This window comes from Mycobacterium sp. IS-836 (assembly GCF_001954275.1).
In the GTDB taxonomy this organism is placed as follows: Bacteria; Actinomycetota; Actinomycetes; order Mycobacteriales; family Mycobacteriaceae; genus Mycobacterium.
Genome location: NZ_MBEU01000004.1, coordinates 168,596 through 222,091 on the forward strand (window position 1 = coordinate 168,596; position 53,496 = coordinate 222,091).

Here is a 53,496-nt window from a genome sequence, read left to right on the forward strand (position 1 = left end):
GGCGTGCTGACCGAGCTGGTGGCGCTGGTCCACTCGCTATGACGCGCTCGTATTGTGTTGTGGGCGGCGGAATTTCGGGACTGACCGCGGCCTACCGGCTGCGCGCGGGGGCCGGCGACGACGCTGCGATCACGCTGTTCGATCCGGCCGAGAATCTCGGCGGGGTGCTGCGCACCGAGCTGGTGGCCGGGCGGCCGATGGACCTGGGGGCCGAGGCGTTCGTGCGGCGCCGGCCCGAGATGCCAGCGCTGCTGGCCGAACTGGGGCTGTCGGGGCGCCAGCTGACCACCACCGGCGCCCGGCCGTTGATCTACAGCGGCCACGAGCTGCACCCGCTGCCGACGGCCACGGTCGTGGGGATTCCGTCGTCGGGGTCGTCGCTGGCCGGATTGGTCGACGACGCGACCATCGCGCGCATAGATGCCGAACCCGGCCGCACCTTGGATTGGCGCCCCGGCGGCGACCCCGCGGTGGCGGAATTCGTTGGCGACCGGTTCGGCGAACAGACCGTGGCCCGCTCGGTGGACCCGCTGTTGGGTGGCGTGTACGCGGGCTCGGCGGCGACGATCGGGCTGCGCGCGGCCGCGCCCACCGTGGCGGCGGCGCTGGACCGTGGTGCGACCAGCCTGGCCGACGCGGTCGCCCAGGGGTTGCCGCCGGCCAGCGACGCACCCGTTTTCGGCGCGCTCGACGGCGGCTTTGGGGTGCTGATCGACGAGCTCGTGCGGCGCGGCCGGCCGAGGTGGGTCCGCGCCGCGGTGGACCGGCTCGAACGGGCCGGGCGCGGCTGGGCACTGCTCGACGACACCGGCGCTTCTTGGCACGCCGACGCCGTGATCCTCGCGGTTCCGGCGCCGCGGGTGGCGCGGCTGCTGGCCGAGATCGCCCCACGCAGCGGCGCCGCCGCGAGCCGGATCGGCAGCGCGTCGTCGGCGGTGGTGGCGCTGGCGGTGCCGGGCAGCACGCCGCTTCCCGAGTGCTCCGGCGTGCTGGTCGCCAGCGGCGAGCGCCTGCACGCCAAGGCGCTCACACTGTCGTCGCGCAAGTGGGGGATCGCGGGCGACACGCAGTTCCTGCGGCTGTCGTTCGGGCGCTACGGCGACAACCTGGCCTCCAGCGCCTCCGACGAGCAGCTGCTGTCCTGGGCGGTCAGCGACCTGGCCGCGGTGTTCGGCCTGGACGTCGAGCCGGTCGATGCGCTGGTGCGGCGCTGGATCGATGCGATGCCGCAGTACGGCCCGGGCCATGCCGACGTGGTCGCCGAGGTGCGCGCCGGGCTGCCGCCAACGCTCGCCGTCGCCGGCGGCTACCTCGACGGGATCGGCGTGCCGGCGTGCGTCGGGGCGGCGGGCCGCGCTGCCGAGCGCGTCATCAGGGCCGTCGAGGCCGCGGATGCGGAAGTGGCACGATAGGTTTCATGGCCAAGCTTGACTATGACGAGCTGAATTCGCAGCTTCGCTACCTGATGTTCTCGGTGTTCTCGGTGCGTCCCGGCGAGCTCGGCGAGCAGCGCGACGCCGTGATCGATGACGCGTCGACGTTTTTCAAGCTGCAGGAAGAGCGCGGCGTCGTGGTCCGCGGCCTCTACGACGTGTCGGGCCTGCGGGCCGACGCCGATTTCATGATCTGGACGCACGCCGAGCGCGTCGAAGCGCTGCAGGCGACCTACGCCGACTTCCGGCGCACCACCACCCTGGGGCGCACCTGCTCGCCGGTATGGAGCAGCGTAGCGCTGCACCGGCCCGCCGAATTCAACAAGAGCCACATCCCGGCGTTCCTGGCCGGCGAGGAGCCGGGCGCCTACATCTGCGTGTACCCGTTCGTGCGGTCCTACGAGTGGTACCTGCTGCCCGACGAGGAGCGCCGCCGCATGCTCGCCGAGCACGGCATGGCCGCTCGCGAGTACAAGGACGTCCGGGCCAACACGGTGCCGGCGTTCGCGCTCGGCGACTACGAATGGATCCTGGCCTTCGAGGCGCCCGAGCTGGATCGCATCGTCGACCTGATGCGCGAGCTGCGGGCCACCGACGCGCGACGCCACACCCGCGCGGAGACGCCGTTTTTCACCGGGCCGCGGGTGCCCGTCGAGCAGCTGGTGAATGCGCTGCCGTGACAACACAATTCGACCCCACCGACCCGACCCGTTTCGAGCAGATGTACCGCGACGAACGGCTGTCGCACGGCCTGCCCACCGCCACGCCGTGGGACATCGGCGGCCCGCAACCGGTGGTGCAGCAGCTCGTCGCGCTGGGTGCGGTCAAAGGCGAGGTGCTCGACCCCGGCACCGGCCCGGGCCATCACGCGATCTACTACGCCTCCAAGGGCTACGCGGCGACCGGGATCGACGGATCGGAAGGCGCGCTGGAGCGGGCCCGCGAGAACGCGCGGAAGGCCGGGGTGTCGGTGAACTTCGAGCTGGCCGACGCGACGAAGCTGGACGGGTTCGACGGCCGGTTCGACACCGTCGTCGACTGCGCCTTCTACCACACCTTCAGCACCGATCCGGAGCTGCAGAAGTCCTACGTGCAGGCGCTGCGCCGGGCCACCAAGCCCGGCGCGCGGCTCTACATGTTCGAGTTCGGTGAGCACGACGTCAACGGCTTCAAGTTGATGCGGTCGTTGTCCGAGAGCGACTTTCGTGACGTGCTGCCGCTCGGTGGTTGGGAGATCACCTACCTGGGCCCGACCACCTACCAGATCAACATGAGCGTCGAGACCATCGAGTTGATGGCCGCGCGCAACCCCGACATGGCCGAACAGGCGCAGACGCTGCTGGAGCGGTTTCGGGCGATGGAGCCATGGCTGACCAATGGGCGGGTGCACGCGCCGTTCTGGGAATGCCACGCCACCCGCGCGGACTGACGTCCGTCTCGCTAGCGCCTTCGCCGAGGCTGTAAATCTGCAGAGAAAGTGCGAGTAGAGGCCTGCAGAATTACAGGCTCGGCGTGAAAACTCTGCGCTAGGCGCTCGCCGGGACGAGGCGCAGCGAGATCGAGTTGATGCAGTACCGCTGATCCGTGGGCGTGGGATAACCCTCGCCGGCGAACACGTGGCCCAGGTGACTGTGGCAGTTGGCGCACAGCACCTCGGTGCGCGTCGTGCCCATCGAATGGTCGGGGCGGAGTATCACCGCGTCGGAGTTGGCCGGGTCGAAGAACGACGGCCAGCCGCAGTGCGACTCGAATTTCTCTGTGCTGCGGAACAATTCGGCCCCGCACGCCCGGCACTGGTAAACGCCCTCTGTTTTGGTGTCGGTGTACTCACCGGTGAACGGCCGCTCGGTACCGGCGCGCCGGAGCACCTGGAACTCCTCCGGCGTGAGCTTTTTGCGCCACTCGTCTTCGGTCAGCTGCAGCTTCGGGCTAGTCATGCATCCACGCTAGCTCGCTCCGGCTTGGCCGTCAGCCACGCCGGATCGATCCCGCCGTCCAGCCGGTCCTCGGCCTTGGCGTCGGAATACCGGAAGTACAGCACCGTAAACGTCACGATCAGCAGCAGCGACCAGCCGTAGGTGATCTTCAGGTATTCCAGCGCGCGCCCGTATCTCATCCAGTTGAACAGCAGCCAGCGGTCCAGCGTCATGAAGCCATAGATCCCCAGCCACGCCGGCCAGTTGCGGATCACCGAGTTGCGCAGCACGACGGTCATCAGGAAGGGAAACAGCATCATCGAGTAGTAGCCCTGGGCCAGCGACAGCACCAGGAACGACCACAGCAGCAGCACGCCCGTCGACGTGGTGAACCAGAACAGCGGGTCGCGGGTGCGGTAGTAGCGGAGCAGCCACAGGGCGCCAATCGCGATCAGCGTGAACAGGATTCGCAGGAACACGATCAGCCAGGTGGGCAGCCCGAAGTACACGCCGTTGCCCTCGATCGAGCTGTTGAAGTAATCGCGGGTGCCCATGATGTAAGGCACCGTACGGGTGACGAAGTCCATCGGGTCGCTCACCAACGGCCAGGCGGCCAGGTTGATGACGACGGGGACCGCGAACGCCGGCACCAGCGTCCGCCACTGCCGGTTCAGCAGCGGCAGCAACAGCAGCGGCCCCAGCACGGGTTTGAGCGTCAACGTCAGGCCGATCGCCAACCCGGCCCACCATTGTCGGCTCACCCTGCCGTCCAGCAGCCAGCGCAGGAACAGCATCTCGGCGAGCAACACGCAGCCGTTGATGTTGGTGAACACCAGCGTGTTGGTCACGGTCTCGGTGCAGAACATCGCCAGCAGCAGGGCGGGGGCGGCCACCGAGGACAGCGTGAACTTGAACAGCCGCAGCAACAGGTACCAGGCGATCAGGATGGCGATGGTGTTGATCAGGATGAACAGGTAGCGCGACGGCGCGAACGGCAGGTATCCGAACGGCGCCATCAGCAGCGTGCCGCCCGGGGGATACAGGTAGTGCGGGTCGACGTAGTCGAAGTGCTCGTTGTAGATGTCCCAGCCGCGCCGGAAGTTCAGCACCGCGCGGTAGACCGGCTTGAAATCGTCGGTGATGTTGCCGTTGGTGGTGACCACGATGCTGCGATGCAGGACCGACAGGATGGCCACCGGCCACAGCGCCGACCGCAATATCGTCGCCGTACTCGGTGCGCCGGTGCGGGGTCGAAAGGCGTCGGAGAGCGCGGTCACCAGCGCACCGTACACCGGGGGGAGGGGACCAAGTATCAGGCGGGGCAGTAGGTGTCGGTTCCGGGCAGCTTGCCGCTGTTGAGATAGCCGATCAGCGGCGGCACCGCGCACGGCGAGTAGATGCTGGCGCCGTGGCCGATGCCCTGCCACATCACCCGCTTGCTGGCGGCGTTGGCGTTGATGATCGTGGCGGCGGTCGCGGCGACCCCTTCGCTGCCCACGATCGGGTCGTTCTGCACGCCGGAGAGCAGGACGTCGACCTTGAGCTTCTTCGGCGGCGCGGGCGGCGAACCGGTGGGCCAGTGCACGCATTTGACCAAGTTGAGCGCGGCGACCGTGCCGAACTGCGGGTAGAGCTTGCCCCACGCGACGACCAGTTCGCGAACCCGGTCCGGGGTGGGGCGGTTGATCGCATCGCTGCAGGAGTTGACGAACTGGCCGTCAGAGTCCTGGGTGGCATCGGCGTGGTTGATCAAGCTGTTCAGCTGGTTGGCGTCACCGGAGCGCGCCGCCGCCAACGCGTTGGCCAGGCTGGTGGTGGCGCCGACGCGGCCGCCGGACGGGAAGCCCAACGCGACGGTCACGGCGTTGGCGACCTGCGCCACCGACGCGCCGCCGGGCCCCTTGCCGGCGCGGGCGTCGGCCAGCAGCGCGCTGACGGCACCCTTGGGATCGGCGCCGAGCGCGCAGTTCACCGCAATGCACTGCGCGGCGAACGCGTCGAGCGCGGCCTGCTGGCCCTTGACCTGTTGTTCGGCGGCCGCTTCGGCGTTGACGCCCAAGGCAATTGGCGAGTCGAGGATCAAGCGCGCGACCTTGTCGGGCCGAGATGCGGCATAGGCCAGCGCCACCTGGGCGCCGTTGCCGATGCCGACGAGAGCGACGGCCGGCACGTCCCACAGGCTGCGCAGCCGCTCGATGTCCGACGCGGCGTGTGCGTTGTCGTAGGCGTTGTCGCCGGGCGCGATGGCGTCGGTGCAGTTCGTGGTCGCGGTGTTGGCGATGTCGGACAGGTTGGCGACCGGGTCGTCGCCGGTCTGGAATTGCGCCTGATCGCGCATGGCCGTGCGGGCGAAATGATCCCGGCAGTCGATCGGGCTCGACATGCCGATGCCGCGGCGGTCCACCGCGACGATCGGGTGGGTCTGCAGGACGTCGCCGCCCGCCTGCGAGAGCCAGACCGGCAGCTGCGCCGACGACGCCAGGTCGGAACCGGTGGTGAAGACGAGGGGCCCGGCGTCCTTCGGGGTTTGGCTCGACCGCGCGCGGACCACACCGATGGTCACGGTCCCGGACCCGCCGTTGACCGGGTCGAGGTCGGCGTCGTAGTTCGCGCAGTCGAGTTGGATCCCGGTCGGGGGCCGCAGCGCCGCGTCGTTGAAAAGCTGCGACGTGCAGTCGTGCCAGGACAGGTCGTTCTTGGGCGCCGCGATCGGCGACGGACCGGGCGGCGGCGGCTTCGTCGTGGCCGCGCCCTGCGGGCGGGCACCGGAATTCGTGGCGAACCGCGGGTCGGCGCCCAGGCCCGGGACGCAGCCGGCGACCAGGACGCTCGCCGCGACCAGGATCGCCGCGGACGCCAGCTGCCGACTCATGCCGACCACAGTAGCTAGACCTTCACGTAGCGGGTGTATAGGTAGCCGGCGTCGTCGCCGAGAACATGCGCGCAGCGCATCGGCCTCAGCACCTGGCCCGGGCCGGTCGCGATGCGCCGGGCCAGGCCGCCGACCACGTAGGGCGCGATGGTCAGGCACAGCTCGTCGAGCAGGTCGCGTTGGACGAACGCGCCCAGCAGCATCGGCCCGCCCTCGGTCAGGACGCGGCGCATGCCGCGCGCCCCGAGGATCGCCAGCAGCGCGGCCTCGTCGACCCTGTCCGGATCGCTGCCGGAGCAGTCGATCACCTCGGCAAGACCGGAGAGCCGGCGGCGTGTCGCATCGGCGGCCGCCGTGCAGGTGAGCACCAGCGGTGACACTTCGGTACGGGTGAACACCGCCATGTCCCGGTCGAGGTGACCCGATTTCGTCACGATCGCCAGTTGCGGGACTTCGCTTTGCGCGCGGGCCTGCCGCCGCTGGCGTTGGACGGCGCCCAGATGCGCCCCAGAGTATCCCTCGATGCGGACGGTGCCCGCGCCGACCACGATGACATCGGCGAGCTCGCGGAGCAGGTGGAAGATGAATCGGTCGCCGGGCCCGGCCATGGTGCCGGTTTTGCCGTCGGCGGTGGCGCCGCCGTCCAGGCTGGTGATGAAGTTCGCCCGCACCCATGTCCCGTCTCGGTCGGGATACGCGTAGAGCTGGGGGAGTTCGCCGTCGTCGAGTTCGCGCGCCGAGCCGAGCAGCGTCAGCGGCGGCGCCTCAGGAAGGGGCATGGGCTCGATTGCAGCACGCCGCTACAGTTCCTGCATGCACGGGTCCGCTTCCGGCCGGGTGGCTCACCTGGTGGATCGGCATCCCACCGTGTCGCCCGAGCGGCTGATCGCCCAATTGCGGCCGCCCCCAACGTTCGCCGACGTGAGCTTCGCGACATACCGCCCGGATCCGGCGGAACCCACCCAGGCGGCCGCCGTCGTGGCCTGCCGGGATTTCTGCGGGGAGGCGGTGCGGCGCCGGGCCGGCCGCCGAAAGTTGTTCGGCAGGCGGGCGGTATTGCCCGGCGTCGGGCTGTATCTGGACGGCGGTTTCGGGGTGGGCAAGACTCACCTGCTGGCCTCGGCCTACTACGAGTTGCCGGGCCCCAAGGCGTTCGCGACATTTGGGGAGCTGACCCAGCTGGCCGGGGTGTTCGGCTTCGCCGAGTGCATCGACCTGCTGTCCGACTACACGGCGGTGTGCATCGACGAGTTCGAACTCGACGACCCGGGCAACACCACCCTGATCTCGCGGATGCTCTCGTCGCTGGTCGAGCGGGGTGTGTCGGTGGCCGCCACCTCCAATACCCTGCCCGAGCAACTCGGTGAGGGCCGGTTTGCAGCCCAGGACTTTCTGCGTGAAATCAACACGCTGGCAAGAATTTTCACCACGGTGCGGATCGAGGGCCCGGACTACCGGCACCGCGATCTGCCCCCGGCGCCGCCGCCGCTGCCGGACGATCAGGTCGCCGCGCGCGCCGCGGCGGTCGAGGGCGCGACGCTCGACGACTTCGACGCGCTGTGCGCGCACCTGGCGACCATGCACCCGTCGCGGTATCTGACCCTGATCGAGGGGGTGACGGCCGTGTTCTTGACGGGCGTGCACGGCATCGACGACCAGAACGTCGCGCTGCGGCTGGTGTCGCTGACCGATCGCTTGTACGACGCCGGCATCCCGGTGATGGCGTCGGGGGCGAAGCTGGACACCATCTTCAGCGAGGAGATGCTGGCCGGCGGGTACCGGAAGAAGTATTTGCGGGCCACGTCACGGCTGTTGGCGCTGACCGCCGCCGTCAACGCACCTCGCGGGTCATGACGAAGTCGTCCTCGGTGGCGTCGCCCACCTGAAACGTCCTGGTGCCGCTGACGTCGAAACCGCTCCTGGCGTAAAAGCGTTGTGCGCGTTGGTTTTTCTGGTTGACGCCGAGCCAGACGCGGCGCACGCCCCAGTCGGCGGCCAGGGCCAGCGCGCGCTCCATCAGCGCCGTCGCGACCCCGGTGCCGTGCAGCTCCGGCAGGACGTAGAGCTTCGACAGCTCGGCGGCCGCAACGGCGCGAACGAGCATGGCGTACCCGATGATTCGGCCGTTCCGCGCTGCGGTGAGTACGGCATGTTGCGGGTCGGCCAGGTATTCCGCGAAGCGGTCGGCCGACAGGTGGGCGTCGATGAACGACGCGATGTTCTCCGGCGCCAGCGACGGCGGGCACGCCAGCGGGAAGGTGCGCGCGGCGACCGCGGCCAGCTCGTCGGCGTCGACGCAATCCGTCGTGGCGAGGTGAACCTCGAGCGTCAGAGGTTCCACTGCGCGAGATGCTGGCCCGTCTTCTTGTCCAGCAGTACGACATTGGAGACCGGATCCCGGTAGGCGTCCCAGTACACCCCGCCCCGGACGATCGCCCCGTTGGGCGCATTCGTGAGCACGTTGTCCAGCGCGTCGGGTGCGTCGGTCGCACGCGGCTTGTAGGCGTCGGCGAATGGAGTCACCCCGTCGAAGCTGAACACGGTCGCCAAGATGAACGGGTTGGGCACCCGGATCGCGCGGACCGTCACATCCGCCCGGTTGGGGGTGCTGCCGGGGAAGCTTTTGATCGGAACGCCGCTGCGCGTGTAGCCGAATCCGGGCGGCGGGTCGCAGGGGGCCACGCTGCTGACGGTGACGTCGGCGATGTAGGTGTCGGTGGCCACCCGCAGCGTGTCGCCGATGTGTCCGATCGGTGCGTCTTGAGCCCGCGCGGGCGGAGCCGCAAACCCGACGGCGGTCACGCTCGCGGCGGCAACCAGGAAGGCGGACAGGGCGATCAGCCAGCGATGCATCATCGCATGATTGCACAGGCGCTATGCAGAAGGGGAGGGGTGCTTCCCGCTGGCCAGTGCTTCGAGCGCCGCCGCGGCATCGTCATCAACCCGTTCCTTGTCGACGCCGGCGGAGTGCAGCGGTCCCGCCCCGTCCTCGAGTTCGAGCAGGGCCATCAGCATGTGTTCGGTGCCAATGTAGTTGTGGCCCAGCCGAAGTGCCTCGCGGAAGGTCAGCTCCAGCACCTTGCGCGCCGGGCCGCTGAACGGGATGAGTTTGGGAGGCTCTCCGGTGGACGGGGGAAGGGTTATGGCGGCCCGGAGCGCCTTGACGTCGACCTGTTGCCGTTGCAGCAGCTGCGTGGCCAATGCGGCCGGATCGTCCAGCACGCCGAGCAGCAGATGGTCGGGGGTGATCTCGGCGTTGGCCGCCTGATGCGCGGCGTTCTGGGCCGCGACGACGGCGTTGCGGGCCCGCGGCGTGAAGCGCCCGAAACCCTGTTCGGGATCAAGGGTGGTGGCCTCGGGCCGAGGAACGAATCGTTTCTGCGCGGCCTGTTTGGTGACGCCCATGCTCTTGCCGATGTCCGTCCAGGAGGCCCCCGATCGGCGCGCCTGGTCGACGAAGTGCCCGATCAAGTGGTCGGCGACCTCACCCAGATGCTCGGCCGCCAGAACGGCGTCGGCGAGTTGATCAAGCGCGTCGGTGTGCACCTGCTTGATCGCGTTGATCATCTCGTCGAGGCGCACGGGATAGGCGATCGGCGTGGAATCGGGCATATCGTCAACGGTAGGTTGACGACCCGGGTGATGTCAACCCAGGGTTGACGGTTAATGCTTTGTTACACGTAGTGCGGCCCGCTACCTGCGCTGACACAATGCTGACTCATGAAACTACTTCTGACCCTGGCAGGTTTTGCTGCCGTGATCGGCCTGGCCGCGCCCGCGCACGCCGATAGCACCGACGACGCATTCATTGCCTCGCTCAAAGCCGCCGGCATCACCTATTCCGACTCCGATGCCGCGGTCGGGGCGGGCAAATGGGTGTGCGACAAGGTAAACGGGGGCACCGACGTGTCGACTGTCGTCAAGACGCTCGCAACCAAGAACGCCTCGCTGAACCCGGACAAAGCCGCTAAGTTCGCGGCCATCGCCCAGACCACGTACTGCCCGGACACCGCATCGGACAGCAGCTCGAGCCCGAGCTCTGACACCCCCGCGCCGTCGTAGGAGTCAATCTTCGGCCGGCGCCGCCTCGCCCTGGTCGGGTTGCGTGGTTGGCCCGCGGCGGCCGCCGGGCGGCCGGCCGAGTTCCAGCGGCCCCAGCCCGGGAATGGTGCGCGGGGGCGTCGGCACCGATCGTTGCTTCCGCCAGTGGCCTGCCCGCGAGAGCCGCCAGTCGGCCGCCCATCTCCACTCGTAGACCTCGGGCGTGCTCAGATTCCACGCCAGCGCCGCCATCCTCAGGCCGGTGCCGCGGGCTTCCATCCACGAGGCGATCACCCAGACCCTGTCGAGGTCCTCGTCGGGAATTTCAAAACCCCACGACAGTTCTTCGTCGTCGCAACCCATCGAGGGGCGTATCGCGGGTTTCGGCGTCGAGACGTCGAACCGATTGCCGTCCGCTTCGAGGTCGAGCCCCACTTCGTAACGCACGGTTGGCCCCGCCATCCGCAGCCTCACCTCCAGCCGGGCCTGGCCCCGGCGGCGCGGTGTGAGCCGATCGATAACCATCACGACGCCTTTGGCGCGCGGGTTTTTGTGCTGTGCCCGTAGCCGATTCGCGAGGGCAATGAGCCCGAGCACAGCGATGATGCCGACAAAGACGTCGAGAACGATGAGGGCCGCCACGTCGTCCTAGATAACACCATCCGCCCACGGGCCCGGCATTCGCCCGGGATGCACACCGGCGTGGCCTCTGTCAGAATCGGGGAGCTATGAGACGTCTGCCGATGCTGTTCAGCGTCGCCACCATGATCGCCCTGGCCGCGCCGGCGCATGCGGACAACACGGTCAATGGCAACGATCAAGCCTTTCTCGCCGCGCTCAACCAAGCCGGGCTGACCTATCAAGATCCCGACCGCGCGGTGGCGGCCGGCAAAAAGGTGTGCGATCTGGTCAACGGGGGAATGGCCGCCGTGGACGTCGTCAAGAACCTGGAGCAATACAACCCCGGGTTCGCGGGCGACGGTGCGGCGAAGTTCACGGGCATCGCGGCGGAGGCGTACTGCCCCGCCGCCCTCGCCCGCGCGCGTCAGGACGCATCGCTCGCGGCCTTGGGGCGCTGACGGGCGTCCATCCTGGACCATTGACCGGGGCCGCCGTGGTGGCGACCGGGCACCTAGACCTGGTCTCCCTGTCGGTGATCGTGCTGCTGGTCGGTGCCTATGGGTGGTGCTACCGGCATAACCGGGAAGCGGAGCGGGCGGCCGGATCCGCGCAGGCCACATGCTTCGCCGTCGGCGCGCTGCTCTGGGTGCTGGCCACTTCGAGCGTGATCGGCGCCTACGCCTACGTTCTGTTCTGGATGCGGGCGCTGCAGGTGCTGCTGTTGCTCTACGTCGTCCCGTTCTTCATCGCGCAAGCCAAACCGGTGACCGTTGTCCGCAACGCGCTGACGGCCGCCGGCCGCGGCCTCGTCGACCGGCTGTTGGCGAGCCGGCCCGCCCGGGTGCTCGCACACCCGTTGGCCACGTCGGTCGCAATGCTGGCCTCGCCGTGGCTGCTCTACCTGACGCCCTGGTATACGGCGGCACTCGAGAGCGAATGGATCGGCGCGCCGACTCGGATCCTTCTGGTAGCCATAGGTTTTGGGTATTTCTACGCCAGACTGCAAGCGGACCCCGTTCCGCGTAGGTATTCCCAGGCGATTTCGTTGCTGATCACCGTCGCCGAGACGCTTGGCGACGGGCTCTTGGGGCTCGTGATTTGGCAGGGCTCGCTGATCGCCGAGGCGTATTACGCTGGGCTGCACCGCTCCTGGGGCCCGGATCAACGGTTGGATCAGACCATTGGCGCGGGTGTCTTGTGGATCCTCGGCGACGTTGTCGGGGTGCCCTTCGTACTGCTGTTGATGCGCGCGTTGTCCCGCGACGAGAAAGCACACGCGGTGCGGGTCGACGCCGAACTGGACTCGGCGGAGGCGGCCGGGGACGACGGTGCGGCACGGTCTGGATTGTGGTGGGAGAACGATCCACAGCTGCGGGAGCGATTTCGTCGCGGCTAGCGGTACGCCGTAAATGGCTGTGGCGCAGTCCTTTACATGGCTCGATGCGGGGGCCCGGGCGGGCCCCCGCATCGACGGTGGTGGCTGTTAGGTCGAGGTGACGTATTGCGGGCAGTAGGCCGAGGCGGCGTCGACGGCGAACGTCTTGGCGCCCTTGGCGCTCAGGCCGGTGGACTGGGCCACGGCGCTGATGACCTCCTGGCTCGAGTGGCCGTTGTCGAGGGCTTTGCACACTGCGTGGCCGTCGCTGATGGCGCGTGCCGCGGTGGGCGGCGTGATCCCGTCGGCCTGCAGCTGCGCGAGGAAGGCGTCGTCGACGGTGCTGGCGCCTGCGGTGCCGGCGAAGCCGAGCGCGGCGAGGCCGAGAGCGGCGGCGGTCAGGGTGGCGCGGGCTGCGGGGGCTGCGAAACGGCGAGTGAACATCGGGGTACTCCTTGTGCTGATGTGTGTTGTGGGGGGCGCTGTTTTGCGTTGACAACAGAATCGGCACAGGGCCTTTATGGTTTCTCAATAAATTCTTGACGGACCCGGTACGAGGCGTCGTACCAGGTCAACCGCGGTCGACGCGTTTCCGCGCCGTGAACCACTTGTATCTCAATAGTGACTACTGCATCTGTAGTCACGTTTGCACCGTTGATAACATGAAACGGCTGGCGTCTCCGGCCCGCACCGATCATGCCGGCGACCGCCTTGTCGCTCGCGCGGCAAACGCAGATGGCCAATACGACCCGCTACACAACTCTTATAGGGGCGGTTGACTGCGTCCGGGATTCAATACCGAAACGGGAGAAAAGTGGATAGCACTACCGAATTGATCATGCTCGCGGAAGGCGTTGTCCGGGGGAACAATATCGACCCCGGCCGATTGTGCAGGGCTGCCATCGCCGTCGCGGACAATCCGCCGGAGGACCCGGAGCTGGCCCGCTTCGCCGATCTCCTGATCGATGCATCGTTTGGATGGGCTCGGTTCAATGGCTCGCGGCTGAGATTGGCGACCGCCGTCCGCGCCTACGCGCTCGCGGCGTCACTAACGGTCGCCGACTAACTTCGGGCGTTACCGCCAGCCGGCCGGTAGGTCGATGACGTGATTGGGGCAGAGGTCGTGGGCGGCCTCGGACATGACAACCCGTGCGGTCTCGGCCGACATCTTCGCACGCAACAGCATGAAGGCGTATTCGGCTGGCGCATAACCCAATTGAGCGCCCTCCGGATCGTCCATCAGCTGGCATGCCTCCTTCTCCTGGTCGCTATCGCCCTGGGCGACGCCGGCGCAAAACAATGACACGAGGCCGACGAGCCCGCCGGCGACAATTTTCGTTGTGATCCCCACTGTGCCCTCTGCTTTACGACGGGATTCCGTGCACCAACCAGTTAATCGGACGCTTCGCGGATGTCAACCGCGCTTGCCTTCCGGGCGCCCTTGTCCAACAACGCTTCTCATCGGCGCGGCGACCCCCAAATGGCCGTTTACCTCGAGGATTCTCGGCGATACTATGCGTGAATGCGATTCACCAATGTCGCCGCGGCGGCCGGCATCGTTATCGCCGTCCTGTTAATCGTCCCGGTCGTGTTAATGGGGGCGCCGTCTGCCCGGGCTGATATCAGCGGTTACCGGCGTTGCATCGGAACCATTACGGAAATCCCCCTGAGCGAACCCAACCCACAAAGTCAGCAGCTCGCCGGGCTTGTCGCGATGGATCTCAAAGCCGGTGTTTCCCCTGCCGCGGAAGCTCGGAAATTGGAGCAGACCGGATTCGACTCGCGCGTCGCCAACGGGGTCGTGCAATGTGTCATACAGGAGAACCCGTAGGAAACCGGGCGCCCTTCAGTCGTCGATATGGGTCGGCGGGTCAGCGAAGCCGAGACCCGAAGGCTGCTGGCCAGGGCCCATCGGATCGCAACGTCTTTCGGGCACTTGGTAGGAACTCATCCCGTTCAGGACCCAGTGGGTCGATACCACGCAACGTTGCCAGGTGCCATCGGGCTGGATGGGTCCATCGCACTTGCTGATAACGGGTCCTCCGTACTGGCAGCCGGCGTTGGCCGGCGGCGCTGCGGCCATCAGCCCTCCGGCCATCAGTGCGGCGCCCAGGCCGGCGATGAAAGCGGATTTCCCCCGCGACGTGATCGTGAATGCAGTCATGGCGTCTCCCTTGGGCTACCGCGACTCGATCATTGCACGGATTCCGCGGCGCGCGTCGCTAGCCGGCTAGCCGCTGCAAATGCGCCATCGCCTTGGCCAGCGAAGCCTCGGCGGGGCGCCCCAGACCGTGAGCGACCGAAGCGTCGACAAGCATCCACAGCGCGGCATACAGCGGAATGCACCAGGCCAGCTCATCGCTCGCCGCGCGTCCGGGGCGATACCCCTCAAGCAATAGGGAGACCGACGTCGTATCGGCGCGATGCGCAAAGCGCGCGAGGTCCCACCGGGGATCCGCAACAACCGCGTCACCCCAATCGATTACGCCGGAGAACCTGTCCACATCGACGAGGATGTGGGAAGCCTTGAGATCGCCGTGACACAGCGCCCCGACCTCGACGGCGGCCAGCGTCCCGGCGTGAGCGCTGAGTGCGGCCTCCGCGGCGTCAGCCACCGTGGCCGCGATCGAGTAGCTGCCGGCCACGCGACGAACCTCGCGGCAGATGTTCTGCAGAAAGCCGAGCCAGGAGGTGTGCGTCGGCGAGAAGCCGCCGCTGTCGTTCCACGTCGCCTCCGCCAGCCAGCCGAAGCCTGGTGGTCGCGTGTCGTGCAAGCGCCGCAGCGCGGCGCCCACCTCGACAATCGCCGGATGCCCGGCCACGACCGGTTCGCCGGGAACGCGGCTCATCGCCAGGGCACTCATGCTGTCTTTCGCACTGAGGCGCGCCAGCGCGAGGATCTCCGGAGCGCCACAGCCCGCCTCCGCCCCCCGCGCGCACGCCCACGCCTCGGCCGCCAACGCGTCATTACCCGTCGACGCCTTCACCACGAATCGACGCCCGCCCGCGTCGACCTCGTAAACCGCGTTGGTGGCGAACGAATCGACCCGGATAACGCGGTCGGGCCGACAGCCAAGCTGGCGCGCCATGAAACCCGCGACCGCCCGCTCCAGTTTTTTCGGAGTCATGATGAATGCATAATTTTGATCTTGACCGGAAAACTCGGTTTGAGCTGCAGCATGTTATCAGTTTGTTGACTGCATTAACAGGCCGGCGCATTCGTTATTTATATGCGCCGACACTCGGCCTCAAAACAGCGAAAATGTTCTTCCGCGTTCTGGCCCACGGCGGTAACATCAAACGTTGTTATACAGGTGTTCAACCCGAGATGAAAGGCCATCCGATGAACGCTAAGAGCAGCAAGCGGCGGATGTTGAAAGCTGGCGCGGCGGCCGTGGCATTGGTCGCAGTGATGTTGGGATCGACGGGGTGCACGATAACTGGTTGCAGCGGTTCGATACCCGGAACAGTCACCTGCGCCTAAATCACTTCTGCTGACCCACAACGGCGCCGCTTGGGTGGCGCCGTTGTGGGTCACATTATGCGAGGTCAGTCGGCCGCGCGGTGCGGTGTGCCGGGGTGCCGGATTGGCCAAGTTGCGCCGAACAGTACCCGGTGCATTCGTGGTTCTATCGGGCGCATAAATTGCTGCTCTTCACAGCCGCTGCCACGATAAAGTCTTGCCAAGGGTGCGGGCGGGCCTTCGTCAAACGCCGGTTGGTGTGCCGTCGATTTTCTGTTCGCGCGCCAGGTATCCCGACCGAGGACCCGACGCCTGACAGGAGATCGATGCAGGAGCGACGCGCAAAAGTCGACGTCAACTTGTCTTGGCATCTGGTCTGGCTCTTTGCGCTCTTAGAAGGCATCACGGTTCCTTTAGTGCCGTTGTTTTTGGAAAGTGGGCCTAACGTAAAATCGACCGCCCACCCCGTATCGTTTGCAACCAGAATGGTGATCATCGGCGTATATGGAGTAGCCATAGGATTCGTCGGGGCATTCATAATTTCCCTGTTGCTGAATTACGTTGCCTTCCGCAGGTTAAAGATTAGTCTTAACGGTGCGGTTATTGTGCGAGTGACCCGTCCACTCGCTATCGGACTGTGGGGCGGCTTGTTGCTGGCGCTTATTTTCTGGATACAGCAATGCATGGGTGGCGTCTTGGTGTTTTCCTTGACGGTGAATCTGATGCTGCTCGGATTTGTCTCAGCGGCGGGTGCCATCATCATTACTACCTGCGTTTACTTGCTGGCGGCGAAAGCCGCGCCGCGCCTGGGAATCCAACTAGATACCACCGAACAGCGGCTGGCGTTGACCGGAGTTCCAATTCTTTCGTTTGCTGTGTTGGTAGGACTTTACGAAGGATTGGCCGCGCCGATCCTCCACCAATGGGAATCGGCTTCCCAGCACAAGGTGTTGATTGCACTCGTAGTGGGGCTTGCGGGAGGTGCGCTGAGCAGTTTGATAGTGGTGGCGCTAGCTCACATGAGCGTGATCAAGAAACACATGTGGCTGGGATTTTCCCTAATGAGTGAATAGGGCAATGGTGTCTCTGGTGCGCGATACTGGGATTGAACCAGTGACCTCTTCCGTGTCAGGGAAGCGCTCTCCCGCTGAGCTAATCGCGCTGGGAGTCGAACTTTGGAGGTGGAGACGGGAATCGAACCCGTGTGCACGGCTTTGCAGGCCGTTGCCTCACCACTCGGCCACTCCACCGCTGGGATTGATGCCACTTGCACCTTCGAGCGGATGACGGGATTCGAACCCGCGACCCTCACCTTGGCAAGGTGATGCGCTACCAACTGCGCTACATCCGCGCGCAACGGACGAGATCGTCGCCCGGTGCGAAGCACGACGATAGTCCACGTAAGCGGGCCCACACAAATCTCTTGACGCGGGCCGTGTCCAGGCTATCGCGCGACCCCCGCGGGCGCAGCTGGCGTCCCGCGATGTCCCGTCGTGCTACCCTTCGACGTCGTTCGCCTCTCGGCGCCGGTCCCGTGGCTCAGTGGGAGAGCGTCCGCTTCACACGCGGAAGGTCGCTGGTTCGATCCCAGCCGGGACCACCACCAGAATCCGATTTTCTGGGCACCATCGATTAACTCAGGCTGCGCTGATTCCCGTCGCGCGCAGCTAGCCACGCGTCCGCGCGACAATGGGCGCGAGACCAAACCCGGCGGTGAAGGATGGTGGACGATGGTTGGCAATCAAGAGGGGATCGGCACCCTGAAACTCGAATGCCCGCAGATGCACACGGTGGGCAGGATTCTCAAGGAGGCCCCGCATCAGTCGGTCGTCTACGACCCGGGAGCCCAGGTGGGGCCGCGGCGGTTCTGGCCGGATGAGCAGGACCAGCCGCAGTTCACAACGAATTGCCGCTTTTGCGAGAAACCGGTGGGGGAGACCACGACCACGCTGCAGGGCAAACTTCGCACCCTGATCGACAGCGCATCCGAGACAATTGACACGGTGACACTGCAGTATGTGTAGCCCGGGGTAACCGCGGCGGCGCCTACTGTAATCGCTACAGTAGCGAGCCTACGGCGCGATGCGGCACCGACGGCGGCGCCGCGTGAGAGGAGTCCCGTGGCGCAGAATCCGACACCCAGCCCCCGCGCCCCGGAAGGGGATTGGCTAGGCACCCCGTACCTGTCGTTCGACCGCCACGGGCCGATCGCCGTGTGCACGATCGATCGCCCGGACGCGCGTAACGCGATGACACCGGCGATGTACTTCGGAATCCGTTATGCGGTAGGCCGTCTCAACGAGGACCCGGATCTGGCCGGGCTGCTGATCACCGGATCCGGAGACGTCTTCGCGCCCGGCGGCGACATGGGCGGCGGGGGAGCAACCGACAACTGGATCACCTTCGGCTCGGCGCTGGGCATGGACGTCACGCCGTTCGACGCCGTTCGCACCTCGGGCAAACCCGTCGTGTCGGCGGTCAACGGGCTATGCCAGGGCGGCGGCATGCAGATCGCGTTGTGCAGCGACCTGTCCGTGGTCAGCGAGCGGGCAACCTTCCGGGTGCCCGAGCTCTTCCGTGGCTACGCCGACACGTATTACAGCCAGATGCTGGTGCGGCTCATCGGCCCGGTACGCACCCGCGACCTCATGTTCACCGGGCGGGTGCTGTCGGCGGCCGAGGCCCTCGACTGGGGCCTGGTGACCAGGGTCGTGCCCCACGAGGATCTGCTCGAAACGGCCAAAGACCTGCTCGCGCAGGTGTGCCGGACGGCGCCGCGTGCCCGCGGTGTCATCAAGTCCAGCATCGACAACTACCTGGGCCTCTACGACCGCATCGGCATGACCGCCAGCCTCGGCGACGCCGAGGCGCGAGAGGGCTTCCGCGCCTTCAAGGAACGCCGCTCACCCGATTGGGTGCATCCGGAACTGCGGGTTGAGGGACGGCTATAGATCCCTAGACCTTTCGCGTGCGGTTCTTCCAATAGGGTTCGCGCAGCTGGGTTTTGAGGATCTTGCCGCTCGCGTTGCGGGGCAGTTCCGGCACGAACTCGACGGTTCGCGGGCATTTGTAGGCGGCCAGGTGCCGGCGGCAGAACTCGACGATGTCGCCGGCGTCGACGTCATCGGTGGTCACCACGATCGCCTTGACGGATTCGCCCCAGTAGTCGTCGGGCACGCCGATGACCGCGGCGTCGGCTACGGCGGGATGCTTGATGAGCACGCTTTCCACCTCGGGGCCGTACACGTTCTCGCCGCCGGTGATGACCATGTCCTTGAGCCGGTCCTCGATGTAGACATAGCCCTCGGCGTCGAGGCGGCCGATGTCGCCGGTGCACACCCAATCGTCGGCGGTGATCGTCTCGGCGGTCGCCTCCGGGCGGTTCAGGTAGCCGGTCATATTTTGATTGCTTCGCACCCAGATTTCGCCCGGCTCACCGGCGGGCAACCGCTCGCCCGTGTCGGGATCGACGACCTGAATCTCGGTGCCCAGCACCGCCTTTCCCGCCGACAGCTGCAGGCCCGGTCGGGCCGCGTCGCGGTGGTCCGCGTCAGAGAGGGCGGTGACCGCGCCGCACAATTCGGTCTGCCCGTACACCTGCACGAATTTCGTGTCCGGCCACGTCGCGAGCGCTCGATGCAGCAGGGGCAGCGGCATCGGCGCGGCGCCGTACACCAGGTGGCTCAGGCCGGAGAGCGTCGCACTTGCCGCCGCGCCGGCGTCCAGGAACCGGGCGATCACCGGGGGCACGAAGAAGGCGTGGGTCGCGCCGGCCCGTACCGCCGCGATCAAGGCCGCCGCGTCGGGCTCGCGCGTCATGATCGTCGGCACCCCGGCCCGGATGCCGAACAGCGCGTAGCCGATCCCCCCGACGTGGAAGAGCGGCATGGCGACGAGGTTGGCGTCCCCTTCGCCGAACGGAAACGCCGGTGCCAGGTTCGCCGAGTGGTTGACCAGCGCGCGCTGGCTCAACAGCACGCCCTTCGGCCGTCCCGTGGTGCCCGAGCTGTAGATCACCAACGCGGTCTCGCCGCCGTCGAGCTCGGTGTCGGCCGGTGCGGGCGACGCTGCGGCGAGCAAGGATTCGTACTCGTCGGCGTCACCGCCCACCACCACGACGCGCTCCAGGCCCGCGACCCGAGGGGCGACCGAGTCGACCGTCGGGCGCAGTTCGGCCCCGACGAACAGCAGCCGGGCGCCGCAGTCGTCGAGCACGTGGACGAGCTCGTCTCCGATCACGCGCCAGTTGACGACGGTGGTGACGGCGCCGATCGACGCGGCGGCGAAGAGCACCTCCAGGCAGGCCGGGTGATTCTTGTCCAGGAACGCCACCGCCTGGCCACGCCGCACACCGGCGGCCCGCAGCGCGCCCGCCACGTGACGAATCCGCGACGCCCACTCGGCCCACGACCACTGCAAGTCCCCGTAGCGGATCGCGATGTCGTCCGGCCTGCGCCGCGCGTGCTGGTCGACGAATCCGGCAAGAGTCTCCGCGGTGCTGGTGGTGGTATCGGCTGGCGGCATCCTATGAGTGTGCACTGAGGGCTGCGGGTGTGCGGTGCGGGCGCCCTGAACGCACGCTCGATTCGGCTGGGCGTCGGTGTGCCAACATGACTGCCATGGTGAACAGTGATCGCGCCCGTTCTCGCACGTTCGTCGTCACCGGTGCGGCCTCGGGCATCGGCCTGGCCACCGCGCGGCGCCTGCTGGCCGAGGGCGGTAGCGTCGTCGGCGCCGACCTGGCGTCCCCGCCCGACCTCGGCCCCGAATTCCGGTTCGTGACGGCCGACGTGAGCGACGAGACCGCGATCGCCGCCGTGCTGGAGGCGGTGCCGGACCGCCTGGACGGTGTCTTCCACGCTGCCGGCGTCGCGGGCGGCGGCCCGGTGCATCTGCTCGACCGCGCCGAATGGGACCGGGTGATCGGGATCAACCTCACCGGCACGTTTCTCGTGGCCAAGGCCGCGCTGGCGCGGATGATCGAGCAGGACCGCGTCGACGGCGAGCGGGGCTCGATCGTGACCGTCGCCAGCATCGAGGGCCTGGAGGGCACCGCGGGCGGCAGCTCGTACAACGCGGCCAAGGGCGGCGTCGTGTTGCTCACCAAGAACATCGCGCTCGACTACGGCCCCAGCGGCATCCGGGCCAACGCGATCTGTCCCGGCTTCATCGAAACACCAATGGCCCAAAGCGTTTTCGGACTGCCGGGCATGGAGGGCCCGCTGGCCTCCATCACCGAGGAGCACGCCCTGCAGCGGCTCGGCCAACCGGATGAGGTCGCGGCGATGGCGGCCTTCCTGCTGTCACCCGACGCCTCCTTCGTCAGCGGCCAGGCCATCGCCGTCGACGGCGGCTACACGGCGGGTCGCGATCACGGTGTCGTCAAACTCTTCGGCTTCCCCGACTAGCGCCCTAAGATTCGCGCATGGTCACTCCTGACGAGGCGATCGACGCGATCCGAGGTACCGGCGGAGCGCAGCCGGGCTGCCGGGCGTTGCACGCGAAAGGCACGCTGTACCGCGGCACTTTCACCGCGACACCCGACGGGGCCGTGCTGTCGCGCGCCAAACATCTGGATGGCTCGACGGTCCCGGCGCTGATCCGCTTCTCCAACGGATCGGGAAACCCGACACAGCCCGACAACTCGCCGGGCGTGCGCGGAATGGCAGTGAAGTTCACCCTGCCCGACGGCTCCACGACGGATGTCTCGACGCAGACCGCGCGGCTGTTCGTGTCGAGCACGCCGGACGGCTTCGTCGATCTGCTGAAGGCGATGCGGCCCGGCCTGACCACGCCGCTGCGCATGGCCCGGTACTTCCTCACCCACCCCCGGCTGCTCGGCGCGCTGCCGCTGCTGCGCGACGCCGGCAAGGTCCCGGCGAGCTACGCCACCACCGAATACCACGGGCTGCACGCCTTCCGCTGGATCGGCGGCGACGGCAGCACCAGATTCGTTCGCTACCACCTGATCCCGGCGGCGGGGGCGGCAGGTGTCTCCGGATCCGCCTCGGGCCAAGACTTTCTCACCGACGAGCTGGCCGCCCGCCTGGCCGGCGGGCCGGTGCGGTTCGACTTTCGCGTTCAGATCGCCGGGCCGAAGGACTCCACGGTGGACCCCTCGGCGCCGTGGCAGAGCACCGAGACGGTGACCGTCGGCACCCTCGAGATCACGGGATTGGACACCGAACGCGAGCGCGGCGACGACATCGTCGTGTTCGACCCGATGCGCGTCACCGACGGCATCGAACCTTCCGACGACCCGGTGCTGCGCTTCCGCACGCTCGTGTACTCCGCGTCGGTCAAGCTACGCACCGGCGTCGATCGCGGTCCCGAGGCGCCGCCCGCCTGACGCGGACTAAGCTCCTCGGGAGTGCTGCTCTCCCATGTGCTGTTGATCGCCCTGGCCGGGTTTGGCGCCGGTGCCATCAATGCGCTCGTCGGATCGGGCACGCTGATCACGTTCCCGACGCTCGTCGCCCTCGGCTATCCGCCGGTCACGTCCACCATGTCGAACGCGGTCGGTTTGGTCGCCGGCAGCGTGTCGGGCACCTGGGGTTATCGCGCCGAGCTGCGCGGCCAGTGGAATCGGCTCGCCTGGCAGATCCCGGCATCGCTCTCGGGCGCGATGGTGGGCGCCTTCCTGCTCCTGCATCTGCCCCCGACGGTGTTCGCCCGGGTCGTGCCGGTGCTGCTGGTGCTGGCCCTGATCCTGGTCGTGATCGGGCCGCGGATCCAGTCGTGGGCGCGCCGGCGCGCCGAGGTAGAGGGCCGCTCGCCCGAGCACATCACGCCGGCGCGCAAGGCGGTGCTGGTGCTCGCCACCTTCGGAGTCGGGGTCTACGGCGGCTATTTCACTGCGGCGCAAGGCATCCTGCTGGTCGGCGTGATGGGTGCACTGCTGCCGGAGTCGGTGCAGCGGATGAATGCGGCCAAGAACCTGCTGACGCTGGTCGTGAATGTCGTTGCGGCGGTGAGCTATACGCTGGTGGCCTTCGATCGCATCAGCTGGCCGGTCGCCGGGATCATCGCGGCAGGCTCGCTGATCGGAGGATTCCTCGGTGCGCGCTACGGGCGCCGGCTGTCGCCAAATGCGTTGCGCTCCACCATCGTCGTGGTGGGCCTCATCGGACTGTATCGGCTGCTGACGGTATAGCGGGCGGGCGCCGTTCAGCTCAGCGTGGCCTCGGCGGCCGCCGCGACGACGTCCATCACCTCACGGCGCTTTCGCCAAGCCCGCAACTGCCGCATCGCACCGTTGCCCTGTGCGGCGATACGGTCGAGTTCCGCTGTGACGCGCCCGTATTCACCGAGCGCCTCCAACGCCGGGCGTAACCGCTGCACCAGGAAATGCAGCTGCTCACGGGCCGGCACCGCCCCGCGGCCGCCGACCAGATCGAGCGCCTGGCCCGCCAATCCGTCGTGGGCCGCCTTCCAGTACGCCGCCCGCAGCGCCGCGGGTTGCAGACGCCCGACGTCGTCGCCGCGGTCACGCGCGTCGAGCGCCGTCATCACCGCGGCCCGGATCAGCGTGGCGAGCAGCACGGTCTCGGCGACCGTCGCCGGCACGTCGGCCACCCGGACCTCGATAGTCGGGAAATTCTCCGATGCGCGCACGTCCCAATAGATCATCTTGCGATCGAGGATCACGCCGCTGTCGATCAGCATGGCCACGGTGCGGTCGTAATCCTCGGGCGCCGGGAAGAACGGCGGCGGCCCGGCGACGGGCCAGCGTCGCCACAGGACGCTGCGCCAGCTCGCGTAGCCGCTGTCGGCGTTGCGATACAGCGCGGAATTGGCCGACAGCGCCAGCAGCGACGGAAGCCACGGCCGCAGCCAGTTGCTGACGTGGATGGCCGTCGCCCGGTCGGGCACCTCCACGTGGACGTGGCATCCGCAGATCCCCTGCTCGTGGGCGATCATGCCGTACTGCTCGCCGATCCGCCGGTATCGCTCGGTGTCCGTGACGGGAAACTGGTGCGGCGTGGCCGGCGGCAGCCCCAGGGCCAGCAGCCGAACCCCGGCGGCCTCGGCGGCCTGTGCCGCGGTGCGCCGCAGCCGGATGAGTTCCTCGCCGAGTTCCGCACTGCCGCTCACCACGCTGGAGGTCGTTTCGACCTGGCAGCTGCTCAGCTCGAGCTGCAGTGTGACGCCGCGGCGCTCGGCTTCGTGCGCCACCGCCGTGTTGCGCGGGGCGGGCTCGCCGGTGTCCGGATCGACGAGGAGAAATTCCTCCTCAACGCCGAAGGTGGGCCTGAAACTGGGAAGATCGCTCATCCAGCCTCCGAGGCCGCTAAGGGAAGCGACTGTGGCTCAACGTTTTTGGCGGGCGTCAGCTCACCAGCGAGCGGGCATCCCCAGCGCGGAGTCCTTGGTCGGGAAGATGGGCAGCAGGCCGCCGAGCCCGCATGCGTCGATGACTCGGGCGACGACGGGCTGGCGGCTGACCACGCGTAGTTCGATGCCACGGCGATGACATTGTTGCGCCTGGTCGGCGAGCACCGCGAACGCGCAGCAGGCCATGAAGTCGAGGCCGGTGACGTCGACCACCAGGGGGCCGGGCGGGGTCGCGACGTTGGCCGCCTCGGTGACCAGGTGGCGCCAGGCGTGCTCGTTGCAGGCGTCGATCTCGCCGCCGGCGTTGATCAGCACCGCGCCCTCGCACCGATCGGTTGTCGCCCGCAGCCTGCTCTGAGGATCGCCCAGCTCGTAGACCAGCCGGGTGCTGAGCATCAGATGGGGGCGCGATATCGGTTCTGCAGTGACCGGACTCATGATGGACTCCCTTCCACCGGCGCTTGGCGCCGGGATGGATGCCCGTCCTGCACGTCTGAAGACAGACTTTCGCGGATCGCGAATCTCATTTGTATAACGAGACAGGGCGGTCTGTCTACTGGCTGGCCTTAAGAGTATGGTGAGGCGGGTCATGACAACGCCTGATGTCGCGACGTCCGCCACCCCGCCTCGTGAACGCATCGTGAACGCCGCATACGAGCTGTTCAGCAGGCGGGGCATTCGCGCGGTCGGCACCGATCAGGTGATCGAGCGGGCCGGTGTGGCAAAGGCGACGCTGTACCGGCATTTCGCGACGAAGGACGATCTCGTGCTGGCCGTGCTGCAGCGGCGTGAGGAGGTCTGGACGCACGGTTTGATCGAGGCGCAGTCACGCGAGCGCGGCACCACGCCGGAGGAACAGCTGCTCGCGATCTTCGACGTCATGCACGACTGGTTTCAGCTCCGCGACGGCTATGAGGGCTGCTCCTTCATCAACGTGTTGCTCGAGTTGGGGGCGGACCACCCGGCCGGGCAGGCCAGCGTCGCGCACATCGACAACGTTCGCGACATCGTCCGCCAACGCGCCGTGGCCGCGGGCCTGTCCGACGTCGAGGACTTCGCGTGGTCCTGGCACATCCTGATGAAGGGCGCCATTATTCTCGCGGCCGTGGGTGATCCCAATGCCGCCCTGCGCGCCCAGAAGATGGCCCGCACCCTGATCGAACAGCACCGCGCGCCCACGCCGGCGGTGGACGAGGCAGTGGGCTAGCTGGGCGTCAGGCGGCGTCGACGGCCGTCGTCCCGGTCTTGCGCTCGTGCTCGGCCTCGAGTTCGGCGATCGCGCGGGATGTGCGCTCCCGCAACAGGATTGCCGCGATGCCGCCGGCCACCACGGCGACGACGAGCGCGATCCAGGAGAATCGCTCCAGCCACCGTTCGGCGGCCATCCCGGCGAAATAGACCAGCGCGGTGGTGCCGCCGGCCCAGCAGATGCCGCCGGAGACGTTGGCCGCCAGGAAGCGGGGGTAAGGCATCTTCAGCGCGCCGGCCAGCGGCCCGGCGAAGATTCGCAGCAGCGCGATGAAGCGGCCGAAGAACACCGCCCGAACTCCCCAGCGGTTGAACAACTTTTCGGCGAGCGCCACGTGCCCGGGACCGAAGTGTTTGGGAAAACGCCGGCCGAGCTTGTCGAACAGCGGCAGGCCGAACCGGCGCCCGATGCTGTAGCCGATCGAGTCGCCCACCACCGCGCCGATGACCGCGGCCGCGCCGACGCCGAGCGGGTTGACGGCCAGGTCGTGATGCGAGGACATCAGGGCGGCGCTCACTAGCACGATCTCGCCGGGAAGGGGCACGCCCAGGCTCTCGATCCCGACCACACCGCCGACTACGAGGTAGACCGCGAGCGGCGGGATTGACTGCAGCAAAGCCTGAACATTCATGGGTCAAGGATGCCTGACGGGCGCTCGATTCGCGCCGCAATGCCCTCGGCGCGGACCGGTTCCAGGCGCGGACGCTTCGGCACCCGCCCGTCGGCCGACGACAGACCGCGCATGCGGCGCCAAATCCAGGGGAAGAAACTGTCCTGCGCCCAGCGCAGGTGGCCGTACGCGCCGGTGGTGAACGACCGCGGCATCGGGTTGAGGCTGGCCGCGGCCCAGTCGTGGTTGCTGTCGGGCAGCCCGAGGGCTTCGGCGGCCGCGGCGGCAAACAGGATGTGTCCGTGGGTTGACGCGTGCACGCGATCGATGCTCCAGGTCTGCAGGTCGCGCATCGACGGCGCGCTGTACAGGTCGACGAGCCTGAACCCGTAGCGGTCGGCGGCGGCGCGGATGGCGTTGTTGATGCGGGCGAGCCGCGGGCCCACCACCCGGCCGAGCGGGAGGAACTGCGCGACGTTCGGGAAGGTCGTCGTCACCACCGTCGCCCCCGACCCGGCGAGCGCGGCGTAGACGTGGTCGAGGTCGGCGAGGGCGCGGCCGAACGATCGTCCGGGCTGGATGACGTCGTTCATCCCGGCGCAGACGGTGATCAGATCCGGCCGCATCGCCAGCGCCTCCGGGACCTGCTCCCGGAGGACGTCGGCCACCAGCTTGCCGCGGATCGCGAGGTTGGCGTACTGCAGACCCGGATAGAGCGAATCGAGCATCGCGGCGAGCCGGTCGGCGAATCCCAGCACACCGACGGTGTCGTCGCCGTCCCATAGGCCCTCGGTCTGGCTGTCACCGATGGCGACGTATCGGCTGTAGCCGGTCGGGTTGACCTCGCGCACGAAGCCGAGACTAATCGGGATCCGACGTGTTCTCCGCGTTGCTGCTCCGAGGTCGGCGTCACCCCCGACCGCGACCGAGGGTCCCGACTTCGAAGGTCGGCAGCTGGTCATCGGCCGCTGCCACGGCAAACAGCGAACCGGCCGCGTAGAAGGCATCCTCGGTCATCAGCCCACGCCGGGCCAGCGCTACGCGGTCCACTGGGGTGCCCCACCGGGCGCCGAAGAGGTGTTTGAGTCGTGTCGGATCTGGCCGGTGAAGGTTCAAGTGCGGCTTCTGGAGTGCCAATTCGTCACGCCTGGCCACCGCCCGCGCGGCCAGCTGGCGCCATTCGGACTGCCTCGGATCATCGCGCAGCAGATCGAGGAAGTGCTGGACGGCCGGCAGCGAGCGGCTGAAAAACAGCGTGCGCGTGACGATCCGGGCCGATATTGCGATCGGATCGGCACCCAGTGTTTCCCGCTCGTCGGCGGTGAGCCACTGCTCGCTGACCGTTTCGGGAAAGCCCGACTCGTCGATGATGCCCGTGGCCTGCGCGTACCGGTGCGCCACGGTCTGCAGGGCCGCCAGCTTTTGTTCGTCGGTGTCGCATGGCGCACCGGCGGTCAGCTCGGTGACGGCCGCAGCGGCACGCTCCTTCACGCTGCCCGGCTCGGCGGGATGCTCCGACGTCCAGTACCAGGCGGCGACCTGCTCGAGCGCGGGCAGGTACGCCCAGTGGTCAGTCGCGCACACGCTCAGCAGCGACAGCACCTCGTCATCGCGAATATTCACGATCGACTCGTCGCCGTTTTCGCCCGCTACGGCGACGGCCGTCGGCGGTGCCCAACGCTGCCGCCACCGGTGCGACCAAACGGTTGGAGGCGGGCCCGGCGCGGCGGTACCGCCACCGGGCCCACGGGCAATCTCGCGCAGTGCGAGCAGCGCATCGGCATGTTTGACGTCGACCCGCATCGACCGCAGCCGCTTGGCCAGCTCTCGGCTTTCCGGGACGTGCACGGCGTCCAGCAGCCGGTTCCAGGTGCGCATGGTGAAAGGAGTGCGGCGCGCTTCGTCGATGAGTCGATCGGACAACGATGCGGCCAGGACTCCGGATTCGACTGCGGCCCTGAGGGTTTGACGGATGTTGACCAGGGCATCGACAAAGACCGGGTATCCGTCCTCGGGATGGCCGTGCACCATACCTACCTCGTCGTCGGCCTCCAGCCATCCGTCCCGGTAGCCCTCGAAGACCCAGCCGTAGCCTTCCATGCCGAATTCGTGCAGTTCCGCCGCGCGCAACGCACCCATGCTGGACGAACCGACAACCCGCACGCCGTCGTCGATCAGGGCGAGGAGTTCTTTATGGCGGACGGAGGCCGACTGAAAGAAAAGCCCGTCGACGATCAGCAGCGTATCGCCTGGCCGCAACCCGTACCCGAGAGCATGTCCGAACGAAATCGGTTGCACCACTTCAGCTTTGGGCACCACGGTTCGGATGTCGTCGACGCCGATGGTGGGTCCGGCTGTCACGACGATGCGCGCGGAGGTTGTCATGCGGGGGCCTGCAGCGGGGTGCGCATCGGCGAGACGATCGAGGCCATCAGGCCGGGGGCGATGACCTTGACGACGGGGACGCATCCGCCGGGGAAATCGCACACCACGGCCAGCGGCTCGGTGCCCGACCGGGTGGCCACCGCGGTGGCCGCCGATGCCGTCAGCTCGGCCAGCGAGTCGGTGCCCTCGATCTGCCACGGCTTCGGTTCCGCGCTGGGCATCGACCGCATGGATCGCGCCGCGGCGCCGTAGGTGTGCAGGCGGGCAAAGCGTTGGTAGATGGCCGCGGGCAGATCCTCGCGCGCTCCGCTGATGGCGGTCAGCCGGGATTGCGCGGCTTCGGTGATCGCCCGTGACAATGCCACGTTCGGGTCGTGGTGCAGCCCGCTACCGCTGAACGGCACCTCCACCGCCGGCGATGTCAGCTCCGCTGCGAAGCAGAAGAAACCGTCCCAGGTGTCGAGCCGGGCGATCTGCAGTTCGCTACCCGCCTGGTGAACCTTTTCGACCAATTGGGCGCAGTCGGAGGCGGCCACGTCGTCGAGCGGCACGTGGAACAACGTCGACCCCGGTTCGGCGGTGGCAAGGCTGTGCCGTTCCATAACCTCGTACAAAGCGTGCAGGGTCGCCTCGTCGTAACTGTTGCCCGAGGCCAATCCGGTGGTGTCCATCGCGAACATCGGCGGTCCCCAGGAATCGGTGACCGCCACGTTCACCAGGACGGCTAACCACGGCACCCAGGTCTGACGGCCGGTCAGCAAGGTCGTTGCGATCATCCAATCGAGCTTGACGCCGGGATGGTAGAGGCTACCCCAGGGACGGTTGAGGTCGGCGGGATCGTAGGTCAGCTCCGCGGCGAGATTTGTTGTGGGCGTGCGTAATAGGTCTGGCTTGACGTTCTCGACGTGCCAGTTCTCCAACGACTCCATGACCGCGGAGACCTGCGCGGCGCGATAGGTGGTGGCCTTGCCCTGACTGACCGTCAACGTCAGCGAGGCCGGTCGCACCGCCTGCACAGTCGGAATTCCGATGTCGTCGAGCCAGGTGAGGTCGGCTACGCGGGTGATCCCGGCGGGTGCCAGCAGAGGTTGGACAGCAGACCAAGTTTGATCGGGGGAGATGATGCGGTGGGTGCCCGAGCGGTAGGCGATTCGCGCTGAATCGGGGTGGCCTAAAACGCGAGCCGGCCAGTGCGACCAATCCGGGCCGGCCAAGTCGTGGGCCGATGTGGCCGATTGGTGAATGTCGTGAGTGTCGAATCCCGACAATTCCGACATAGCGTCACGGTACTTAGTCCGCGCGCAGGCGGTGAGCGTTTTGATAATGGCGGGAGTCCTATCTCGTCAGGGCGTGAGACGAGACTCCCGCCATGTTCCTCAGGCGGCCGCCTCGTCGGCGTGGAACGCAGGAGCCGTGAACGCGGTCTCGGTCTCGCAGAAGAGAAGCTCGTGGGACATATGATCACCCCCCTCCTTCCGAATGCCAGGTGGCGCGTCTCAGCAAGTTTTTCGGTTTCCGGGCCTCAGCGGAATCCGACGATTGGCTAGTGCACGGGGTAATTTTGACTACGCCGATTGGGGGACAGGGCTGTCCCCCAATCGGGATAGGAGTCCGCGGCAATTCGCGCGAGGTGCATGGTCGATATCATTCGCGTGACACAGTGCCCGAGTGTCGAGCCGAGGGACGACGTGTGACCCGACCTGCCAAGAATTCGCCTGAACTGACGCGAGGACAGCGCGACATTTGGCTGTCTCAGGAAACGGGCGATTCGGCGACAGGGTGGCAGGCCGGGTATTTCGTGGTGATCAGCGGTGTGGTCGAGCCTGGCTTGCTGGAACGTGCGATCCGGCATGTGGTTGCCGAGGCGGAGCCACTGAGAGTCGGCATTTTCGAGCTCGACGGCCAAATCGTTCAGACACCCACCGATTATCCGGACGTCGAGGTCCCCTTCTACGACGTGAGCGGCGCGCGGGAACCCTTTCAGGAGGCCCGCAAGCTGGCGTCGTCCATTCAACGCGACCCGATGCCGTGGGGCGGCCCGCTGTTCAGATTCGCATTGTTTCGCACACTGCCAGATGAATTTTGCTTGTTCATTTGTATCCACCACATCGCCATCGATGGATTCGGCTCCGTCCTTTTCGCAAATCGCGTCGCCCTGGTCTACTCGGCCTTTGCCGCCGGGGCACCGGTTCCGGCTCCCGCTTTTGGCTCGCTGTACGACCTGGTCGCCTGCGAATCGGAATACGAGGCATCCGGCAGTTATCAAGAGGATCTCGCGTTTTGGACCGAGAATCTTCCCCCGCAGAACAATCGGGCGGATTATCGCTTGCCGGGGGGAGGCGACGAGCATCATGCGGGCACCGCGTCCATGCCGGTGCCGTTGGATGTTGCGGTCGTCGAACGGGCGCAGCGCCTGGCCGACGCGTTGGGCGTTCGTCGATCGGCTGTGCTTACCGCGGCGTGTGCGCTTTTGGTACCGGGTTGGGGCGCAGGGGGCTCCGAGGTGGTACTCGACTTCCCGGTGAGCAGGCGAACGACTCGAAAGTCGAAGACGATTCCGGGGATGGTTGCCGGGATCGTGCCGCTGGTGTTGAGGGCGTCGCCGTCCTCGTCGGTCGCGGACCTATGTGACCATGTGGAGGCTCGGATACGAGAAGTTCTGCGGCATCAGCGTTTTCCGGTGCAGGAATTGCTGAACAGCGCTGCGCACCGGAGCGCATCCGCGACGCGGGACAGGGTCGCCGTCAATTTGTTTCCGTCGACAACGATCCCGCCTTTCGGCGGTGCGCCGGCATCGTTGGTCTACACCAATTTCGGGCGTGCGGACCGATTCGGGCTGTTCTTCATCCAGGATGGCGACCGGCTGTCTCTGAGCACCGCGGGTGCGGATCCGCCGTCTCCAGATTTCGAGGGCCCCGCGTTGGCCACCCGCCTGGAAAAACTGCTCATGGCCATGACCTCTGACCCGGGACGGTTGTCCTCGATCGCGCTGCTCGACGAGCCCGTGCGCGCCCGACTCGATGCATGGGGCAACCGTGCCGCATTGACGAGCCCGGCACCCTCAACCTCGACGGTGCCGGGACTGTTTGCCGCCCATGCTGCGCGCATCCCGGGGGCGGCCGCGCTGGCATGCGGCGGCGTGGTCTTGACCTATCGGCAGCTCGACAACGCCAGCAGTCGGCTCGCATCCCGGTTGACGGGGGTCGGGGTAGGCCGCGGTGACGTGGTGGCCCTGCTGCTACCACGCAGCAACGAGGCCATCGTCGCGATCCTGGGAGTGCTGAAAGCTGGAGCCGCTTACCTACCCATCGACCCGGATCACCCCGACGCCCGCATCGCGTTCCTGCTGCGGGACACCACACCGGCAGCGGCGCTGACTACTCGCCAGCTGGCCCACCGGCTCGAAGGCCATGACCTGGTCGTCATCGACGTTGGTGATTCCGCTGACACCGCAGCGGGCGCACCACCCGGCGCGGCCTTGCCGACCCCGGCCGCCGAGGATATCGCCTACATTCTCTACACCTCGGGCACCACCGGGGCGCCCAAGGGAGTGGCGATCACCCATCACAACATCACCCAACTGATCGGCGCGCCGGCACCGTTCAACAACCAGACGAGCCGAGCGATAACCCAATGCCATTCCTACGCTTTCGACTTCTCGGTGTGGGAAATCTGGGGCGCGCTCCTCAACGGTGGATGCCTGGTGGTGGTCCCTGAACAGGTGACGCAGTCGCTGGAGGACTTTCACGCGCTGCTCGTGGCCGAACAAGTCACCGCCCTGACGCAGACTCCGTCGGCTGCGGCGGCGCTGTCGACAGACGGCCTGGCCGGTACGACATTGGTGGTGGGCGGTGAGCCCTGCACGTCCGACGTCGTGGATCGCTGGGCGCCCGGGCGGGCGATGATCAACGCCTACGGACCCACCGAAACCACGGTGTGCGTGTCCATCAGCGATCCGTTGCAACCAGGTTGCGGGGTACCACCGATCGGCCGCCCGCTGCCGGGAACAGTGTTGTTCGTCTTAGACCAGTGGTTGCGCAGGGTGCCCGTTGGTGTGGTAGGCGAGTTGTATGTTGCGGGCGCCCAGGTGGGCCTCGGATATTGGCGCCGCCCTGCCTTGACGGCCTCGCGCTTTGTGGCGTGTCCGTTCGGCGGGGACGGGACGCGAATGTATCGCACCGGCGACCTCGCGAGCTGGAGTTCCGACGGGCAACTGCACTACGCGGGCCGGGCGGACGACCAGGTCAAGATTCGCGGCTACCGCATCGAGCCCGGCGAAATCGCCGCCGAGCTGGCACGGTTGCCGGGGGTAGGGCAGGCCGCGGTGATCGCCCGCGAGGACCGTCCCGGCGACAAACGCCTCGTCGGCTACATCACCGGTGCGGCCGACCCGGCCACCGTTCGAACCGAACTGGGCGCCCGCTTGCCCCACTACCTAGTGCCGGCGGCGATCATGACCCTCGAGCGGTTGCCGCTGACCGTCAACGGCAAACTCGACACCGCCGCTTTGCCGGCCCCCGAGTACACCGCCGCCGAGTACCGGCCTCCGAGCACCCCGGTCGAGGAAATCCTGGCCGGTCTCTACGCCCACGTCCTCGGGCTGGAACGGGTGGGTGTCGACCAATCATTCTTCGATCTGGGTGGGGACTCACTGCTGGCCATGCGCGTCACCGCGGCGCTCAACGCCACTTTGGACGCCCGCTTGTCCGTGCGGGCCCTGTTTGATGCGCCCACGATCGCCCAGCTGGCGCCCCTCGTCTCAGCCGGTTCGACTCCGTCGACCCCATTGGTTCCGGTGGTGCGGCCCGCGGCGGTGCCGTTGTCGCAGGCCCAACACCGGATGTGGACCGTCACTCAACTGCACGGACCGTCTCCGGTCTTCAACATCGCGTGGGCGCTGAGGCTTCGGGGCCCCCTCGAGGTCGAGGCGCTGCGCCAGGCCCTCGTCGACGTGGTGAACCGCCACGAAATCCTGCGCACCGTCTATCCGGCCCTCGAGGGCACACCCCGACAAGTCGTCGTTCCTCCCGAACGGGCGGACTTCGGCTGGCAGGTCGTTGACGCCACCGGGTGGTCCCCGCGGCGGCTCCAGCAGGCCGTCGCCGCCCATGCCCGTCACGAATTCGACCTGGCCACCCGGATCCCGTTGTTCGCCCAGTTGCATCGCGTGGCCGACGATGAACACCTGCTGGCCATTGCCGTGCACCACATCGCCGCCGACGGCTGGTCGGTGGCCCCGCTATCGGCCGACCTCGACACCGCCTACCGCAGTCGATGCGCCGGCCACGCCCCCAAGTGGGAGCCGCTTCCGATCCAATACATCGACTTCACGCTGTGGCAGCGCGCCCATCTAGGGGACCCGGCCGATCCGCACAGCATCATCGCCACCCAGCTCAAGTTTTGGGAAGAGACTCTCGCGGGCATGCCCCTAGGCCTGGAGCTAGGCTCCGCCCGGCCGGACCAAGCGGTGGCCGACAACCGCGGCGACATCGTGGCCGTAGAGTGGCCGGCGGCGTTGCACCGCAAGATAATCCGCGTGGCCCGCCAGCATCACGCCAGCAGCTTCATGGTTGTCCACGCGGGCTTCGCTGCACTGCTGTCCAAACTCACCGCCAGCACCGACGTTCCTGTGGGAATCGCGGTGGCTGGCCGCGGCCACCCGGCGCTGGACGATTTGGTCGGGGTCTTCGTCAACACCGTCGTGCTACGCGTCGGAGTGGCCGATGACGACACCTTCGCGGAGCTACTGGCTCGCGTTCGTGCGCGCGGCCTGCAGGCGTTCGACCGCCAGGACCTGCCCTACGGAATTCTCGTCGACCGGATCAGCGCCGCGCGCTCAGTGCCGCCCCGCCCCCTGATCCAAACGATGCTGGCCTGGCAAAACAACAAGCCCGCCGCGCGGGTGCTGGGCGATCTGGATGTCACGTGGGATCCGGTACACACCGGGACGGCACGAATGAACTTCTTGCTGTCGCTCACCGAAGAGTTCGCCGACGGCGGTGAGCCCGCCGGAATCAGCGGCGTCGTGGAATACCGCACCGCGGTTTTCACCCCGACCGCGGTCAAAACCCTGATCGACCACTTGGAGCAGTTGTTGGGGACGCTGACAGCCGATCCGCAATTGCGGCTGTCGTCGATCGACTTGTGAGGAGACCCAGGCGGCAGACTCGTGGGGCAATTGGGACGGCCGCGACGTGACGGACGGGCTACCGTGAGTTCATGTCCGGGAAGGGCGCGCCGCAGTACCCGATCGAGTCGGTCGACAACGCGCTCAAGCTGCTGCTGTTGTTGGGTGAGCAGCCGCAGATCCGGTTGAGCGAGGCGACGCGGTACCTGGGGGTGGCGTCCTCGACGGCGCACCGGCTGCTGGCCATGCTGGCCTATCGCGGGTTCGTCCGCCAAGACCCGGTGTCCAAGGCGTATCTGCCCGGTCCGTCGTTGACCGGTGTGGCGTTTGCGATCTTCGGCCGCATCGACATTCAGCGATCCGCCACGCCGATCATGCGCAGCCTCAGCGAACAACTACGCGAAACCATCCACCTCGGCATGCTCGACGGCGCCGGCGTTCGTTTCGTCGCCGCGGTCGAGGGTCCCGCCGCGGTGCGGGTGGCGTCGCGGCTCGGGCGCACCCTGCCTGCGCACTGCACCTCGACGGGCAAGGTCCTGCTGGCCCAGTTGTCCGAGCAGGAATTGCGTCAGCTGCTACCCGATGAACCGTTGCAGCGCATCACCTCTCGTTCGATCGGCAGCCGCACCGAGTTGGAGGCGGAGCTCGGCCGCATCCGCGAGCGGGGCTACGCGGTCAATCGTGAGGAGAGCGAGGAAGGCGTCGCGTCGGTCGCGGTGCCCATCCCGACCCGGGCGCCCGGCCTGCGCATCGCACTCAACGCCGCCGCCCCGCAGCAGCGGCTGCGCAGCTCGCAATACTCGTCGGTGTCCGCCGCACTCACCAAGGCGGCCAAGGAGATTGGCGATCAGCTCGGCTGAGCCCCCAAGCGGGCCACCTCGTGGCGCCAGGCCGCCTCGGCGGTGAACGCGGCTCCCAGGTCCGGCAGGTCGTCCCAGTCGGAGTCGTCGATCTCGGCCAGGGTGCCGCCGGCGGAGCGCACCCGCAACGACATCCGGGCAAGCGCGTCCACGCTGATCGCCTGCAGCACCGCCTGCTCGACGGTGGCCGCGGCGCTGGTGATCCCGTGTCCGCGGCAGATCACCAGCGGCCGGCCGCGCATGGCCGCCACCATTTCCTTGCCCAGCGCCGAATTCCGGATCAGCACGGCGCGTTCGTAGACGGGCACGCCGCCACGGGCCAGCCACGCGCCCGGAATGTCGTAGGCCCCGTAGATCGGCCGGATCTCGATGCCGGCGAGGTCGGCGGCGACGACGGCGGGCGGGTGCAGGTGCGCGACCGCCCGGTATTCGGGGTTGGCCAGCAGGGTTTCGACGTGGATCGGCAGTTCGTTGGGCACGCGGTAGCCGTCGAGTTCACCTGTGGCGCCGGCGGTTCCGTCGAACGTGATGAGCCGGACGTCGGACGCCCGGGTGAAGGCCACCCCGGTGTCGGTGTCGCTGCGGCACCGAATCAGCAGGCGCTCGTCGTCGATCCGCAGGCTCAGGTGACCGAGGATGCCGTCGACCAGGCCGCGCGCCGCGGCGACCCGGCAGCCTTGGGCCACCCGGGCGCGCTGCTCGTCAAGGCGCGTCATCCCGGCGCGCCCAACCCGAATCCGCCATCGGGGTGGATCGTTTCGCCGGTGATGCCGCGGGATCGGTCGGACGCCAGGAACACATAACTCCACGCGTGGTCCCGGCCGTCGAGCGCAATGTTGAGCGGGGTGCGCGCGGCGAGGTCGCGGGCCCGGTTGGGGGTGTCATCGAGCCGCACGGCGTCCAGTCCCAGGCTGGACGGGCCGCGTAGGTCGGTGCCCAGCGTGCCGCCCGGCGCCACCCCGTTGACGCGAATTCCGGGCGCCAGCTCGTGTGCCAGGGCCGAGACCAGCCCGCGCACGGCGAACTTCGACGAGACGTACAGCACGCCGCCGCGTCCGGGATAGAACGACGACGCGGACTCGGTGAGGATGATCGAGGAGCCGGTTCCGGCCTGCAGCGCCGGTACCGCGGCCTTGACCGAGTGCAGATGGCTGAGCACATTGGTGCGGAAGATTTCGTCGAACGCGGGGGCAAGGCCGTCGGCGTCGAGGTCGGCAATTCCCTTGTAGAAATCGAAGATTCCGACGCAGTTCACCAGGGTGTCCAGCCCGTCGAACGCGTCGGCCGCCGCGGCGACCGCGCGCTCGTTGGCCTCGCGGGTGACGGCGTCGCCTTCGATCACCGGGAGGCCGGGTGACTTCCGCCGCAGCGCCTCGCATTTCTCGGAATCACGTTCCAGCACAGCGACGTTGGCGCCCTCGGCACAGAACGTGTCGACGACGGCGCGGCCGATTCCCGAACCGCCGCCCACCACCAGCGCCCGCTTGCCCTGGAGCCAGCCCGTCATCGTTCGCCCTCGTCGGGCAGCAGCGGGCCATCGGGATTGCCGACCATGGCCGCCAGCGTACGACTGTTCTGCCGGGTCAGTGCCTCGATCTCGAGCGCGTCGAGGCTGATCGATCGCCCGGACTTTGGCGCGCTGATCAGCAGCCGCGACCCGTTGCGCGTATCGACTCGGCGCACCACGACCTCGGTGAATTCGTTGGCAATCGTGATGGCGCCGTCGCTCATAGGAACACCGCCAGGTTTTGCATCCGCAGCACCGACTCGTCGACAAAGATCGTGCGGCGGGCCAGCTTCCAGTCATCGCCACACCTACGCAGGACGTCCTCGCGCCCGCACGACAGCAGCGCGCTCTCGTTCACGTCCCCGCGGCTACGGAAGAGCAGTTCGGCCGATTCGGCCACCAGGTGTGCCTCGTCTTCGCCGTCGAAGGTGCGCACGTTGGTGACGAAGTGCCGCAGCCGCGACGGCGGATCCTCGGTCCAGGCGTGCTCGGTGGCGAAGCGCGCGACCCGCTGGCGTAGCGAGTACTTGTCCTCGTCGAAATGGGCCATCCCCGGTCCCCTTTCCGGTGCGGCGTCGAACCCGGCGCCGCGCGCCGTCGTAACCCGGACAGGCATCACGTAACGGACGTCGTCGGTTAGCGTGTCCAGCCACGCGTCGTAGTCCTGGGCGTCCAGCAGGTAGGCCTCGTCGACCAGGAACTGATGGGCTTGCAGATGGCGAATGTCGTTGAATGGCAGGGCTTTTCTCATGACAGGTAGTCCGCCCACAACGTCAGCAACGCGCGCTGGTTGTTCTCGTTGTAGCCGACCTGGGCGCGCCCCGGCCCGTGGAACGACTCGGCCGTCAGTGGCTCGATAACCGGACGGTCGTCGGGCAGCAGGCCCATCCGGCTGTTCAGCAGCAGGCGGCGCGCCATCGAACCGCCCGCGGTGGTAGTCAGCGACACCCAGTTCTCCACGTCGTCTTGTTCGAACATGCCGGTCGAACCGAAGCACATCAAATATGCCTTGTAGGAGTCCCGTTTGTACTGCGGGGGAGCGGCCGAGTCCACCGCGAACCACGAGCACACCTCGGTTTCGTTCTCACTGATCGGCTGCCACAGCCGGATCGAGATGAACGGCAAAACCGCCTCGCTGCCGGGCAATTTCGGCCAGTTGTGCACGAAACTCAGGTTCGGAAAGCAGGTAGCCGCGGAGATCATGAATCCGTCCTCGCCGACCACCCGCTGCTGCCGCGGCGTCCAGGTGTCCTTGATCCGGCCGATCATCTCGTCGGGATAGCCGACGTGGCGCATCCGCTCCTCGAAGCCGCCCGGCGGGAGTTTGTACGTGGTGCCGCCGCCGCGGTGCGCCCAGTAGGTGGCACCGTCCTTGCGCTTCTGGGCTTTTGGCTCGCGGAACAGCCCGATGTCGACGATCGACGCGTGCGTGTGCGGCGTGTGGTACATGTCGCCGGCGAAGTTCTCGGCGCCGATCTTCCAGTTGGCCTTGATCCGCCATCGTTGCGGCCCCCGCAGCTCGATGCCGCCGCTGCTCTGCTTGGTGTAGTAGTCCAGGTAGAACCTGAAGTCGCCGAGGAAGTCCTCGAGCGGCTCGGCGCGGGGATCCAGGCTGATGAACAACAGCCCGTTGTAGGCGGCCAGGTTCGGTGCCGGCAGCAGGGTCTGGTTTTTGGCGAACCCCGCGTCGCCGCCGTAGGCCTCGCGGTGGAACGGCAAGCCGGTGAGCCGGCCGTCGTTGCGGTAGGTCCAGCCGTGATACGGGCAGCGGAAGTTGGAGGCGTTGCCCATCTCGGCTCGGCAGACCTGCATGCCGCGATGCAGGCACATATTGAACAAAGCACGCACTTCGCCGTTCGCGCAACGGGTGACGATGAAGGAATCGTCGAGAACCCGGCGCACTACGTAGTCGCCCTCCTGCGGGATCTCCGACTCGTGCGCCACGAACGTCCACGCCCGGCCGAACAGGCGTTCCTTCTCCAGCTCGAAAAGCTGCCTGTCGTTGTAGATGTGCGCGGGGATCATCCCCTGGCGGACGTTCTCGAAGACAGCCACTAAATCGCTGTGCTGATCTGCCATCGGGCGGCTCACTCTGCTCTACAGAAGGATCTTCTGGTCAATAGAATCCGCCAAAACGGTCCCGCCGGCAATCCCGAAGGATCCTTTGAGCTGATTCACAGGTGCCGCACAATCGACGACCGGGTGGGCGCCGCTACGGTGGTCCCGGGCAGTAATCTCCGCGTTTGCGTATCTAATCGTCGTATAGCGCTGCATGTGAGGAAGGGTAGGTAGCCATGGTTGGTCGGTCACGGGATGGCCGATTGCGGAATGTCGGACCGCGGGTGTTGTCCGGCATCGGGCGTCAGGAGTGGCTGGATCGGCCGAGCTATCGGTTGGAACACCTGCTCAGCTTCGCCTACAACGGACTCGGCCGGGCCCGCAACGCCGTCACCAATGCGCTCAACGGTGTGTGGCTCGGGCACCCGGTTCATCCGCCGCTGGCGTCGCTGACGAGCGGGGCGCTCGGCACGACGGTGGCGCTGGACGCCCTCAGCCTGCTGCCGGGCCAGCCGGCCACCGAGGTCCGCGACGCATCGCGGTTCGCCTCCCGCGCGCTCGGCGTCGGCATCCTGGCGAGCATCGGCTCTGCCATCACCGGCGCCACCGACTGGCAGCACACCCACGAGCAGGATCGCCGGGTGGGGCTGGTGCACGGCGTGGTGAACATGGTGGCGACGGCGCTGTACGCGCGGTCGTGGTGGGACCGCCGCCGCGGTCGCCACGGCCGCGGGATCGTCCTGAGCGCGCTGGGCTACGGCCTGACGCTCGGCGGCAGCTACCTGGGCGGGGCCCTGGTGTTCGACTCCGGCATCGGAATCGACCAGTCGGGCGAACGGCTGCGCACCACCGAGTGGACCCCGGTGTTGCCGGAGGGCTCGTTGAACGGAAAGCCGGTGCGGGTCGAGGTCGACGGGGTGGGGCTGGTGGTCTGCCAGACCGAGCCCGGCGAGGTGTCGGCGTTCGGTGAGTTCTGCCCGCACCTGGCCGCTCCGATGGCCGACGGCTGGGTCGATCGGGGCCGGATCGTGTGTCCATGGCACGGCTCGTGGTTCGCGGCCGAGTCGGGCGAGGTTTTGCGTGGCCCTTCGGCTGCTCCGCTGCCGTGTTACGAGGCCAGGCTGGTCGACGGAATGGTCGAAGTGCGTGCCGAGGAGGTAGCGAAGTGAACGCGTACGAAGTGCTGAAGGATCACCACGTCGTGATCAAAGGGCTCGGTCGCAAGATCAGCGAAGCGCCGGTGAACAGCGAAGAGCGCCATGCCCTTTTCGACGAGATGCTGATCGAACTCGACATTCATTTCCGCATCGAGGACGACTTGTACTACCCGGCGTTGGGGGCGGCCACCAAGCTGATCGCGATCGCGCACGCCGAGCATCGGCAGGTGATCGACCAGCTGTCGGTGCTGCTGAAGACCCCGCAGACCGCGCCGGGGTACGAGCAGGAGTGGAACTCGTTCAAGACCGTGCTGGAGGCGCACGCCGACGAGGAAGAGCGCGACATGATTCCCGCTCCGCCGGAGGTGAAGATCACCGACGCCGAACTCGAGGAGCTGGGCAACAAGATGGCCGCCAAGATCGACCAATACCGTGGCTCGGCGCTGCACAAGTTGCGCACCAAGGGTCGCGCCGCGCTGGTGCGCGCTCTGTAGCTCACGGCCGCATCGCGCGGGTAGCGTCACGGCTCATGAACGCCGAGCGCGCCGCGTCGCAGGCCGACATCACCGCGGAGATCGCGTGCCTGGCGGCCGGCTACCGGCGCGCGGACGGTGCCGGGCCGCAGCCGCGCCTGGACTACCCGCCCTACCGCAGCAGCGCCCTGCGACACCCGAAACACCCTCTGCTGGTTGTCGATCCCGAGGCGGTCGAACGCGAGGCACCGTGCTTCGGCGCCCAGGACGTCGACCCCCTCGACGCCGACCTGACGGCCCGCCACCCGGGCGAGCCGATCGGCGAGCGCGTCATCGTGACCGGGCGGGTCCTCGACGATTCCGGTGCGCCGGTGGCCGGCCAGCTGGTCGAGATCTGGCAGGCCAACGCCGCCGGTCGCTATCACCACCAGCTCGACCAGCACCCCGCGCCGCTCGATCCCAACTTCACCGGCGCCGGGCGCTGCCTGACCGGAGCCGACGGGTCGTACCGCTTTCTCACCGTCAAGCCCGGGCCATATCCCTGGCGCAACCACCGAAATGCCTGGCGCCCGGCGCACATCCACTTCTCGGTTTTCGGCACCGCGTTCACCCAGCGTCTGGTCACGCAGATGTACTTCCCCGGCGACCCGTTGTTCGACCTGGACCCGATTTTCCAGTCCATCCTGGATCCCGCTGCGCGCCAACGGTTGATCGCGCGCTACGACCACGACCTCACCCAGCCGGAATTCGCGACGGGGTACCGGTGGGACATCGTGGTCTGCGGAAGCCGACGAACCTGGACCGAAGATGCCTGAATTAGCTTGTACCCCAGGGCAAACGGTGGGGCCGTTCTTCGGCATGGCATTGCCGTACCCCGGGGGCGGCGACCTGGTCGACGCCGCGCATCCGCGGGCCGTGCGGTTGCACGGCACCGTCTACGACGGGGCCGGCGCCGTCGTCCCGGACGCGCTGGTCGAACTCTGGCAGGCCGACGGCGCCGGCCGAATCCCGCGGCAGGCCGGCTCGCTGCGGCGCGCCGGGACCGGGTTCACGGGATGGGGGCGCGCGGCCACCGACGCGGCGGGCCATTACGCGTTCACCACCCTGGCGCCCGGTTCGGCGAGTGGCGGGCGGCCACCGTTCTTCGCCCTCGTCGTCTTCGCCCGGGGGCTCTTGGACCTCTTGTTCACCCGCGCCTACCTGCCCGGCGCAGACTTGGCCGCCGATCCGCTGCTCAGCGTGATCGACCCCGGCCGGCGGGCCGGCCTGCTGTGTATCGCCGAAAGTGATTCCGGCCGAACGGGTTACCGCTTCGATATCCACCTGCAGGGCCCGAACGAGACGGTTTTTCTGGCATACGGGGACGAGGGGTGATGACGAATCTGCTGTGGCCGGGGGACCATCGGGCCGGCGAGTACATGACGGACTGGGCGCTGCTGCAGTCGATGGTGGCGACGGAGTCCGCCTGGCTGGGCGCCCTTGCCGCCGCCGGCCTCGCACCCGCCGAGTGCGCGAACATGGACCTGGCACACCTGGTGAACCCGACCGATTGCGAGTTGCTCGCCTTCGCCGCCGAGGGCGGCGGCAACCCGGTCATCGGCCTGGTCGAGCTGCTGCGCCAGCGGGCCGTCCCGGCCATCGGGCCGTGGATTCACCGCGGACTCACCAGCCAGGACGTGCTGGACACCGGCCTGATGCTGGCCGTGCGTGCCGCCGCGGATGCCGTCATAGCGCAGCTCACCCAACAGATTTCGACGGTCTCCACCCTTGCCGGAGAACATCGGGCCACCCCGATGGTGGCCCGAACCCTCACCCAGCACGCCGCGCCCACCACGTTCGGCGCCAAGGCGGCGGGCTGGCTGAACGGCGTGCTCGACGCGTGCGAGCGGCTGCGGGCGCTGGCCCTCCCGATCCAGGTCGGCGGCGCCTCCGGAACCCGCGCCGCCACAACGGAATTGGCGACACTGCTCACCGACGCCGACGACCCGGCTGCCGTCTCGGATCGCCTGGCGCTGGACGCGGCCACCGCGCTGGGCCTGGACGTCCGGGCGCCCTGGCACACGACGCGAACACCGGTCACCGCGGCCGGCGACGCCCTCGTCGGCTGCACCGACTGCTGGGGCCGCATCGCCTCGGACGTCCTCACCCTGGGTCGCCCGGAGATCGCCGAACTCAGCGAACCGGCCGCCGAAGGGCGGGGCGGTTCTTCGTCGATGCCACACAAGCGCAATCCGGTGCTGTCCATCCTGATACGGCGGGCCGCCCTGTCGGCGCCGGCGCTGGCGGCGACCCTGCACACCGCGGCGGCGCTGGCCAACGACGAACGCCCGGACGGTGCCTGGCACGCCGAATGGGACACGTTGCGGACCCTGGCGCGGCGGGCCGTGGTCGCGGGTTCCCAGTGCGTCGAGCTGCTGGCCGGCCTGCAGGTTCATCCTGAGCGGATGGCCGAAAACCTCGGCGCAGCAGACGTTCTGGGGGAGCAGCGAGCCATCGCAGAACTGGCGGGGAAGCCGCCGTCGCCGAGCTACTTCGGTGCCGTCGACCGCTTGATCGACGACAGCCTGGCCCGCGCCGAGCGAATGCTACGGGGCGCTTGACGCCTTGCCGTCTTGGTAGATGCTGGCCAGCCAGATGTGCGCCAGCGTGTCGATCACCCGGTCTTCCGCTATTGTCGGCTCCTCGGTGGTGAACGTCGCCGCCATCACTCGCTCGCTCAACATGTTCAGCGCAACCGAAAGATCTTCGGCCGGAACGAGTTTCGGGGCGGCGCCGCGCCCGCGCTCGGCCTCGATCGCCGCCGTGGTGGACCAGATCCACCTGTGCATGAGCGTCGACCACGCCTGCCGCACCTCGGGGTTGGTCGCCTTCGCGGCCGCGCCGGCGACCGCGACCGCGCGGTGCGATCCGGACACCTCGAAGAACGCCTCGATGCGGGCCCGCCACACGGCCACCGGGTCGCCCGGCAATCTGCCGGCCAGCGCCGTGAGGGCCGCGTGCGCCCGGGTGTTCACCTGGTCCAGCAGCGACAGCAACACCGCGTTCTTCGAGGGGAAGTAGAAGTAGAAGGTGGGACGGGAGATGCCCGCGCTCTTCGCCAGGTCGTCCACGGAGAAGTCGGCGAGGGGGCGCTGCGCCAGGAGTCGCTCGGCGGCGGCCAGGATCGCGCGCTCGCGGTCGTCGCCCACGAGGCGAGTGGCGCGGCGGCCCCGGGAGCCATGCACGTATTGGGTTCGCGTCGGCAGCTCGCGCACAGCTAACAACGCTCATCGAAGCGCCGACGATTGTCAACGAAACGGTTGATTAACAACTATGGTCCGTTGATCAGTCGCAACGCCACGACGAACACCGGCACGGGTACCGCCGACCAGACGGACGACCGCGCACAGGGCAAACCACGAGCGCGCGGGCCGTGCGGTCGTCAGACGGCCTGCCGCGCCGGGCTTTGCAGGGGTTCCAGGACCAATGCGTGGCGACGCTGGTGCACGGTGAGATACCGCAGCCCGTCGGGGCCCGCGGCGAACTGGCGTCGCGAACGCCGGGGCAACCACAGCAGCGCCCCGGGGGACAGGTCGATCGTGCCCGTTTCGGTGGTCAGCCGGCCGCCGCCGGACAGCACGTGGATCAACACGTCGAGGTCGGGTCCGGCATGCGAATCGATCGTGCCCCCCGCGGGCAGCGCGATGACATTGGAGTCCAGATCGCGCTCGCGGGCCTGCAGCTTCCAGACCGCCCCGGACGTATCGGCGTCGGCCGTTAACTCGGTGGTGTTAGCCAGGATTCGCGGCGGCGGGGTGGAGGTGAGCTTGCTGATCCGGATCCGCCACACCTGGGGTCCCCGTTCGACGTACTCCCAGCCGTAGCTGCCCGGAAGGTCGGCGTCGAACTCGTCGCGCAGGTGCTTGGGGTCGTGGTTGTTCACCAGGACGAACGACTCGCCGACCGCGAGCGCGGCGTACGTCGCGAAGATCGTCGGGTGCTTGTCCGGCTTCCGCAGCGCGCGTACGTCAAGTTCGTTGTCTGCCATGCACTCTCCCGTTCGATATAGTTTTCACAACTTGTCTTGTGTAAACTCTAGCGCATGACCTACGTGATCGGGAAGCCATGCATCGATGTGATGGATCGGGCCTGCGTGGACGAGTGCCCGGTGGACTGCATCTACGAGGGCGGCCGGGCGCTCTACATCCATCCCGACGAATGCGTGGACTGCGGGGCGTGCGAGCCGGTTTGTCCGGTCGATGCGATTTACTACGAGGACGACCTGCCCGAGGAGCTCAAACCCTACTTGGCCGACAACGAAGCGTTCTTCACCGAAACCCTGCCGGGCCGCGACGCCCCGCTGGGCTCCCCGGGCGGGGCTGCCAAGATAGGTCCACTCGGCGTCGACACACCCCTGGTGGCCGCGCAGCCGGGAGCCGACGACTCTGAAGGAGCGTGAGCCACCGTTGAGCGCGCAGGTCATAGTCTCCGAATCCGTTGGTCGCCGCAGGGAGGTGCTGCGGGTGCTGCGGGCGTCGCCCGATCCGATGAGCATCGTCGCGATCGCGGACGTGCTGGGCGTGCATCCCAACACCGTCCGCTTCCACCTCGACAGCCTGGTCGGCGACGGCCAGGTGGAGCAGGTCGAGCCCGGCCGCAAGGGGCCGGGCCGGCCGCCGCTGATGTTCGCCGCGGTCCGGCAGATGGATCGCGGCGGCACCCGGCACTATCGATTGCTCGCCGAGATACTGACCGCGGCGTTCGCCGCCGAACGCGATCCGCGCGCCAAGGCGCTGGCCGCCGGGCGGGCGTGGGGGCGCAAGCTGGAATCCCTTCCGACGGATGCCACCAACGCCGAGGACGCCATCGACCACCTCGTCGACGTGCTCGACGATCTCGGCTTCGCGCCCGAGCGCCGCGCGGCCGGCGGGGAGCAACAGGTCGGCCTGCGGCACTGCCCGTTCCTGGAAGTCGCCGAGAACCGAACCAACGTGATCTGCCCGGTCCACCTCGGGCTCATGCAGGGCGCCATGGAATCGTGGGGCGCCCCGGTCGCCGTCGACCGGCTCGACGAATTCGTCGAACCGGATCTGTGCCTGGCCCACCTGAAGCTCGTCGCCAAGTGAGCACCGGATCGGCGATCGTCATCGCGATCACGTTCGTCTGGCTCGGCATGGTGCTGGCGATCTCGTTCTTGGAAGCCCCGCTGAAGTTCCGGGCGCCCAACGTCACGCTGCAGATCGGGCTGGGCATCGGCCGGCTGGTCTTTCGCGCCCTCAACACCGTCGAGGTCGGCTTCGGTCTCGTCATCCTCGCGATCGTGGTCGCCGGGCCGACGCCGACGCGCACCGCCGTTGCATTCTTCGTCGCCTTCGCCGCCCTGGCGATCCAGCTGATCGCGGTGCGTCCGCGGCTGACCAGCCGGGCCGACCAGGTGCTCGCCGGGTCGGAGGGGCCGCGCTCGCGCGGTCACTACGTCTACGTCGGCCTCGAGGTGGTGAAGGTGGTTGGCTTGATCGCGGCGGGGATACTCCTACTTACCGCCTGACAAAATCCGTCTCGAAGCCCGCTCCCGATTCGCGAAGGACTCGCCATGGAATCCATATCGTTGACCAGCCTGGCCGCCGAAAAGTTGTCCGAGGCCCAGAAGTCGCACAGCGGGCGGGCCGCACACACCATCCACGGCGGTCACACCCACGAACTCCGGCAGACCGTGCTGGCCCTGCTCGCCGGACACGACCTGTCCGAACACGACAGCCCCGGCGAGGCCACGCTTCAGGTGCTGCAGGGTCACGTGCGCCTGACCGCCGGCGGTGACGCCTGGGAGGGCCAGGCCGGCGACTACGTGGCGATTCCGGCGGAACGCCACGCCCTGCACGCGGTCGAGGACTCGGTCGTCATGCTGACGGTGCTCAAGAGCATTCCGTCGCTCACCCATTAGCCCGGATGTTGTCGACGCCCTGGTCGAACAGCTTCGGCCTGCGGGTGCCCATCGTGAATGCGCCGATGGGCGGGGTGGCCGGCGGCCGGCTGGCCGCCGCGGTGACCGCCGCCGGTGGCCTGGGCATGGTGGGCATGGGCAGCGTCGCGACGCGTGAGTCGCTGCACGCCGAGTTGCGGCACGTACAGGGCAGGTTCGGAATCGGCCTGGTCGATTGGGTGATGCGCAACGAGGCGGGGCTGCTGGAGGATGCCCTGGCCGCGCGGCCCGTCCTGCTGTCGGTCAGCTTCGGTACCGACTGGTCGTGGGTCGGGAAGGCTCACGACGCCGGAATCGCCACTGCCACACAGGTATACGACGCCGACGGAGCCCGTCAGGCGGCCGGCGCCGGGGTCGACGTCCTGGTCGCGCGCGGATCCGAGGGCGGCGGACACGGCGACGTGAAGCTCGCGACGCTGCCGTTGCTCGACACCGTCCTGGATGCGGTGTCGGTGCCCGTGCTTGCCGGTGGCGGGATCGCCTCGCCGCGCAGCCTGGCCGCCGTGCTGGCCGCCGGCGCCAGCGGCGCGTGGGTGGGCACCCGCCTGGCGGCCTGCCCGGAAGCGTTGACCGGCGACGGCAGCCGCCGGGCCCTGATCGCGGCCCGCGCCACCGACACCGCGGTCACCCGGGTCTTCGACGTCGCCAAGGGTATGCCGTGGCCGGCCCGGTTCCCGTCGCGCGTGCTGGCCAACGATTTCGTCTCTCGCTGGACCGGCAAAGAGGAGGTGCTCGATCGGTCGGCCTGCGACGAGCTGGCCGCGGCGACCGCCGCCGACGATCGCAGCATCGCGCCGGTCGACGCGGGTCAGAGTGTGGGCATGATCGGCGACGACGCCTCGGTGGGCGAGGTCATCGAGCGGATGTGCGCGGGCGCGGAGAGCCTGCTCACCGCCTGGGGTCGGCGGGCCTGAGCACCACGCAGCACCGGTCCGGCCCAGGCTGCAACCGGACGTCGGGGCCGTGCGGCGTCAGCGCCGAAGCCACGCCGGTGATCAGCGCGTGGTTCATACCGCAGGCCAGCTCGGTCTGCTCCCGGGCCAGCGCGTGGAACGGGCAGTTGGCGAGTTGGACCGCGCCGTCCACCGGCCGGGGCTGATAGCCGTGCTTGTTCAGCAGCGTGACCGTGCGCTCGAGTGCCGCTGCGGCGTCCGCGGGCGGCCGGGTGGTGGCGGCGATCGTCCTGCCGTAGTCGCGGGCGACCCGGTTCAGCACCTCGACCACCGGCTGCGCGGTGTCCGCGGATTGCGCGATGGCCTCGGCCATCAGGCGCCCGGCCAGCTCGTACTCGCGCTGCGGGAGGCTGACCGCGATGTCCCGTCGGGACCTGCGATACAGCTTTGAGGTTCGTCCCGCGCCGGGGCCGGACCGCCCGGTCAAACGCGCGTACTCCGTTTCGAGCAGTCCCTCGGCGGTTAACCGATCTAGATGGAATTTCGCCTGGTGATGCGGTATGTCGACGGCGTCGGCCGCCTGCTCCCGGCTCACCGGCCCCGGCTGGGCGCACACGAATCGGTACAGCCGCAGGCGCACTGGGTCGGCGAGCGCCCCGATGCCCGCGGCGTCGCGCCCCAGCCCGTCGTCCACGTGAAGCCCATTTCTAACAGACAAAACTCTTGACGCTACAGTCTACAGCTTCTAACGTTCAATTTATCATCCGTTAGAAAGAGAGGTAGTTATGGCTACTCAGCAAGTCGGTGCGGGCCCAGCCCTGGCCGATCAATTGAAGGATCCGGCCTATTCGGCGTACCTCGCGCTTCGCACCGTGTTCACGATCGCGCCGATCCTGTTCGGGCTGGATAAGTTCTTCAACCTGCTGACCCACCCGCATCACTGGAGCATGTATCTGGCGCCCTGGATCGACAATCTGGTGCCCGGGACCGCCGATCAGCTGATGTATGTGGTGGGCGTGATCGAGATTGCGGCCGGGGTGCTGGTCGCGGTCGCGCCGCGGATAGGCGCCTGGGTGGTCGCGGCCTGGCTGGCCGGGATCATCGTCGACCTGCTCACCCTGTCCGGCTTCTACGACATCGCGCTGCGCGACTTCGGATTGCTGGTCGGCGCCGTGGCGCTGGGCCGGCTGGCGCAGGCCGTGCACAGCGGCAGCATCGGAGGCAGCGTCACAGCCGGCGTCGGGCCGCGCTAACCGCGCGTCACACCCCGCGCAGGTATCGCCTCGCGATGATGCGCTGGGCCACCGACACCAGTGGCCTGCCGGCCTTGCTCCACCAGGTCGCGGGCCGGGAGAACGCCGACACCTCCGCGAACACCGCGGAGGTGGTCGGGTCGTGGCGCACCACGAAGCGTTCCTCGCCGGACTCCGGATGGCCCGGCAGGGTGCCGTAGGCGAACCCGCGGATGTCCGGTTCGTCGATGACGTACACGACGCGGCAGGGCGCGGGCAGGAAGCCCATTCGCACCAACACCACGGTGTCGACCTCGGCGACCTCCGAGCTGGCCCGCACCCGCAGGCCGGCGCCGCGTTGCATGCCCCAGCGCATGACCGCGTCGGCGGCCCGCTCGAAACGCTGCCTGCCCGTGCCGATTTGGCGCTGGGTATGGAGGTGCCCGTATCCGGCGGGCAGCTCGAGGGCCGCGGTCGCGCCCACCTCCGAGTACGTCAGCGGAAGTTCTTCTAGCGCTTGTAGGTCCACGTCCTCAGCTTGCCACGCCGAGACGGACGGCCACCCCGTCGGCGTACGGTCGTAGGGGTGACCGCGCAAAACTCTCAGACCACCAAAGCCATAGCCCAAGCCTCCGGAACGTTCACCCTTGGCGGCGATCTGACCGTCAACCGACTGGGTTTCGGCGCCATGCGCCTGACGGGCCAGGGCGTCTGGGGCCCGCCCGCGGACCGCGACGAATGCGTGCGGGTGTTGCGGCGCGCCGTCGAGCTCGGGGTGAACTTCATCGACACCGCCGACTCGTACGGGCCCTACATATCCGAGGACATCATTCACGAGGCGTTGCATCCCTACGACGGGCTGGTGATCGCGACCAAGGCGGGGCTGCTGCGCACCGCCCCGGACGTGTGGATCCCGCTGGGCAATCCGAGCTATCTGCGCCAGGAAGCCGAGATGAGCCTGCGCCGCCTCGGCGTCGACACCATCGACCTGTTCCAGCTGCACCGCATCGACCGGAACTTCCCGTTGGCCGACCAGGTGGGCGAGCTGCTCAACCTGAAAAACGAAGGCAAGATCCGCCATATCGGCCTGTCGGAGATCGACGCCGATCAGCTCAAGGAAGCCCAACGGGTCGCGCAGATCGTGTCGGTGCAGAACATGTACAACCTGTCGTCCCGGGGCGCCGAACCGCTGCTGGACTACGTGACCGAGCAGGGCATCGGCTTCATCCCGTGGTTCCCGCTGGCCGCCGGGCCGCTGGCCGCGCCGGATGGCCCGCTGCAACGCATCGCCGCCGACCATGACGCGACGCCGTCGCAGCTGGCGCTGGCCTGGTTGCTGAAACGGTCGCCGGTGATGTTGCCGATTCCGGGCACGTCCAAGGTGGCGCACCTGGAGGAGAACGTCGCCGCCGCCGAGATCACCCTGTCCGACGACGAGTTCGAGACCCTGGCGGCTGCCGGAGCACAGTAACGGGCCACGCAATACGGTGTCCTGGTGGGCGGCGACCATCAGAAACACCCCGGCGGTGGATTCAATCCGCCCGAACCGACGGTCAAGGGCGGGCCCGACTACGGCCGGTTCGTCGACGCGGTACGCAAGCTGCAGGACCACGCCCGTGCCGTCGACGCGCCCGACGAGGTGATCGCCGAGGCGGCGGACCAACTGGAGAAGGTGTCGGCGCTGCTGGCTCCGTTCGACGGCGACGAATGGCAGTCACCGTCGGGACGCCGGATGGATCTGCCCATGCGGGGCAACGTTCTGACGGTGCCCATGTCGGCGCGCAAGGGCGAGGACGGCCGGATCCACGGCTGGGCCCGCTTCGCGCGATTTCATCTGGGCCGCAACGGCGCCGTGCATGGCGGCGCGTTGGGGCTGCTGTTCGACACGGTGCTCGGGCTGACGTCGGCGGTGCTGACCGGCGGTCCCTATCAGCGCACCGCCTACCTCAAGATCGACTACCGCCACATCGTGCCGATCGAAAAGGAACTACAGATCGATGCCGGGGTCGACCGGGTGGATGGGCGCAAGATCTTCGTGTCGGGCCGGTTAAGCGACGGCGACACCCTGCTGACCGAAGCCGACGCCCTGTTCGTGCGGCTCAAGCCTGGGCAACCCTGACAGCCCCACCCCGATAGCATTGCAACGATCACGCACGTCAACCCAAGCCTTGGAGACCCAACCCGATGAGTGCTCCCGCAAACCCGGCCCCAGCAGCCCCGATCCGGGTGCCTGCCGGGACGACCGCGGCCGCCGCGGTCGGCGAGGCGGGCTTGCCGCGCCGGGGGACGCCCGACGCGATCGTGGTGGTGCGCGACGCCGAAGGGAAGCTGCGCGACCTGAGCTGGGCGCCCGATGCCGACGCCGAGGTCATCCCGGTGGCGGCCAACACCGACGAGGGTCGCAGCGTCATCCGGCACTCCACCGCACACGTGTTGGCGCAGGCCGTGCAGGACCTGTTCCCGCAAGCCAAGTTGGGCATCGGACCGCCCATCACCGACGGCTTCTACTACGACTTCGACGTGGCCGAGCCGTTCACGCCGGAGGACCTGGAGGCGCTGGAAAAGCGGATGCGCCAAATCGTCAAGGACGGCCAGCTGTTTTCCCGGCGGGTCTACGAGTCCAAGGAGCGGGCGCGCGAGGAGTTGGTCAACGAGCCCTACAAGCTCGAGCTCGTCGACGACAAGTCGGGTGACCCCGACGTCATGGAGGTCGGCGGCGACGAACTCACCGCCTATGACAACCTCAATCCCCGCACCCGCGAAAGGGTTTGGGGCGATCTGTGCCGCGGCCCGCACATCCCCACCACCAAGCACATCCCGGCGTTCAAGCTGACCAGAAGCTCCGCGGCCTACTGGCGCGGCGACCAGGAAAACGCCAGCCTGCAACGCATCTACGGCACCGCATGGGAGTCGCAGGAGGCGCTCGAGCACCACCTGACGTTGATCGAGGAGGCCCAGCGCCGCGATCACCGGAAGCTGGGCGCCGAGCTGGACCTGTTCAGCTTTCCCGACGAAATCGGTTCCGGCCTAGCGGTTTTCCACCCCAAGGGCGGCATCGTGCGCAGGGAGCTGGAGGAGTATTCGCGGCGCAAACACATCGAGGCCGGCTACGAGTTCGTCAACACCCCGCACATCACCAAGGCGCAGCTGTTCCACACCTCGGGCCACCTGGACTGGTACGCGGACGGCATGTTCCCGCCGATGCACCTCGACGCCGAATACAACGACGACGGAACGGTGCGCAAGCCGGGCCAGGACTACTACCTCAAGCCGATGAACTGCCCCATGCACACGCTGATCTTCGGTTCGCGGGGGCGCTCGTATCGCGAACTTCCGTTGCGGCTCTTCGAATTCGGCACGGTGTACCGCTACGAGAAGTCCGGCGTGGTGCACGGGCTGACCCGCGCCCGCGGATTCACCATGGACGACGCGCACATCTTCTGCACCCGCGAACAGCTGCACGACGAGCTGGCTTCGCTGCTGCGCTTCGTGCTCGAGCTGCTCGGCGACTACGGGCTGGAGGACTTCTATCTGGAGTTGTCCACCAAGGACCCCGACAAATTCGTCGGCTCCGAACAAGTGTGGGAGGAAGCCACCGCCACGCTGGCCGACGTCGCCCGGGAGTCGGGCCTCGAACTGGTTCCCGATCCCGGGGGCGCCGCGTTCTACGGCCCGAAGATCTCGGTGCAGGCCCGCGACGCGCTGGGCCGCAGCTGGCAGATGTCGACCATCCAGGTGGATTTCAACTTCCCGGAGCGCTTCGAACTGGAGTACACCGCCGCCGACGGGAACCGGCGGCGCCCGGTGATGATCCACCGCGCGCTGTTCGGGTCGATCGAGCGGTTCTTCGGCATCCTCACCGAGCACTACGCCGGGGCGTTCCCGGCGTGGCTGGCCCCCGTCCAGGTGGTCGGCATCCCGGTTGCCGACGAGCACATCGCCTACCTGGAACGGGTTGCCGCCCAACTGAAGTCGCACGGGGTGCGGGTCGAGGTGGACGGCAGCGACGACCGGATGGCCAAGAAGATCGTCCACCACACCGGCCAGCGGGTGCCGTTCATGCTGCTCGCCGGCGACCGCGACGTGGCTGCCGAGGCGGTGAGCTTCCGCTTCGGCGACCGCACGCAGATCAACGGCGTGCCCCGCGACAGCGCGGTCGACGCGATCGTCAAGTGGATAGCCGATCGCGAGAACGCCGCTCCCAGCGCCGAATTGGTGAAAGTGGTCGGGCCGTGAGCGGTCGGGAGGAAGCGGAGGACACCATCGTCGACACCGGCGTCGGCGAGAGCGATCATCTGCAGCGGTTATGGACGCCGTACCGGATGACCTACCTCGCCGAGGCGCCGATGAAGCGCGACAACGCCGGCACCGAGCAGCCCTTCACCGACATCCCTCGGCTGTCCGACGAGGACGGCCTGGTGGTCGCCCGGGGCGAACTCGTCTACGCCGTACTGAATCTCTACCCGTACAACCCCGGTCACCTGATGGTGGTGCCCTACCGGCGGGTCTCCGAACTCGAGGACCTGACCGACGCGGAGAGCGCGGAGCTGATGGCGTTCACCCAGAAGGCAATTCGCGTCATCAAGAACGTGTCGCACCCGCACGGCTTCAACGTCGGGATGAACCTGGGCACATCGGCGGGGGGCTCGCTGGCCGAACACCTACACGTGCACGTCGTGCCGCGCTGGGGCGGCGACGCGAACTTCATCACCATCGTCGGTGGCGCCAAAGTGATCCCGCAGTTGCTGCGCGAAACGCGCCAGCTGCTGGCCACGGAGTGGGCCCGGCAACCATGAGGCAGCGATGAGTAAGGTGCACTTCCTGTCGCGGGCCGCGTTCACGCGGATCAGCACCCCGACGGCGCGGGCGTGCCTGCGGATGGGCTTGACGCCGGACATCGTCACCATCCTGGGCACCGTCGTCGCGGTGGC

The 53,496-nt window shown here is 67.8% G+C and carries 64 protein-coding genes and 4 tRNA genes (2 of these 68 only partly in view); 37 read left to right on the forward strand and 31 right to left on the reverse strand.

Annotated elements, in window-relative coordinates; translation table 11 throughout:
- The 4 genes in view from hemE to A5747_RS02570 are tightly spaced (at most 5 nt apart) and all read left to right on the forward strand, a layout consistent with a single transcriptional unit that may run on beyond the window.
- Positions 1–42: the final stretch of a uroporphyrinogen decarboxylase gene (gene hemE, locus A5747_RS02555; protein ID WP_076122095.1), read on the forward strand. It extends 1,029 nt beyond the left edge of the window; the window shows 42 of its 1,071 coding nt (coding positions 1,030–1,071); the start codon falls outside the window, past its left edge; the stop codon is at positions 40–42.
- Entirely contained in the window at positions 39–1,412 is a 1,374-nt protein-coding gene (locus tag A5747_RS02560) for a protoporphyrinogen oxidase (RefSeq protein ID WP_076122096.1), read from the forward strand. Before hemE ends, A5747_RS02560 begins: the two co-directional genes overlap by 4 nt.
- A gap of 5 nt (positions 1,413–1,417) precedes the next feature.
- Positions 1,418–2,113 (forward strand): hydrogen peroxide-dependent heme synthase, encoded by a 696-nt coding sequence (gene hemQ, locus A5747_RS02565; RefSeq protein ID WP_076122097.1) that lies wholly within the window; start codon positions 1,418–1,420, stop codon positions 2,111–2,113.
- Positions 2,110–2,862 carry a class I SAM-dependent methyltransferase gene (locus A5747_RS02570; protein ID WP_076122098.1) on the forward strand — a complete coding sequence of 251 codons (753 nt, stop codon included), beginning with the start codon at positions 2,110–2,112 and terminating at the stop codon, positions 2,860–2,862. Before hemQ ends, A5747_RS02570 begins: the two co-directional genes overlap by 4 nt.
- A gap of 97 nt (positions 2,863–2,959) precedes the next feature.
- Here the strand turns inward: A5747_RS02570 and msrB are convergent, their stop codons facing one another.
- The 4 genes from msrB to A5747_RS02590 are packed head-to-tail and all read right to left on the reverse strand — an operon-like array spanning position 2,960 to position 7,000.
- Positions 2,960–3,370, reverse strand: coding sequence for a peptide-methionine (R)-S-oxide reductase MsrB (gene msrB, locus A5747_RS02575; protein ID WP_076122099.1), 411 nt, complete (start codon positions 3,368–3,370; stop codon positions 2,960–2,962).
- Entirely contained in the window at positions 3,367–4,641 is a 1,275-nt protein-coding gene (gene aftC / locus A5747_RS02580) for an arabinofuranan 3-O-arabinosyltransferase (protein ID WP_076122100.1), read from the reverse strand. Before aftC ends, msrB begins: the two co-directional genes overlap by 4 nt.
- A gap of 20 nt (positions 4,642–4,661) precedes the next feature.
- The gene (locus A5747_RS02585) at positions 4,662–6,221 is read right to left on the reverse strand and encodes an alpha/beta fold hydrolase (protein ID WP_076122101.1); all 1,560 of its coding nucleotides are present in this window, start codon (positions 6,219–6,221) and stop codon (positions 4,662–4,664) included.
- Positions 6,222–6,235: 14 nt separating this feature from the next.
- On the reverse strand, positions 6,236–7,000 hold the full coding sequence (locus A5747_RS02590) for a pyrimidine reductase family protein (protein ID WP_076122102.1): 765 nt from the start codon (positions 6,998–7,000) through the stop codon (positions 6,236–6,238).
- Here A5747_RS02590 and zapE point away from each other — a divergent pair.
- Positions 6,999–8,075 (forward strand): cell division protein ZapE, encoded by a 1,077-nt coding sequence (gene zapE / locus A5747_RS02595; protein ID WP_142245427.1) that lies wholly within the window; start codon positions 6,999–7,001, stop codon positions 8,073–8,075. The two genes, A5747_RS02590 and zapE, sit on opposite strands and share 2 nt — an antisense overlap.
- Here zapE and A5747_RS02600 read toward each other — a convergent pair.
- The 3 genes from A5747_RS02600 to A5747_RS02610 are packed head-to-tail and all read right to left on the reverse strand — an operon-like array spanning position 8,053 to position 9,833.
- Positions 8,053–8,562: an N-acetyltransferase gene (locus tag A5747_RS02600; RefSeq protein ID WP_076122104.1), complete on the reverse strand. Its 510-nt coding sequence runs from the start codon at positions 8,560–8,562 to the stop codon at positions 8,053–8,055. The two genes, zapE and A5747_RS02600, sit on opposite strands and share 23 nt — an antisense overlap.
- A complete protein-coding gene (locus A5747_RS02605; protein WP_076122177.1) occupies positions 8,550–9,074 on the reverse strand; it encodes a hypothetical protein in 525 nt (174 codons plus the stop codon). Before A5747_RS02605 ends, A5747_RS02600 begins: the two co-directional genes overlap by 13 nt.
- 21 nt (positions 9,075–9,095) lie before the next feature.
- Entirely contained in the window at positions 9,096–9,833 is a 738-nt protein-coding gene (locus A5747_RS02610) for a Clp protease N-terminal domain-containing protein (protein ID WP_076122105.1), read from the reverse strand.
- 108 nt (positions 9,834–9,941) lie between these two features.
- Between A5747_RS02610 and A5747_RS02615 the strand changes: the two genes are divergently transcribed.
- Positions 9,942–10,283 (forward strand): DUF732 domain-containing protein, encoded by a 342-nt coding sequence (locus A5747_RS02615; RefSeq protein ID WP_076122106.1) that lies wholly within the window; start codon positions 9,942–9,944, stop codon positions 10,281–10,283.
- A gap of 3 nt (positions 10,284–10,286) precedes the next feature.
- On the opposite strand, the gene A5747_RS02620 is transcribed toward A5747_RS02615, so the two are convergent.
- Positions 10,287–10,904: a hypothetical protein gene (locus tag A5747_RS02620; RefSeq protein WP_076122107.1), complete on the reverse strand. Its 618-nt coding sequence runs from the start codon at positions 10,902–10,904 to the stop codon at positions 10,287–10,289.
- A gap of 86 nt (positions 10,905–10,990) precedes the next feature.
- Here A5747_RS02620 and A5747_RS02625 point away from each other — a divergent pair, with 86 nt between their 5' ends.
- Together A5747_RS02625 and A5747_RS02630 are read left to right on the forward strand one after the other, a co-directional pair.
- Entirely contained in the window at positions 10,991–11,341 is a 351-nt protein-coding gene (locus tag A5747_RS02625; protein WP_076122108.1) for a DUF732 domain-containing protein, read from the forward strand.
- On the forward strand, positions 11,338–12,279 hold the full coding sequence (locus A5747_RS02630) for a cytochrome c oxidase assembly protein (protein WP_076122178.1): 942 nt from the start codon (positions 11,338–11,340) through the stop codon (positions 12,277–12,279). The genes A5747_RS02625 and A5747_RS02630 overlap by 4 nt, the downstream gene beginning before the upstream one ends.
- Positions 12,280–12,366: 87 nt before the next feature.
- On the opposite strand, the gene A5747_RS02635 is transcribed toward A5747_RS02630, so the two are convergent.
- Positions 12,367–12,702, reverse strand: a complete 336-nt coding sequence (locus A5747_RS02635; RefSeq protein ID WP_076122109.1) for a DUF732 domain-containing protein — start codon at positions 12,700–12,702, stop codon at positions 12,367–12,369.
- A gap of 370 nt (positions 12,703–13,072) precedes the next feature.
- Between A5747_RS02635 and A5747_RS02640 the strand changes: the two genes are divergently transcribed.
- On the forward strand, positions 13,073–13,324 hold the full coding sequence (locus A5747_RS02640; RefSeq protein ID WP_076122110.1) for a hypothetical protein: 252 nt from the start codon (positions 13,073–13,075) through the stop codon (positions 13,322–13,324).
- A 9-nt stretch (positions 13,325–13,333) separates the two neighbouring features.
- On the opposite strand, the gene A5747_RS02645 is transcribed toward A5747_RS02640, so the two are convergent.
- Positions 13,334–13,609 carry a hypothetical protein gene (locus A5747_RS02645; RefSeq protein WP_233147921.1) on the reverse strand — a complete coding sequence of 92 codons (276 nt, stop codon included), beginning with the start codon at positions 13,607–13,609 and terminating at the stop codon, positions 13,334–13,336.
- A gap of 171 nt (positions 13,610–13,780) precedes the next feature.
- On the opposite strand from A5747_RS02645, the gene A5747_RS02650 reads away from it, so the two are divergent.
- Positions 13,781–14,089, forward strand: a complete 309-nt coding sequence (locus A5747_RS02650) for a hypothetical protein (RefSeq protein WP_076122111.1) — start codon at positions 13,781–13,783, stop codon at positions 14,087–14,089.
- Positions 14,090–14,104: 15 nt separating this feature from the next.
- Here the strand turns inward: A5747_RS02650 and A5747_RS02655 are convergent, their stop codons facing one another.
- Both A5747_RS02655 and A5747_RS02660 read right to left on the reverse strand, forming a co-directional pair.
- Complete coding sequence (locus A5747_RS02655; protein WP_076122112.1) at positions 14,105–14,422, reverse strand: hypothetical protein; 318 nt, start codon at positions 14,420–14,422, stop codon at positions 14,105–14,107.
- Positions 14,423–14,480: 58 nt separating this feature from the next.
- Complete coding sequence (locus A5747_RS02660) at positions 14,481–15,386, reverse strand: phosphotransferase family protein (RefSeq protein WP_076122113.1); 906 nt, start codon at positions 15,384–15,386, stop codon at positions 14,481–14,483.
- Between the two features lie 5 nt (positions 15,387–15,391).
- On the opposite strand from A5747_RS02660, the gene A5747_RS24725 reads away from it, so the two are divergent.
- Together A5747_RS24725 and A5747_RS02665 are read left to right on the forward strand one after the other, a co-directional pair.
- Positions 15,392–15,742 carry a hypothetical protein gene (locus tag A5747_RS24725; RefSeq protein ID WP_142245428.1) on the forward strand — a complete coding sequence of 117 codons (351 nt, stop codon included), beginning with the start codon at positions 15,392–15,394 and terminating at the stop codon, positions 15,740–15,742.
- Positions 15,743–16,047: 305 nt separating this feature from the next.
- A complete protein-coding gene (locus A5747_RS02665) occupies positions 16,048–16,794 on the forward strand; it encodes a hypothetical protein (RefSeq protein WP_139333067.1) in 747 nt (248 codons plus the stop codon).
- A gap of 14 nt (positions 16,795–16,808) precedes the next feature.
- On the opposite strand, the gene A5747_RS02670 is transcribed toward A5747_RS02665, so the two are convergent.
- The 3 genes from A5747_RS02670 to A5747_RS02680 form a co-directional block, all read right to left on the reverse strand.
- A tRNA-Val gene (locus tag A5747_RS02670) sits at positions 16,809–16,883 on the reverse strand.
- Positions 16,884–16,897: 14 nt separating this feature from the next.
- Positions 16,898–16,971 (reverse strand) — tRNA-Cys (locus A5747_RS02675).
- A gap of 28 nt (positions 16,972–16,999) precedes the next feature.
- Positions 17,000–17,072: transfer RNA gene (locus tag A5747_RS02680), tRNA-Gly, on the reverse strand.
- Positions 17,073–17,249: 177 nt separating this feature from the next.
- Between A5747_RS02680 and A5747_RS02685 the strand changes: the two genes are divergently transcribed.
- The 3 genes from A5747_RS02685 to A5747_RS02695 all read left to right on the forward strand — a co-directional run bounded on the left by A5747_RS02685 (position 17,250) and on the right by A5747_RS02695 (position 18,672).
- A tRNA-Val gene (locus A5747_RS02685) sits at positions 17,250–17,324 on the forward strand.
- 127 nt (positions 17,325–17,451) lie between these two features.
- Positions 17,452–17,745, forward strand: a complete 294-nt coding sequence (locus tag A5747_RS02690) for a hypothetical protein (protein WP_076122115.1) — start codon at positions 17,452–17,454, stop codon at positions 17,743–17,745.
- A gap of 96 nt (positions 17,746–17,841) precedes the next feature.
- On the forward strand, positions 17,842–18,672 hold the full coding sequence (locus A5747_RS02695; RefSeq protein WP_076122116.1) for an enoyl-CoA hydratase/isomerase family protein: 831 nt from the start codon (positions 17,842–17,844) through the stop codon (positions 18,670–18,672).
- A 4-nt stretch (positions 18,673–18,676) separates the two neighbouring features.
- Here A5747_RS02695 and A5747_RS02700 read toward each other — a convergent pair whose 3' ends face one another.
- Complete coding sequence (locus A5747_RS02700) at positions 18,677–20,245, reverse strand: long-chain-fatty-acid--CoA ligase (RefSeq protein ID WP_076122117.1); 1,569 nt, start codon at positions 20,243–20,245, stop codon at positions 18,677–18,679.
- An 86-nt stretch (positions 20,246–20,331) separates the two neighbouring features.
- On the opposite strand from A5747_RS02700, the gene A5747_RS02705 reads away from it, so the two are divergent.
- From A5747_RS02705 to A5747_RS02715, 3 genes are read left to right on the forward strand one after another with little or no spacing between them, the layout of a single operon-like run.
- A complete protein-coding gene (locus A5747_RS02705) occupies positions 20,332–21,129 on the forward strand; it encodes an SDR family NAD(P)-dependent oxidoreductase (RefSeq protein WP_198938113.1) in 798 nt (265 codons plus the stop codon).
- A 17-nt stretch (positions 21,130–21,146) separates the two neighbouring features.
- Positions 21,147–22,070, forward strand: coding sequence for a catalase family peroxidase (locus tag A5747_RS02710; protein WP_076122119.1), 924 nt, complete (start codon positions 21,147–21,149; stop codon positions 22,068–22,070).
- 36 nt (positions 22,071–22,106) lie between these two features.
- Entirely contained in the window at positions 22,107–22,874 is a 768-nt protein-coding gene (locus A5747_RS02715) for a sulfite exporter TauE/SafE family protein (protein ID WP_198938118.1), read from the forward strand.
- A 14-nt stretch (positions 22,875–22,888) separates the two neighbouring features.
- Here the strand turns inward: A5747_RS02715 and A5747_RS02720 are convergent, their stop codons facing one another.
- Both A5747_RS02720 and A5747_RS02725 read right to left on the reverse strand, forming a co-directional pair.
- Positions 22,889–23,995, reverse strand: coding sequence for a glutamate--cysteine ligase (locus A5747_RS02720; protein ID WP_076122121.1), 1,107 nt, complete (start codon positions 23,993–23,995; stop codon positions 22,889–22,891).
- 60 nt (positions 23,996–24,055) lie between these two features.
- On the reverse strand, positions 24,056–24,493 hold the full coding sequence (locus A5747_RS02725) for an anti-sigma factor antagonist (RefSeq protein WP_076122122.1): 438 nt from the start codon (positions 24,491–24,493) through the stop codon (positions 24,056–24,058).
- 151 nt (positions 24,494–24,644) lie between these two features.
- On the opposite strand from A5747_RS02725, the gene A5747_RS02730 reads away from it, so the two are divergent.
- Positions 24,645–25,262 carry a TetR/AcrR family transcriptional regulator gene (locus tag A5747_RS02730; protein WP_076122123.1) on the forward strand — a complete coding sequence of 206 codons (618 nt, stop codon included), beginning with the start codon at positions 24,645–24,647 and terminating at the stop codon, positions 25,260–25,262.
- Between the two features lie 7 nt (positions 25,263–25,269).
- On the opposite strand, the gene A5747_RS02735 is transcribed toward A5747_RS02730, so the two are convergent.
- Genes A5747_RS02735 through A5747_RS02750 form a run of 4 tightly spaced genes read right to left on the reverse strand, consistent with a single transcriptional unit; the run spans position 25,270 to position 29,576 of the window.
- On the reverse strand, positions 25,270–25,935 hold the full coding sequence (locus A5747_RS02735; RefSeq protein WP_076122124.1) for a DedA family protein: 666 nt from the start codon (positions 25,933–25,935) through the stop codon (positions 25,270–25,272).
- On the reverse strand, positions 25,932–26,765 hold the full coding sequence (locus tag A5747_RS02740) for an SGNH/GDSL hydrolase family protein (RefSeq protein WP_076122125.1): 834 nt from the start codon (positions 26,763–26,765) through the stop codon (positions 25,932–25,934). The genes A5747_RS02735 and A5747_RS02740 overlap by 4 nt, the downstream gene beginning before the upstream one ends.
- Positions 26,766–26,823: 58 nt before the next feature.
- A complete protein-coding gene (locus A5747_RS02745; protein ID WP_076122126.1) occupies positions 26,824–28,299 on the reverse strand; it encodes a TfuA-like protein in 1,476 nt (491 codons plus the stop codon).
- The gene (locus A5747_RS02750; RefSeq protein WP_083667099.1) at positions 28,296–29,576 is read right to left on the reverse strand and encodes a YcaO-like family protein; all 1,281 of its coding nucleotides are present in this window, start codon (positions 29,574–29,576) and stop codon (positions 28,296–28,298) included. Before A5747_RS02750 ends, A5747_RS02745 begins: the two co-directional genes overlap by 4 nt.
- Positions 29,577–29,989: 413 nt before the next feature.
- Between A5747_RS02750 and A5747_RS02755 the strand changes: the two genes are divergently transcribed.
- Both A5747_RS02755 and A5747_RS02760 read left to right on the forward strand, forming a co-directional pair.
- A complete protein-coding gene (locus A5747_RS02755; protein WP_076122127.1) occupies positions 29,990–34,447 on the forward strand; it encodes a non-ribosomal peptide synthetase in 4,458 nt (1,485 codons plus the stop codon).
- A 71-nt stretch (positions 34,448–34,518) separates the two neighbouring features.
- Positions 34,519–35,286 (forward strand): IclR family transcriptional regulator, encoded by a 768-nt coding sequence (locus tag A5747_RS02760; RefSeq protein WP_076122128.1) that lies wholly within the window; start codon positions 34,519–34,521, stop codon positions 35,284–35,286.
- On the opposite strand, the gene A5747_RS02765 is transcribed toward A5747_RS02760, so the two are convergent.
- The 5 genes from A5747_RS02765 to A5747_RS02785 are packed head-to-tail and all read right to left on the reverse strand — an operon-like array spanning position 35,274 to position 38,872.
- On the reverse strand, positions 35,274–36,002 hold the full coding sequence (locus A5747_RS02765) for a class II aldolase/adducin family protein (protein WP_076122129.1): 729 nt from the start codon (positions 36,000–36,002) through the stop codon (positions 35,274–35,276). The genes A5747_RS02760 and A5747_RS02765 overlap by 13 nt on opposite strands.
- A complete protein-coding gene (hcaB, locus tag A5747_RS02770) occupies positions 35,999–36,793 on the reverse strand; it encodes a 3-(cis-5,6-dihydroxycyclohexa-1,3-dien-1-yl)propanoate dehydrogenase (protein WP_076122130.1) in 795 nt (264 codons plus the stop codon). Before hcaB ends, A5747_RS02765 begins: the two co-directional genes overlap by 4 nt.
- On the reverse strand, positions 36,790–37,017 hold the full coding sequence (locus A5747_RS02775) for a dihydrodiol dehydrogenase (protein WP_076122131.1): 228 nt from the start codon (positions 37,015–37,017) through the stop codon (positions 36,790–36,792). Before A5747_RS02775 ends, hcaB begins: the two co-directional genes overlap by 4 nt.
- Positions 37,014–37,544 carry a 3-phenylpropionate/cinnamic acid dioxygenase subunit beta gene (locus A5747_RS02780; RefSeq protein WP_076122132.1) on the reverse strand — a complete coding sequence of 177 codons (531 nt, stop codon included), beginning with the start codon at positions 37,542–37,544 and terminating at the stop codon, positions 37,014–37,016. Before A5747_RS02780 ends, A5747_RS02775 begins: the two co-directional genes overlap by 4 nt.
- A complete protein-coding gene (locus tag A5747_RS02785; protein ID WP_076122181.1) occupies positions 37,541–38,872 on the reverse strand; it encodes an aromatic ring-hydroxylating dioxygenase subunit alpha in 1,332 nt (443 codons plus the stop codon). The genes A5747_RS02780 and A5747_RS02785 overlap by 4 nt, the downstream gene beginning before the upstream one ends.
- Positions 38,873–39,087: 215 nt before the next feature.
- On the opposite strand from A5747_RS02785, the gene A5747_RS02790 reads away from it, so the two are divergent.
- From A5747_RS02790 to A5747_RS02810, 5 genes are read left to right on the forward strand one after another with little or no spacing between them, the layout of a single operon-like run.
- The gene (locus A5747_RS02790; protein WP_076122133.1) at positions 39,088–40,020 is read left to right on the forward strand and encodes a Rieske 2Fe-2S domain-containing protein; all 933 of its coding nucleotides are present in this window, start codon (positions 39,088–39,090) and stop codon (positions 40,018–40,020) included.
- The gene (locus A5747_RS02795; protein WP_076122134.1) at positions 40,017–40,502 is read left to right on the forward strand and encodes a hemerythrin domain-containing protein; all 486 of its coding nucleotides are present in this window, start codon (positions 40,017–40,019) and stop codon (positions 40,500–40,502) included. The genes A5747_RS02790 and A5747_RS02795 overlap by 4 nt, the downstream gene beginning before the upstream one ends.
- A gap of 35 nt (positions 40,503–40,537) precedes the next feature.
- A complete protein-coding gene (gene pcaH / locus A5747_RS02800) occupies positions 40,538–41,296 on the forward strand; it encodes a protocatechuate 3,4-dioxygenase subunit beta (RefSeq protein WP_076122135.1) in 759 nt (252 codons plus the stop codon).
- Positions 41,289–41,855 carry a protocatechuate 3,4-dioxygenase subunit alpha gene (gene pcaG, locus A5747_RS02805; RefSeq protein WP_076122136.1) on the forward strand — a complete coding sequence of 189 codons (567 nt, stop codon included), beginning with the start codon at positions 41,289–41,291 and terminating at the stop codon, positions 41,853–41,855. Before pcaH ends, pcaG begins: the two co-directional genes overlap by 8 nt.
- Positions 41,855–43,081 (forward strand): lyase family protein, encoded by a 1,227-nt coding sequence (locus tag A5747_RS02810; RefSeq protein WP_076122137.1) that lies wholly within the window; start codon positions 41,855–41,857, stop codon positions 43,079–43,081. The genes pcaG and A5747_RS02810 overlap by 1 nt, the downstream gene beginning before the upstream one ends.
- On the opposite strand, the gene A5747_RS02815 is transcribed toward A5747_RS02810, so the two are convergent.
- Both A5747_RS02815 and A5747_RS02820 read right to left on the reverse strand, forming a co-directional pair.
- Entirely contained in the window at positions 43,067–43,735 is a 669-nt protein-coding gene (locus A5747_RS02815; protein WP_076122138.1) for a TetR/AcrR family transcriptional regulator, read from the reverse strand. The two genes, A5747_RS02810 and A5747_RS02815, sit on opposite strands and share 15 nt — an antisense overlap.
- Before the next feature lie 167 nt (positions 43,736–43,902).
- Complete coding sequence (locus tag A5747_RS02820) at positions 43,903–44,508, reverse strand: DUF2249 domain-containing protein (protein ID WP_076122139.1); 606 nt, start codon at positions 44,506–44,508, stop codon at positions 43,903–43,905.
- A gap of 54 nt (positions 44,509–44,562) precedes the next feature.
- Here A5747_RS02820 and fdxA point away from each other — a divergent pair, with 54 nt between their 5' ends.
- From fdxA to A5747_RS02845, 5 genes are read left to right on the forward strand one after another with little or no spacing between them, the layout of a single operon-like run.
- A complete protein-coding gene (fdxA, locus tag A5747_RS02825; RefSeq protein WP_076063878.1) occupies positions 44,563–44,919 on the forward strand; it encodes a ferredoxin in 357 nt (118 codons plus the stop codon).
- 7 nt (positions 44,920–44,926) lie between these two features.
- A complete protein-coding gene (locus A5747_RS02830; protein WP_233147922.1) occupies positions 44,927–45,586 on the forward strand; it encodes a metalloregulator ArsR/SmtB family transcription factor in 660 nt (219 codons plus the stop codon).
- Complete coding sequence (locus A5747_RS02835) at positions 45,583–46,008, forward strand: hypothetical protein (RefSeq protein WP_076122141.1); 426 nt, start codon at positions 45,583–45,585, stop codon at positions 46,006–46,008. The genes A5747_RS02830 and A5747_RS02835 overlap by 4 nt, the downstream gene beginning before the upstream one ends.
- Positions 46,009–46,053: 45 nt before the next feature.
- On the forward strand, positions 46,054–46,401 hold the full coding sequence (locus tag A5747_RS02840) for a cupin domain-containing protein (protein ID WP_076122142.1): 348 nt from the start codon (positions 46,054–46,056) through the stop codon (positions 46,399–46,401).
- 5 nt (positions 46,402–46,406) lie between these two features.
- Positions 46,407–47,354 carry a nitronate monooxygenase family protein gene (locus A5747_RS02845; protein ID WP_076122143.1) on the forward strand — a complete coding sequence of 316 codons (948 nt, stop codon included), beginning with the start codon at positions 46,407–46,409 and terminating at the stop codon, positions 47,352–47,354.
- Here A5747_RS02845 and A5747_RS02850 read toward each other — a convergent pair.
- The gene (locus A5747_RS02850) at positions 47,329–48,027 is read right to left on the reverse strand and encodes a metalloregulator ArsR/SmtB family transcription factor (RefSeq protein ID WP_076122144.1); all 699 of its coding nucleotides are present in this window, start codon (positions 48,025–48,027) and stop codon (positions 47,329–47,331) included. The genes A5747_RS02845 and A5747_RS02850 overlap by 26 nt on opposite strands.
- A 91-nt stretch (positions 48,028–48,118) precedes the next feature.
- Here A5747_RS02850 and A5747_RS02855 point away from each other — a divergent pair, with 91 nt between their 5' ends.
- A complete protein-coding gene (locus A5747_RS02855) occupies positions 48,119–48,586 on the forward strand; it encodes a DoxX family membrane protein (protein ID WP_076122145.1) in 468 nt (155 codons plus the stop codon).
- A gap of 7 nt (positions 48,587–48,593) precedes the next feature.
- On the opposite strand, the gene A5747_RS02860 is transcribed toward A5747_RS02855, so the two are convergent.
- Complete coding sequence (locus A5747_RS02860; protein ID WP_076063887.1) at positions 48,594–49,094, reverse strand: DUF1990 family protein; 501 nt, start codon at positions 49,092–49,094, stop codon at positions 48,594–48,596.
- Between the two features lie 57 nt (positions 49,095–49,151).
- On the opposite strand from A5747_RS02860, the gene A5747_RS02865 reads away from it, so the two are divergent.
- From A5747_RS02865 to pgsA, 5 genes are all read left to right on the forward strand, one after another.
- The gene (locus tag A5747_RS02865) at positions 49,152–50,036 is read left to right on the forward strand and encodes an aldo/keto reductase (protein WP_076122146.1); all 885 of its coding nucleotides are present in this window, start codon (positions 49,152–49,154) and stop codon (positions 50,034–50,036) included.
- A gap of 21 nt (positions 50,037–50,057) precedes the next feature.
- Complete coding sequence (locus tag A5747_RS02870; RefSeq protein ID WP_076115873.1) at positions 50,058–50,684, forward strand: PaaI family thioesterase; 627 nt, start codon at positions 50,058–50,060, stop codon at positions 50,682–50,684.
- A gap of 65 nt (positions 50,685–50,749) precedes the next feature.
- A complete protein-coding gene (gene thrS / locus A5747_RS02875) occupies positions 50,750–52,801 on the forward strand; it encodes a threonine--tRNA ligase (RefSeq protein ID WP_076122147.1) in 2,052 nt (683 codons plus the stop codon).
- Positions 52,798–53,361: an HIT domain-containing protein gene (locus A5747_RS02880; RefSeq protein WP_076122148.1), complete on the forward strand. Its 564-nt coding sequence runs from the start codon at positions 52,798–52,800 to the stop codon at positions 53,359–53,361. Before thrS ends, A5747_RS02880 begins: the two co-directional genes overlap by 4 nt.
- 7 nt (positions 53,362–53,368) lie before the next feature.
- Positions 53,369–53,496: the beginning of a phosphatidylinositol phosphate synthase gene (gene pgsA, locus A5747_RS02885; protein ID WP_076122149.1), read on the forward strand. The gene runs 523 nt beyond the window's last position; the window shows 128 of its 651 coding nt (coding positions 1–128); its start codon is at positions 53,369–53,371; the stop codon falls past the right edge of the window.

Bases quoted from the DNA above. Each gene is read 5' to 3' on its own strand.
- A5747_RS02560 (WP_076122096.1), top strand. From the start codon at position 39: ATGACGCGCTCGTATTGTGTTGTGGGCGGCGGAATTTCGGGACTGACC.
- hemQ (WP_076122097.1), top strand. From the start codon at position 1,418: ATGGCCAAGCTTGACTATGACGAGCTGAATTCGCAGCTTCGCTACCTG.
- msrB (WP_076122099.1), bottom strand. From the start codon at position 3,370: ATGACTAGCCCGAAGCTGCAGCTGACCGAAGACGAGTGGCGCAAAAAG.
- A5747_RS02585 (WP_076122101.1), bottom strand. From the start codon at position 6,221: ATGAGTCGGCAGCTGGCGTCCGCGGCGATCCTGGTCGCGGCGAGCGTC.
- zapE (WP_142245427.1), top strand. From the start codon at position 6,999: ATGGGCTCGATTGCAGCACGCCGCTACAGTTCCTGCATGCACGGGTCC.
- A5747_RS02590 (WP_076122102.1), bottom strand. From the start codon at position 7,000: ATGCCCCTTCCTGAGGCGCCGCCGCTGACGCTGCTCGGCTCGGCGCGC.
- A5747_RS02605 (WP_076122177.1), bottom strand. From the start codon at position 9,074: ATGCATCGCTGGCTGATCGCCCTGTCCGCCTTCCTGGTTGCCGCCGCG.
- A5747_RS02610 (WP_076122105.1), bottom strand. From the start codon at position 9,833: ATGCCCGATTCCACGCCGATCGCCTATCCCGTGCGCCTCGACGAGATG.
- A5747_RS02615 (WP_076122106.1), top strand. From the start codon at position 9,942: ATGAAACTACTTCTGACCCTGGCAGGTTTTGCTGCCGTGATCGGCCTG.
- A5747_RS02625 (WP_076122108.1), top strand. From the start codon at position 10,991: ATGAGACGTCTGCCGATGCTGTTCAGCGTCGCCACCATGATCGCCCTG.
- A5747_RS02635 (WP_076122109.1), bottom strand. From the start codon at position 12,702: ATGTTCACTCGCCGTTTCGCAGCCCCCGCAGCCCGCGCCACCCTGACC.
- A5747_RS02650 (WP_076122111.1), top strand. From the start codon at position 13,781: ATGCGATTCACCAATGTCGCCGCGGCGGCCGGCATCGTTATCGCCGTC.
- A5747_RS02655 (WP_076122112.1), bottom strand. From the start codon at position 14,422: ATGACTGCATTCACGATCACGTCGCGGGGGAAATCCGCTTTCATCGCC.
- A5747_RS02660 (WP_076122113.1), bottom strand. From the start codon at position 15,386: ATGACTCCGAAAAAACTGGAGCGGGCGGTCGCGGGTTTCATGGCGCGC.
- A5747_RS24725 (WP_142245428.1), top strand. From the start codon at position 15,392: ATGCATAATTTTGATCTTGACCGGAAAACTCGGTTTGAGCTGCAGCAT.
- A5747_RS02665 (WP_139333067.1), top strand. From the start codon at position 16,048: ATGCAGGAGCGACGCGCAAAAGTCGACGTCAACTTGTCTTGGCATCTG.
- A5747_RS02690 (WP_076122115.1), top strand. From the start codon at position 17,452: ATGGTTGGCAATCAAGAGGGGATCGGCACCCTGAAACTCGAATGCCCG.
- A5747_RS02700 (WP_076122117.1), bottom strand. From the start codon at position 20,245: ATGCCGCCAGCCGATACCACCACCAGCACCGCGGAGACTCTTGCCGGA.
- A5747_RS02705 (WP_198938113.1), top strand. From the start codon at position 20,332: ATGACTGCCATGGTGAACAGTGATCGCGCCCGTTCTCGCACGTTCGTC.
- A5747_RS02710 (WP_076122119.1), top strand. From the start codon at position 21,147: ATGGTCACTCCTGACGAGGCGATCGACGCGATCCGAGGTACCGGCGGA.
- A5747_RS02720 (WP_076122121.1), bottom strand. From the start codon at position 23,995: ATGAGCGATCTTCCCAGTTTCAGGCCCACCTTCGGCGTTGAGGAGGAA.
- A5747_RS02725 (WP_076122122.1), bottom strand. From the start codon at position 24,493: ATGAGTCCGGTCACTGCAGAACCGATATCGCGCCCCCATCTGATGCTC.
- A5747_RS02730 (WP_076122123.1), top strand. From the start codon at position 24,645: ATGACAACGCCTGATGTCGCGACGTCCGCCACCCCGCCTCGTGAACGC.
- A5747_RS02735 (WP_076122124.1), bottom strand. From the start codon at position 25,935: ATGAATGTTCAGGCTTTGCTGCAGTCAATCCCGCCGCTCGCGGTCTAC.
- A5747_RS02745 (WP_076122126.1), bottom strand. From the start codon at position 28,299: ATGACAACCTCCGCGCGCATCGTCGTGACAGCCGGACCCACCATCGGC.
- A5747_RS02750 (WP_083667099.1), bottom strand. From the start codon at position 29,576: ATGTCGGAATTGTCGGGATTCGACACTCACGACATTCACCAATCGGCC.
- A5747_RS02760 (WP_076122128.1), top strand. From the start codon at position 34,519: ATGTCCGGGAAGGGCGCGCCGCAGTACCCGATCGAGTCGGTCGACAAC.
- A5747_RS02765 (WP_076122129.1), bottom strand. From the start codon at position 36,002: ATGACGCGCCTTGACGAGCAGCGCGCCCGGGTGGCCCAAGGCTGCCGG.
- hcaB (WP_076122130.1), bottom strand. From the start codon at position 36,793: ATGACGGGCTGGCTCCAGGGCAAGCGGGCGCTGGTGGTGGGCGGCGGT.
- A5747_RS02775 (WP_076122131.1), bottom strand. From the start codon at position 37,017: ATGAGCGACGGCGCCATCACGATTGCCAACGAATTCACCGAGGTCGTG.
- A5747_RS02780 (WP_076122132.1), bottom strand. From the start codon at position 37,544: ATGAGAAAAGCCCTGCCATTCAACGACATTCGCCATCTGCAAGCCCAT.
- A5747_RS02785 (WP_076122181.1), bottom strand. From the start codon at position 38,872: ATGGCAGATCAGCACAGCGATTTAGTGGCTGTCTTCGAGAACGTCCGC.
- A5747_RS02790 (WP_076122133.1), top strand. From the start codon at position 39,088: ATGGTTGGTCGGTCACGGGATGGCCGATTGCGGAATGTCGGACCGCGG.
- pcaH (WP_076122135.1), top strand. From the start codon at position 40,538: ATGAACGCCGAGCGCGCCGCGTCGCAGGCCGACATCACCGCGGAGATC.
- pcaG (WP_076122136.1), top strand. From the start codon at position 41,289: ATGCCTGAATTAGCTTGTACCCCAGGGCAAACGGTGGGGCCGTTCTTC.
- A5747_RS02810 (WP_076122137.1), top strand. From the start codon at position 41,855: ATGACGAATCTGCTGTGGCCGGGGGACCATCGGGCCGGCGAGTACATG.
- A5747_RS02820 (WP_076122139.1), bottom strand. From the start codon at position 44,508: ATGGCAGACAACGAACTTGACGTACGCGCGCTGCGGAAGCCGGACAAG.
- fdxA (WP_076063878.1), top strand. From the start codon at position 44,563: ATGACCTACGTGATCGGGAAGCCATGCATCGATGTGATGGATCGGGCC.
- A5747_RS02840 (WP_076122142.1), top strand. From the start codon at position 46,054: ATGGAATCCATATCGTTGACCAGCCTGGCCGCCGAAAAGTTGTCCGAG.
- A5747_RS02845 (WP_076122143.1), top strand. From the start codon at position 46,407: ATGTTGTCGACGCCCTGGTCGAACAGCTTCGGCCTGCGGGTGCCCATC.
- A5747_RS02855 (WP_076122145.1), top strand. From the start codon at position 48,119: ATGGCTACTCAGCAAGTCGGTGCGGGCCCAGCCCTGGCCGATCAATTG.
- thrS (WP_076122147.1), top strand. From the start codon at position 50,750: ATGAGTGCTCCCGCAAACCCGGCCCCAGCAGCCCCGATCCGGGTGCCT.